Here is a 56,035-nt window from a genome sequence, read left to right on the forward strand (position 1 = left end):
GCGGACCTCACCCGGTCGACGGCTCTGCGGTGCGTCAGCGTGAGGATCCAGGCGTTGGCGCTGCCGCGTTCGGCGTCGAACCTGGTCGCCGTCCTCCACACCTCGAGCATCACCTCCTGGAACACCTCCTCCGACTGCGCCTGGTCGCGTACGACCCGTCTGATGAGCCCGAACACCGAGCCGGACACCACGTCGTAGAGCCGCTCGAACGCGGCCTCGTCACCCCGTGCGACCAGGGTGAGCAGATCGTCGGCGGTCGGGCCGACATCCCGCGGAGTGCTCTGCAGGCTTTGCAGCGCCCGCTCACGCTCAGGCATCCCAGGTCCTCTCCACAGCGTTGTCCTCTGGTGTTCGCAGCGGACGCGTTCTTGGATCGGTCCTGAATGAGTCGGCTTTTTTGATCGGGCGTGCCAAGAATCCACAGCGGTTGGTAACGGATCGATAACCTCGCCAATCCGCTCTTCCAGGCGCGGCGAATCACGAGCAGCAACTGCTCGATCACCCCTTGGAGATGTCTCGTCATGAACAAGACCGTTCGCAACACCGTTCTCGCCCTCGGCGCCGCCTCGCTCGCCCTGTTCGGCGCGGCGTGCGGTTCGGGTGACATGGCCAGCAGTGGCAGCTCTTCGACCGCGGCCGCCCCGACCACGACCTCGTCCGCCGCGATGGCCGACCCGGCCAAGGACCTCGTCGGTCCGGGCTGTGCGGACTACGCGAAGCAGGTTCCGTCCGGTTCCGGCTCCGTCGCGGGCATGGCGGCCGACCCGGTGGCCACCGCGGCGAGCAACAACCCGCTGCTCAAGACGCTGGTGGACGCCGTTTCCGGCAAGCTCAACCCGAAGGTCAACCTCGTCTCGACGCTCAACGGTGCCGAGTTCACCGTGTTCGCGCCGGTCGACTCCGCCTTCGCGAAGATCGACGCCGCGACGATCGAGAAGCTCAAGACCGACGACGCGCTGCTGACCAAGATCCTGACCTACCACGTCGTGCCCGGCCAGATCACGCCCGACAAGATCGTGGGCGACCAGAAGACCGTCCAGACCGGCGTCGTCAAGGTCACCGGCACCAAGGACGCGCTGAAGGTCAACGACGCCAACGTGATCTGCGGCGGCGTGCACACCGCCAACGCCACCGTGTACCTGATCGACACGGTGCTGCTCCCCGCCTGACATCTCCAGCGGTAGCAATCACCGCGACTCCGGGAACCGCACTGTGTTGCGGTTCCCGGAGTTTTCGCGTGTCTGCGGTTCAGCGGAGCACGATGGTGAGCACCGGTGCGCCCGCCGGGCCGGGTGATCTCCCGCGGGCTCCACCGTGAGGACGACCTCGCGCACGCCGGCGATTCCCGGCACCAGCGACGACGTCGTGGAACCCGCCGGCCGCGGCGCGCCGCAAACCTTGCTGTCGCGTGGGAAACCTCGTGATCTCCGATGTCGGTGGCGCCTGCCGGACCGAGCGAACGGCGTTGAGCACGCGCGGTCGCAGCGCAGCCGGCGAGATCCACCTGACGGCCCTGCCGTGCAGGGCGGTGGTTTCCCGCAGTCCCGCCACCTCGTCGGCGCAGGCCGGGCACCGAGCCGGATGTGCCTCGAACTCACCGCGTTCGGCATCGGGCAGCGCGTCGAGTGCGTGTGCACCGGTCAGCAGGTGCGGGGTGATCGCACTCGTCGTTCCCCGGTTCACGGTCGGGTCCGATCATCGGATTGCCCCCCGTGGCACGTGAAAGGCCGCCCTGGGGCGCGGTCGGGGCGGCCTTGGTGGTGCGGGACGGTCAGAGACCGAGGTCGGCTACCCGGTTCAGACGGTGGCGATCCCGATGACCGGGTACCGCACGAGGCCCGTGCGGTGGTCGCCGTGCGGGACCAGGGCGTCCGGGGCTCCGTTCCCGGCCACGGTGACGACCTCGCGGTCGTCCCCCCGTTCGGCGAGCGTGGCGCGGAAGAGGTCGTCGAGGTGGTAGCGGTCGGGGCCGGCGATCTCGACCACGCTGCCCTTCTCCAGCGTGGTGACCGCCTCGGCGAGCAGTTCGACGACTTCGTCCAGGTCGACCGGCTGGATGAACGACCTCGGAGCGAGGACCTTCCCGTCCACGGTGTGCTGATCGGCGAGGACTGGGACGTAGCTCTGGAACTGAGTGGCGCGAACGATGGTGGCGGGAATCGAGCCGGACCTCGCTGTCCTCTCCTGCGCCACTTTGCCCAGGTAGTACCCGACCTCAGAAGCGTTCTCGGCTCCGACTCCGACGATGGAGAGCACGATGTGATGGCGCACGCCTGCCCGCTCCCCTTCGGACATCAGGTTCTTCGTGGACGTCTCGAAGAAGGAGATCGCCCCTTCGGGATCGAAGCGGTCGGTGTTGAGCACGTTCACGATGGTGTCGACTCCGGCGAGTGCGTCAGCGAGCCCGTCGTTCGAGATCACGTCGATCCCGTCCTCGAGCCCTCCGGAGACGACCTCGATTCCTTTCGCCTCCAGGTTGGAGGCGAGACGAGCCCCCACACGACCGCGTCCACCTGCGATGAAGACCTTCACTTCGCGACTCCGTTCGAGGCAGCGCCCGCTGCCCTCGCCGACATGACGACGCAACGGAGAAGAACGTGAGGTCGTCCAGCAGTGGACGAGCACTCGAGAACGCCGTCTTGCGGCGTCCGGTTCTCCTGTGGGGAGTGGGACGGCCGGCCCCGCCTCACCCGACGGGGCGGTGGTCCTCGCTGTTCAGCCAGTCGTCGAAGGTCACCTTGCCTTCCCGCCGGGCTGAGGTTCCCCGCAGCGCGCCGGAAGCCAGGCCCCTCCCGTAGAGACCGGGCAGTCTGAGCTCCACGGCCCTGCGCCTGGAGCCGTCGTGGGTCAGCATGCGGCGGATGAGGTCCGCGAGCCGTTCGTCCTCGGGCCCGACGAAGTCCGTGGCCCGGCCGACCGGACCCGTCTCCGCGACGTCGACGAGATGTCCTCCGACCTCACGTGCCGAGACGGGTCGCAGCAGCATCTTGGGGACCAGGGCGACCGGTCCCCTCGTGGCGGACAGGAGTTGCTCGGCGAATTCGTGGAACTGCCCGGTGCGCGCGATGCTGTAAGGCACTTTCCCGGCTGCTACCGCGCGCTCCTGTGCGAGCTTGCCCGCGTAGTACAGCGCGTCCAGTTCGTCGATGCCCACGATCGACAGAGCGATGTGGTGGCCCACACCGGCTTCTTCTCCGGCCTTGAGCAGAGTGCGCGTCGCGGCCTCGAAGAACTCCCGGGACCTGCGTGCGGACATCGTCGTGAGGTTGGTCGTGTCGATGACCGCGTCCACTCCGGCAAGCGCCGCCCTCAGTCCGGCACCCGTGATGACGTCCACACCCCCGGTGCGCGTGAGAACGACGACGTCGTGTCCTCGACCACGCGCGGCGGATGCGACATGACGGCCGACGGTTCCTGTCCCGCCGGCCACTGCGATCTTCACTCTCGTTCTCCGATGCTCGTTGTCACCTGCATTGGCGGGCCGGGCTCGCCGACCGTCAACGCCCTTCGCCGACATGACGACGGAGGAGCGAGAAGTGTGAGACGAAGCGCCGCACCTCACACTTCGTCGATCTGCGTCGTCATCCCCCTGAGATGACCGCCAGACAAGAGCGTTCGGAACCCTAGGAACCGTTGATGGAACTCGATGAGCTTTTCGGCGAGCGGCGCCGGCTGATGTCGCTCGCCTTCCGCATGACCGGGACCCTCGCGGACGCGGAAGACGTCGTGCAGGAGACCTATCTGCGCTGGTACCGGCTCGAGGAGGTGGAGCGCGAGGCGATCGCCAACCCTGTCGGGTGGCTGACCCGCGTCGCGAGCCGAGTCGCTCTCGACCTGCTCGGATCGGCACGCAGACGACGGGAGCGGTACATCGGGCAGTGGCTGCCCGAACCCGTGAACGCCGAGCTCTTCATGCACACCGCGCCCCACCGCGGCGATCAGGTCCGGGGAGCCGCGGATCTCGTCGATCCGCTCGATCGGGTGACTCTCGATGACGCCGTCGGCTCCGCTCTGCTCGTCGTGCTGGAGGCGATGACGCCCGCGGAGCGCGTCGCGTTCGTGATGCACGACGTCTTCGGCATCTCGTTCAACGAGATCGCGGAGGTCGTCGGACGCTCTCCCGCGGCCGTCCGGCAACTGGCCACGGCCGGCCGGCGGCACGTTCGCGAGAGCCGGGTGGCCGGCGTGTCCCGCGCAGAACACGATCGCGCGGTACGGGCGTTCCTCGCCGCCAGCCGCACCGGAGACGTCCAGACGCTCATGCGAACGCTGGCGCCGGACGTTCAGCTGCGCGTGGACGGCGGCGGTCACGTCAACGCGGCGGCCAACGTCGTGGAGGGCCCGGACCGAGTCGCGCGTTTCCTGCTCGGGTCTCAGGCGAAGCTGCCGATGCTCACCCTCGAGGAGCAGCGGTTGGGAGACGGACTCGGTGTGCGGATGCAGAACGGTCACGTGCTGACCGGTGTCGTCAGCTTCGGCGCGCACGAAGGGCTGATCACCCAGGTTCTGATCATGATCAATCCGGAGAAGCTCACCAGCTGGATCCGGATCCCGGGCGACAGCGGCAGAGGTGAGGGAGATGTCTGAGGCGTCGGCACGAGGGCGTGCGGCGGACCGCGGCGCGGAACGGGCGGGCCCCGTCCAGAAGGGGGCCCTGGTCGCGTCTGTGGTCATCGCGGGGGTGGTGGGGCTCTGGTCCTACTTCCTCCCGGAGTCGTTCTACGACCACTTCCCGGTGGTGCTGGGGGAGTGGATCTCTCAGGACGGTCCGTACAACGAGCACCTCGTCCGCGACCACGGTGCGATGTACCTCGCCCTGGGGGCCGGGAGCGTGTTCGGGCTGTTCCGCCCTTCACGGCACGTCTACCAGCTGCTCGGCGTCGCGTGGACGGTCTTCGGGGTGCTGCACATCGCCTACCACGTCGGCCACCTCGGCCACATGTCCACAGCGGACGCCATCGGCCAGGTGACCGTGCTCGTGGTCGCCGTGCTCCTCGCGGTCGCACTCTTCGTACCCGGTCGGAGAGCGGCCTCACGATGAGCCCGCACGGGTCGCCACCTCGTTCACGCCTGGAGGGAGCGAGGTGGCGCTGTGCTCGAGCCATCGGCGTGCGCGGTGTGACCCACACCTCGTACTGACCGTTTGACCGAAACGGTCAGTGGTTCTACGTTGGGGTCATGACCAAGACTCAAGACGGAGGCCACCGGGTTCTGGTGGTGGGCCTGGGAATCAGCGGGATCACGACGGCGCTGCGCCTCAAGGAGATCGGCTGGACACCCGTGATCATCGAGAGGTCGCCGGAGCGGCGCACCGGCGGATACTTCGTCGGGCTGTTCGGCGCGGGCAAGGCCGCGGCACGACGGATGGGCGTGCTCGACCGGATCAAGGACAGGACGTCGGTCGCAGGGCACAACTTCGAGATCGACCGGATCGGCAACAGGCGTGTGTCGATCGGGTTCCGTGATCTGCCGGGCAAGCCGCTGATGTTGATGCGCGGCGATGTCGAGCAAGCGGCGTTCGAGGGACTCCCGGACGACGTGGAGATCCGCTTCGGCACCGTCCCCACGGCGATCACGCAGGACGCGGACGGCGTCACCGTCACCCTGTCGGGTGGTGGGCGGACCAGCACCGAACGCTTCGACCTCGTCGTCGGCGCGGACGGGCTGCGGTCAACCGTCCGGCAGCTGGTGTTCGGGTCGCACGAGTCGTACCTGCACAGGTTCGACAAGATGGTGGCGGCGTTCGCCCTGCCCGACTCGTTGTCCGAGCTCGCCCGCGGGGACGGTGCCACGCTGCTGGAGCCCGGCAGGTCGATGTGGATCTTCCCGTTCGCCGATCACGCGCCGTGCGCCATGTTGTCGTGGCAGACGGAGGACGTGGACGCGGAGTTCACCAAGCCCCACGCGGAACGCCTCCGCGAGGTGTTCGGGCCGGAACCGCTCGGCAGGGCGCTCGAGGAGACGCTGGCCGCGGCCGAGCACGCGGACGCCATGCTGTTCGATTCGATCGAGCAGGTGCGGATGGACAGGTGGAGCCGGGGAAGAGTCGTCCTCGTCGGTGACTCCGCCTGGTGCGTGACGCTGTGGGCGGGCATGGGGGTGTCGGCAGGGCTCGCCGGCGCCGACCTGCTCGCGACGATGCTGCAGCGGTACCCGGTGGACCGGGCTCTGGCCGAATGGGAGCGGCGACTCCGCCCGTACATCGACTACTACCAGCACAACGCCGTGAAGCAGCGCGCGTTCTTCCTGCCCGTGAATCGCTGGGAGATGGTGCTGCGGCGGTTCCTCACGCGCGGCCACAAGATGCCCGTCGTCGGCCGGTTCATCGAACAGCAGCGGACCTCGGGCAAAGCGAGCCGGATGAAGGAAGCCGACATCGCGTGCGTTTGAACGGTAGTTTCCCGCCCATGGAAGCACTGGTCGAACACGAGTCACCCAAGGCTGCTCGCATCCTCGCGGTAGCCCGGGAACTCGTCCTCAAACGCGGGGCCAAGGGGGTCTCGATCGCGGAGATCGCCGAGAAGGCCCACGTCGGAAAGGGCACGATCTACCTGTACTGGGCGACCAAAGAGGACCTCGTCCTCGGACTGTGCGCCCGGGATTTCCTCGCTGAGATCGACGGGTTCATCGTGGCGTTCACCGAGGATCCTGGTGTGGTGCTACCGCGGAGGTTCTGCGTGATGCTCCAGCAGAGCGCCCGCGAGCACCCCTTCATCCGAGCCATCCAGTACGGCGACACCGATGTCCTCGGCGTGCTGACCGAGCACCACAACGCACAGGACCTGCTCTCCAGGTTCGGCTTCGGTGCGATGCTGCGGGTGGTGCTGCCCGTGTGGCGTGCGCACGGCATGGCCCGCACCGACTGGGTTGTGCGGGAACAGGCGTACGCGCTGCAGGCGGTCCTGGCGGGGTTCGTCGAGCTCGACGGTGCGGCAGCCCCTGGTGACGTGTCCAGCCCTGAGGTGCTGGCCGCCACCGTGGACGCGCTGCTCGGCTCGCCCTCCGCAGAGCAGCACGACGTCGAAGCGGTTGCGGCGGAAGGTCTTCGGCTTCTCGACGAGGCGCGGACAGCCGTGCTCGACACCATCGCGAGCACGAGGGCGAGACAAGGACAGCAGTGAGAGGCAGAAGGCGCCCGATCCGGGGCGAGAGGCCGGGGGCCCCACTCCCCGTCGACGCATCGGCGGCGATGGAACACCCCGGCCCGTCAAGGTCCGCACGACCCCGCCGGAACGCGACTCAACGTGCCAGCGGAACCGGCCCCACGAACCGGACCTCGTTGGAGATCGCCACGTCGTGGCTCTTCACGTCGATGTCGATCCGGTCCCCGTCAGCGATCCGGAACCCGTCGTGGAAGCTGGCTTCATCCGCCCCCAGCAGCACGTAGTTGACCAGTCCCGGCCGCCGCACCGCGGGGAACCCGAACAGGTGGTCCACCATGTCCTGCACCCGGTAGTACAGGGCGTCGGCCCCGCAGTCGAACGGCCCCTCCCACACCGCCGCCCCGTCCCGGACGATCGTCACGCGACCGGTCACCGTCCGCGGCGGCGCGTCCAGGAACAGCCACGGCGCGACAGCCGTGTCGCACAACTTGCAGTAGGGGTTGTAGCCGTTGTCCTTGCGGTGCAACCCGATGTCGCACAGGTCGTTCCCGAACGTGTACCCGGCGTAGTGCGGATACCCCTCGGAGTCGTTGACGTAGACCAGGACCACCTCGGGCTCCTCGATCAACGCCACGGGCTCCGCCGGCACGACCAGCGGCTCGCCGGGCAGCCTGGCCCAGTCACCGAACCCCTTGAAGAACCACCGGGGCGGCACGAACTCGTCCCCCTCGGCGAACGTCTTGCCGTCCCACTTCTTCCGGTGGGTGCCCATGAACCCGCTGAGCAACGCCTTGCCACTGGCCGCGGGCAGCAACGGCGGCAGGAACCGGAGCCCCGGGTCGTCGAGCGGCACCGGGACCGTGGCGGCACCCTCGGTGAGCGAAGCCCGCAGCGCGGTCACAGAACCGTTGGCGGCGACGAAGGCCGCAGCCACCTGGCCGTCTTCCACCCGGTACAGGTCCACGACGGGCCCGCGGTCGAAGCCCACGTGGCGGTGGCCCTCGTAGACGGCCTCGAAGAGCACGGACATGGAGGTTCCTCCTAGAGAGAGTCGGGCACGGTGAGACCGGACAGGACGTCGTCGATCCGCTCGACGGCGGCACGGATCCAGGGCAGCCGCAGGGGATCGTCGGACGACAACGCGGCGACCTGCTGCTCCTCGGTCGAGCCGTAGAGCCGGCTGGTGGCGGCACGGATCCGCAGCACCTCGGTGGGTTCACCGAACGCCGACCCGGCGAGCAGCCCGATTCCGGCCCGGCCGAACCAGGCGGCGAGGTGTTCACAGCCGTGCACGTTGTGCACCAGAGCCAGGTGTTCCCGCAACGGTTCGAAGTCCGGGTAGAGGTAACAGGTGGCGCGAACGGGGGCGAGCAAGGCCCCGGCCGCGGCGAAACGTGCGGCGACCGCCGAAGCGACCGCGAAGTGCAACCGGCGGCCGGCCGCCACCCGTTCCACGACCTCGGCCGGTTCGGAGAACGCGTAGGCGGCCGCCGCCTGCACCGGAGCGGGCGCACTGGACCAGATCTGGCTGGCCACGGACACGAGCCGCGAGTGCAGTTCACGGTTCGGCAGCCGCACCACACCGGTCCGCCACCCGCCGACCGCGAGGTTCTTGGTGAGCCCCGTGGTGACAACTGTGCGTTCCGGCGCAACGGAAGCAGGAGACACGGCGGGTGAGCCGAACACGAGATCGCAGTAGATCTCGTCCGACACGATGAAGAGGTCCAGCTCCCGGCACACGGCCGCCAATCGCCGCACCGTCAGTTCGGACGCCACCGAGCCGGAGGGGTTGTCCGGCACGGTGACCACGACAGCGCGCGGGTTCTGCCCCGCCGCCCGCGCCGTGATCACCGCCGACCGCACCAGTTCGGGATCGGGCACGCCGCCTTCGCTCACGGCCACCGGAATGGGCCGCACCCCGGCCAGCAGGGCCTGGGACGGATAACTCACCCACCCGGGCACCGGCACGACCACGTCACCGCCGAGAGCCAGCAACACCGCGAACAGCAACGATTTGCTGCCGGGCCCGGCAACGACCAGATCCGGATCGGCGTCGAGTCCACGCCGCTCCCAGTACCCGGCAGCAGCGGAACGCAAAGCCGAACTGCCTTCCACGGGCCCGTAGGCGTTCGACCCGGCCGAAGCCGCCAGTCGCGCACGCAGCTCCGGCAGCACCGGCAGGCCGATCTCGCCGCTGGCCATCGAGAGCACCTGTTCGCCGGCCGCCTGCCGGCGGGCGATGTCGGCGTCCGCGGCCAACGTCGCCGACATCGCCACGACCTCGGCCATCAGCGCTCCCCGAGGTACCGGGAGCGCAGTTCGGCCTTGCGCACCTTGCCGGTCAGGGTCTTCGGCAACGCGGACACCAGCTCCAGCCGGTCCGGCAGAAAGTCCTGCCCGGCGTCCACCAGGTGCGCACGCACCTCGTCCAGAGAAGGCCCGGCACCGCGCGGCACCACCACCGCGCAGATCACCGAGTCGAGTCCGACCAGTGCGGCCTCGAGAACCCGAGGATGGGAGCCGATCACCGCTTCCAGTTCGGTCATCGGTGCCACCTGGCCGTCGCGCAGGATCGCGTCACTGGCCCGCCCGATGATGCGGATGCCGCCGTGCCCGTCGTGCCGGGCGAGGTCGCCGGTGTCGAACCAGCCGTCCGCGTCGAACTGCGCCGCGAAGACCTCCTCACGTCCGTAGTAGCCGAGCGCCAGCGCCGCACCCCGCACCCGCAGCCGGCCGACGCCACTCTCACCGTCCACAGCGGACAGATCGATGCGGAGCTGCATGGAGTCGATGGCCACGCCGTTGCTGAACGCCGCCCGGTCCGCGGCGGCCGAGGGCCGGGTCATGGTCACCGGACCCATCTCCGACATGCCCCACAACGAGTACGTGCGCGCCCCGAGGTGCTCGCGCACGTCGTCGACCAGCGAGCCGAGCACCGGAGCCGAGCCGATCACGACGTGCCGCAACGTCGGCGTGGCGCGCTTCTCGTCCCGTTGCGCCTCGACCACGTCCGCCACGGTGGCGGGCGGGCCGTAGAGCAACGTGGCGCCGTAGCGTTCGACGAGGTCCAGCAGCACCTCGTTGCGGCGCACGTCCTGGAACGCCACGGTGCCGCCGAGCATCACCCCGGCCAGCACCCCCTGGGCGAACCCCGAGTAGTGGATCAACGGGGTGGAGACCGCCGCGACCCACGTGTCGTCCAGCCCGTAGGCGTCGACGTAGCCGCGCACCGCCGCGTGGACCGTGTTCGGGCTGTGCAGCACGCCCTTGGCCGCGCCGGTCGTACCCGACGTGAACAGCACCAGGAACGGGTCGTCCGCGCCGACCGCGAGCCCCTCCAGCGAGAAGTCGTGGTCCACGGCCACGAACCGCGAGTGGAACGACCGGGTGCCGTCCACCTCCAGCACGTGCTCCAAAGTGGACAGCTCGTCGCGCAGCCGGTCGCCGATCTCCGCCGTCAGGCCGATGAACACCGGCGCCCCGGTGAGTGCGAGGCGGTGCCGCAGCTCGGGTTCCGGGCAGATGGGGGAGATCGGGCAGATCACCGCGCCGACGGCCATGCAGGCGAAGATCAGCGGCACCACCTCCCACCGGTTCGGGAGCTGCACGGCCACCACGTCACCCCGCCGCACGCCGAGCGAGAGCAACGCGCCCGCGAACCGGTCGGTCAGCTCGGCCAGTTCGGCGTAGTCGAGCGTGTCGGTGCGGGACTCCGTCACGCGCCGGCCCGCGATCGCGAGCTTGTGCGGGCGCTCGCGGGCTTGTGCGCGCAGGTCGTCGAGGAACGTCTCCTCGCGCCACCAGCCGAGCCCGCGGTACTCGGCGGCGAGATCAGCACTCCTGGGCGTGCTCATCCGCGCTCCTGCCTGCGCACCGCGAGCAGTTCCGGCAACGGGTCGCCGGCGCGCGCGGCGGCGATCTCCAGCAGGTCCCGCGTGTTGCGCGCCACCCGGTCGCTGATCCAGCCGAACACCCAGTCCTTGCGGGCCTGCGCCGGCAGCTCGAACGGGACGACGCGCGTCACGGCGAGCGCGGCGGACCCGGCGCCGCCGATGTTGGCGATCACACCCGGCACCAGCACGGCACCGGACGCGGCCACCTTCTCCTTGGCCTCCACACTGGACGCGATGTTCGCGCCCTCCACGACGAGACCCGCCCGCAGCCGGTGCGCGTTCTCGGCGTTCAGCGCGTGCTTCTGCGCCGCCAGCACGAGGACGTCCGCGTCGACGTCGAGCCAGGCGTCCGGTTCGTCGGAAACCTTGACGTGGGAAGGCAACCTGGACCGGTCGATGCCGCCGAACTCGTCGGTGATCGCCACGAGGTCGCCGACCGGCAAGCGGTCGGCGCTCACCGTGCCGAGCACGTCCGCGACGCCCACGACCACGTGCCCGCGTTCCTCCAGGAACCGCGCCACCGCCCGGCCCACCGCGCCGAAGCCCTGCACGACCACGCGCGACGACCCGGTGCGCCCGCTCGCCTCCAGCGCGGTCACGGCGGCGACCCCGACGCCGTGCCCCGTCGCGTCGATCAGCGGGTTGTAGTAGGTGTCCCAGTCGATCGGCATGTCGGGCACGCCGGTGCGGTGCCGCGGGTCGTAGCCGGACTCGGCGAAGAACACCGCGCGGTCGCCCGGCGTCACACCCATGTCGATGCCGAGGTGGATGCCGCCGTGCAGCAACGGTTTCACGGTCCGCCCGAACGTGCGGAAGGTCGTCTCGCGGTCGGCACCGGTCGCGACGACGCCGGCCTTCGCACCGCCGATCCGCAGCCCGGCCAGCGTGAACTTCTCGGTCATGTCGCGGGCGAGGCCCGCGACCTCCTCCTCGGTGACCCCGGCGGTCATCCGGGTCCCGCCCATCGCGAGCCCGTCGACCAGGGAGTCGACCACCACCCATCCCTTGATGTCGCCGCCGCTGCCGTTCAGGTGCACGGTGAAAGCGGGCTGCTCCGCAACGCTCATCGTCCAGTCCTTGTCTGCGTGGTTCACGAGTAGAGCTGCGCGAAGCCGCGCAGGATTTCCAGGCCGTCGGAACGGAACTCCAGGTGCGCCTGCGCGCCGAAGACCCGGCCGTCGTCGGAGCGCAGGAACTCCACCGGCGCGTGCTCCGAGTGCCCGATCGAACGGAACCCCGGAGGTGCCGCCTGGAGGTACAGGGTGTGCCGGTGGAACACCGTCACGGTCGGCTTCACGTGCGTGAAGATCGGCTCGGTCTTGTCCACCTGCACCTCGAACCCGCCGACGCGCTGCGGCCCGTCCGCGAGCTCACCGCCCGCCGCGACCGCGATGATCTGCATGCCACCGCAGATCCCGAAGACCGGCACGGAAGCGGTCGTGACGAGGTCGATCAGCGGCCGGTAGAACTCGGTGTCGTAGGCCCGCACCTTCGTGCCGCTCAGCACGACCGCCTGGTACCGGCCCTCCACGCTGGACGGGACGTCGGTGGCGGCCACGGCCTCGGTGTCCGAGCCGAGCTGCTCGAACCGCGCGCGCAACTGCTTGAGCGACAGGGTTCCGTTGTTGACGACTAGCACGCGGGGTCGCGCCACTTGCCTGCTCCTCACAGTCGCGTGATGGTGGTTCCGGTGCGGTCGGCGAGCAGGTCCGTGACGGGCGCGCTGCCGATGACGACCCGTGCCACGTCCCGCTCCAGCGCCTCGCCCGCGGCGCGCAGCTTCTTGCGCATCCCGCCGGTCGCGCCGTTGTCGCGGAACGCCGCCGCGGCCTTCGCCGAGATCCGCCGCACCGGCTCGCCGTCGACGAGCAGGTGCGCGACGTCCGTGACGAGCACGAGGTCGGTGGCGCCGAGCCCGCCCGCGATCGCCGCCGCGGCCCGGTCGCCGTCGGTGTTGACCTCCTGGCCCGCGGCGTTGCGGGCGAGCGGCGTGACGACGTGGGCGTGGCCCGGCTGGAGGTTCTTGAACGAGGCCGGGTCGACGCCGGTGATCGGGCCGACCAGGTTGTCCAGCTCCACCAACTGCTTCTCGCGCCACCACCAGCGTTCGCCCGCGCCCGCGCTGACCAGGCCGTCGCTGCCGAGCAACCGTTCGACGGTGATGCCGCGCCGCTCCAGCCGGCTGATCACCTCGCCCGCGATCTCCGCGCTGACGGTCTTGATGTCCTCGATGACCTCGGGCGTCGTCCAGCGGCTCTGGTTGCCGTAGCGGTCGCGCAGGATCTCCAGCCGCTTGCCCTCGCGTTCGCTCAGCCGCTTCAGCGGCTTCGACCACCCGTGCACGAGGACGAGCGGCGTGCTCCTGCCGTGCGCGGCGAGGTCGTCCCACCACGAGCCGTCGAGGCCGTCGAGGCAGCTGCCGCCGAGCTTCACGACGGTCGGCGTGGCGCTCATGCGGGCATCAGCGGCTGCGCCGTCAGTCCCGTCTCCTCCGGCAGGCCGAACCGCTTGTTCGTGACCTGGATCGCTTGCCCCGCAGCGCCTTTGACGAGGTTGTCCAGCGCGGAGAGGACGACGATCCGGCGTTCCTCCTCGTCCAGGAGCACCGTCACGTCGCAGAAGTTGGACCCCAGCACGGCGTGCGGGTCCGGCACCGGGATCAGCGTCTCGTCGTGCCGGCGCACCCGGACGAACCGGTGTCCCTTGTAGAACCGCAGGTACGCCCGGTGCAGCTCGCGCTGGTCGACGTCCTGCTCGGGGAACACGTACGAACTGGTGAGCAGGCCGCGCACGTGCGAGACGCCGTACGCGGACATGCTGAGCGAGCCGATGTCACCGGAACCGTTGTGCCGCAGGAAGTCCCGCACCTCGGCCGCGTGCCGGTGCCCGGTTGGGGCGTACGGTGTGATGGCACTGTTGCGGTACGGGTGCAGGTCGGCCGTGCGCAGCGACGCACCGCCACCGCTCGACCCGCTCTTCCCGTCCACGACCACGGTCCTGAGGTTCAGGCCGAGGCTCATCGTGAGCGGTGCCAGGCCGAGCGTCAGCGCCGTGGCGTAGCAGCCGGGCAACGAGATCAGCGACGCGTCCGCGAGCCGGTCGCCGAGCAGTTCCGGCACGCCGTAGACGAACCGCTCCGCCAGGTCGGCGCGCCGGCGCACCTTGGGGTACCAGCGGTCGTGCAGTTCGGGGGTGCGGATGCGGAACGCCCCGCTGAGGTCGACCACGACCGGCACCCGGTCCGCCAGCAGCGCGGCCAGCTCGGCCGACACCGGCGCGGGCGTCGAGAGGAAGACGACGTCGGCGTCGACGTCCTCGGTGACGGGCTGCACGGTCACCCCGAGGTCGAGCCGCAGCCCGGGGTGCAGTTCCGCCGGCCGTCTGCCGATGCTCCCGGACCCGCCGAGGAACGTCAGCTCCAGCTCCGGGTGCCCGGCGATCAGCCTGATGAGTTCGCCACCGGCGAGCCCGGAGGCGCCGATGACACCTGCCCTGATCATTGCGTGAGCTCCTTGAGGTGAGCGCCGATGGCCGACTCGACGTCGGCGCCCGTCGCGGAGGCCACGGCCCGGAACGCGGGCGCGTGGTTGACCTCGTTCACGACGTAGCCGCCGCCGGTGCGGAACAGGTCGACGCCGTAGATGCCCTCGCCGAGCACGCCCACCACGCCGTCGACGATCTTGAGGACGTCGGGGTCGTGCGCGACGGCCCGGTGGTTGTTGCCCAGCGCCGCGTTGTTGCGCCAGTCCGTGCCGCCGCTGCTGAACTCGGCCGCTCCCACCAGTTCCCGCCCGACGACGAGGCAGCGCACCGACGTGCCGCCGCCGATGTAGGGCTCCAGCAGGCAGGCCTGCTCGAACGCGTGCCCGAGGTCCTCGACGTAGTCGTAGACGGACTGCGCCACGTCGGAGTCGCGGATCAGCGTGACCCGCTTGCCCATGCCACCGAAGACGGGCTTGAACACCAGCGGCAGCGGGAGTTCGGCCAGCGCCTTCTCGAAGTCCTTGCGGGACAGCACGAGCCGGAAGTCCGACACCGGGATGCCCGCGGCGGCCAGCACCACGCGCAGCACGGCCTTGTTCTCGCAGGCGTGTATCGCCCTGGCGGAGTTGAGGGTGTGCACCCCGGCCGCCTCGGCGAGCGTGGCGATCAGGCCGCCGCGGGTGTAGCTGCGGCTGCGCACCATCGCCACGTCGTAGCCCGCGAGCGAGGGCGCGTCCGGGTCGCCGAGGCACAGCGACTCGTCGTTGATCCAGTCGACCTCCAGGCCGAAACCGGGAGCCGCCGCCATCAACCGGCGTTCCTCCCAGCCGACCCGGTCGGCGACGATCGCGATCCGCCCGCCCATCACTGGCCCCAGTCGCGGAGCTGGACCTGGACCATCTGCAGCGTCAGCTGACCGTCGACGACGCCCTCGACGCGCAACGTCAGCAGGCACTCGGGGCACGACAGCGTCTCGCCCTCGACGATCGGCGGCACGGTCAGGTCGGTCTCGCACTCGGGGCAGACACCGGACAGGGTGGGAGCGGTCATGACGTGACTCCGTTTTCGTTGGTGCGGCGGGTTTTCACTGGGCCAGGAAGTCGACGGCGGCCTTGCCGATCGCGTCGCGGTCGAGCAGCGGGGCGCCTGCGCGTTCCTGGCGTTCGGCGAGCCACGGCGTGAAGGCGCCGACGTCGACGGTCAGCCCGGTCTCGGCGAGCGCCCACCGGACGAGCGCGGGCGTGAGCCGGGTGCGGACGCGCAGTTCACGGACGTTGCCGACGACCTCGGCGGGCAGCGTCTCGTAGGCCTCGGGGTTGGTGAGCTGGCCGGGGAGCTCGTACGCGAACGCGTGCGGCGTCGTCGGACCGGACTGGAACGCCTCGCCGAGCCCGGCGCCCTTCAGCGCCACCCGGGACAGCTCGGTGAGGTGCGACAGGTCGAACCGCGTGTCGCCGTGCACGATCCGCAGTGACGTCAGCAGTTCCGCGAGGGGCGCGTTGCCGCCGCGTTCCCCGATGCCGCCGACCGTCGCGGAGATCCACTTCGCGCCGGCGCGCAGGGCGGCGAGCGAGTTCGCGACCGCCATGCCCAGCATGTTGTGCGAGTGGATCTCGATCTCGGAGCCCTCGATCGCGGTGAGGCCGCCGATCACGTCCTCCATCTGCCACGGCGAGAGGTAGGCGACGGTCTCGGCGAGCCGGAACCGGTCGGCGCCCGCCGCGAAGCCGTCCGCCACGTACGGAACGAGCCGCTCGGCCGGGGTGCGGGCCCCGTCCTCGCCGCTGAACGTCACGTGGAAGCCGCGGTCCTTGGCCTGCGTGATGGCCGAGCGCGCGAGCGTCTGCAGGAACTTGAGGCTGGGCGAGCCGAGCTTCAGCGCGGCGTGCTCCGCCGAGGTGGGGATGGAGTACATGACGTGGTGCACGCCCAGGCGTTCCGCCTCGTCCAACGCCTGCGTGACCTGCTGGCGGTCGCGCACGACGACCAGCGTCATGCTGCGGTTCGGCCCGACGGCCTCGTGCACGGCCTCGATGAGATCCGCGTCCTTCGAGCCCGGACCGGACACCATGCCGACCTCGACGAGGTCGACACCGGTTCGCACGAGGAGGTCCGCGATCACCGCCGCGTCCCGCGGGCCGAACTCGACTCCGGCCATGTGCGCGGAATCCCGCAAAGTGGCGTCGGAGATGTGGGGGAGTGCTGGCGACTCCGCCAGGGTCGAGACGTTTGTGACGGCCGTTTCCGACATCGCGTTCTGCTCCTTCCGAATGTTTCGCTTCGAATCGGAGGCGAATACAACTTCGATTGCCTTGATCACCTTGCTGCACCTGGCGAGAGCCGGGCAAGGAGGTCCACGCAAGGAACGCGTCATGGAATGCAAAGAAATGTCAGGTCCGGGAAGAAGTGTGGAGAGGTGCTGAAGCGAGCGTCAAATCTGCGCGCGCGGCCGCCGGGCACCGTGACGTGAGTCCTACGGTGCTGACATGGATCTTTTCTCGATGCCACGGGTAGGGGTCGTCGTTCCACCGGAGAACCCCACCGCCGAACCGGAGTTCAACCACCTCATCGGCACGACGGCGAACGTGTACGCCGCTCGTTTCCCGAACACCCCCGGAGTGGGGTTGCGGGAAATGCTGGAGACCTACAACGACGTGCTTCCCGAGACCCTCGACGGCTTCGGGGAGATGAGGCTCGACGCCGCTGTCGTGGCGTGCAGCGCGTCGCACTACCTGCTCGGTCCCGACGGCGATCGCGAGTTCTGCGAAGAACTGTCCGTGCGCGCGGGATTTCCGGTGCGGTCGTCGACCCAGGCGATCCTCTCGGCCTGCGAGGCGTTGGGCGTGACCCGCCTGACGCTCGTGTCGCCGTACCAGCCGTGGCTCACCGACACGTCCCGCGCGTTCTGGGAGGAGGCCGGGCTCGTGGTGGACGACGTGGTCCTGGTGCCGGCCGAGGGCGACGTGTTCGACCCGTACCGGGTCACGGCCGGCGCCGTGCTGGAGCGGGTGCGGAACCGGGACTTCGCGGCGGACAGCGCGTTGCTGTGCACCGGAACGGGGATGGGGACGCTGGCGGCGTTGACGGAGCTCGCCCGCGCGGACGCCGGCCGCACGTTGCTGACCTCGAACCTCGCCTCGGCGTGGTGGGCCACGCGGGAAGTGGGTGCGGGACAGGAACATCCACTGCTGCGCAGGCTGGGACGTCAGCCGGTGTGACGGCCGGGTGCCGGTAGCGGGTGACGGCGGTGCTGACAGGTGGTGAGTGCCCGGCGCCTCGATGAGCCGGGCCTCAGACTCATCCGCCGACCGTCAGCCCGCGGCGACCGTGCGCGCGTGTCCCAGCCGGTACCCGACCCCGCGCACGGTGATGATCCACCGGTTCGAGCCGAGCTTCGCCCGCAGGCTGCTGACGTGCGTGTCGATCGTGCGGCTCGAACTCGCCCAGTTCGTGCCCCACACGCTCGCCATCAGCTGCTTGCGCGACACCACCGTCTCCGGGTTCGCGGCCAGGGCGTAGAGCAGCTCGAACTCCTTCGACGTGACGTCGACCCGTTGGTCGTGCAGGCGCACTTCACGGGTGCGCTGGTCGATGCGCAGCGGTTCGATCGAGATCGTCTCGGGTTCCGCCTTGCCGCACCGCGACCGCCGCAGCACCGCCTCGATGCGGGCCCGCAGCTCCCGCATGCCCCACGTCTTCGCCACGCAGTCGTCCGCGCCCTCCCGCAGGGCCAGCACGCGTTCGAGCTCGTCGTCGCGATGGGTGCGGGCGATGAGCGGGACGTTGCTGACCGCGCGCAACGAGCGGCACACCTCCAGACCGTCCACATCGGTCAGGTCGAGCGACAGCAGCACCAGGTCGGCGTCGCGGCACGCCTCCAGCACCTGCCTGCCCGCGTGCACGCTCCTGGCCGCGTAACCCTGCCTGCGCAGTTCGGACACGACCGAGTCCGCCGCCGGGCCGTCCTGTTCCACCACGAGGATGTTCTTCATCGTCCAGGCCCCTCAGCACGCGGTTCCGGACAGCACGAGCGGTGCGCACGACGGGGACGGCAGGGTGCGGTAGGCGTAGGCGGCGGAGGCCATCGTCATGTGGTGGTGCCAGCCGGGGAACGAGCGGCCCTCGAAGTCCAGCGCGCCGAAGTGCTCCTGGAGTTCGGCGATGGTGGCGAGCGCGGCGATCCTGGCGCGGGCGAGCGAGAGGACCTTGCCGACCCGGCTGCTGGTGCAGCTGGTGATCCAGTAGCGGCTGGGCTGGCCCCGGTTCTGGTTCGGCCACTCCAGCACGCGGACGGTGCGCGAGCGTTCGTCGGCGGCGCCGAAGAGCGGCAGCCTCGCCTGTTTCGCGTAGACCTTCACGGCCGCGGACCCGCGGTGACCCGACGGCGGTGTCAGCAGGTGGGCGCGTTGCCCGAGCCGGGACTCCATGAGTTCGCCGACGGTGACGACGGCGGGTGCGCCGGGACGTCCGGTGACGAGCGGCTGGCTCTGGTCGACCTCGCACGCGAAGTCGAGGCCGCGCCGGACCAGGCCCGCGAGCACCCCGGTGGCGTCCTCGCAGCGCACGAGGTCGAGCGCCCACGGCACGTCGGGCAAGGCCGGGTCCGCGGCGGCGCTGTCCGCGAAGTCCATGACGTGGGAGGCGACGGGGTGGCCGTACTCCGTCGCCGGGATGCGCGCGCGGTCACGGCGCTCGTGGTCGGACTCCCAGACACCGCGCAGCACGAGGCTCCAGCCCACCGGGAAGCTGCCCGCGTCCGTGGCGAGGAAGAACCCGAGGGAGCGCTGGCAGTTGACGGGGCGGTCGGTGCCGGCGGCCACGTGCTGGTGCACGCCCACCGAGTGCTGGCCCCGCTTGGGGATGATCAGCTCGGCCGTCGTCCACGCGTACGGCGTCGTGCCCGCGGCGATCTGCCGGGCTAGGTTGCGCCGCACCGGTTCCCAGTCCCAGGGACTGCCGTTGATGAACTGGTGCAGGCCGTTCGCGGCGGCCGCCGGGAGCTGCTCGGCGCGCGCGAGGCCCCTGGGTGTTCGCCTGCCATTCCCGTGGACGAGACCTCTGAGGTAAGTGCGGGCCCAACGCCGTTGTTCCGCCCGGGTGAGAGACTCGAATACTCGGTCCACGAAATCTTGCAGGCGCAAGTTCTCGTCTAAGACAACCTCGTTCGACTGGCTTACCGGCATGTGACGCAGACCCCCCACGACGACATATGACGTGCTCACTCAGGCGGATGTCGCTCGCGCGAACGTCCGGCGCGAGCGCGTCAGTACGACTTCACAGTACCGGGCGACGCCGCAGTCCTCATGTATCTATCGTTACTTTGCCATTTCGCCGTTTGACCTGCGGAAACGCTTCGAACGAACGGTCGTTCACGCGGTGTCCACGTGTTGGTCGTAATGGGTGAGATAACTGCCGGTATGTGAGATGCATCCGGCATTGCGACGACAACAACCGCCGAAAGCCGCGCAATCGTGCGGCTTTCGGCGGCGGTTACCGGAGTGGTGCTGACGTGCTCTTATCAGGCGGTGGTGCGCTGTGCCGGGAAACCGTGCTTGCTCGCGGCGACGATTACGCCGAGTACTGGCAACACGAGCACCAGCACCGTCCACGGGAACGAACCGCTGCCGCTCAAATCGAGCAGCAGGCCGCCGATCACACCGCCACCGGCCATCGCGACGTTCCACAACGTGACGAGCATCGCCTGCGCCGCGTCCGCCGACTCGCCGCCGGCGTCGCCCGCCGCGGTCTGCAGCAGCGTCGGCACGCCACCCCAGCCGAGGCCCCACAGCGCCGCGGCGACGTAGACGAGCACCGGGTCGTTCGCGATCGTCGCGAGCAACAGCGCCGCGACGGCGACGAGCAACGCGCTCGCGATCGAGAACGCCCGCAGCCTGCGGTGGATCTGGGCGCCGACGAGCCAGATGCTCACGATCGAGGCGATGCCGAAGATCAGCAGCACCAGGCCGGTCTGCTCACCCATGCCGAGGCCCGCGAGGAACGACGCGATGTAGGCGTACAGGATCGTGTGCGCCAGCACGAAGACGAGCGTCACGAACAGCACCGGCGTCACACCGGGAACCTTCAGCGTGGCCAGCATCCTCGGCCGTTCGCCGGCCTTCGAGCCGGGGTAGTCCGGCACCGCCGCGACGATCCAGACGAGCAGGACCACCGTCAGCACGGTCATCGACCAGAACGCCGTGCGCCAGCCCGCGACCTGGCCGAGGAACGTGCCTGCGGGCACGCCGAGGCACAGGGCCACCGGAATGCCGGCCATGGCGATCGCGATCGCCCGGCCCTGCAGGTGGGTGGCGACCATGCGCCGCGCGTAGCCCGCGAGCAACGCCCACGCGAGACCGGCGGCGACACCGGCGACGAACCTGGCCACCATCGTCACGCTGTAGATCGACGACACGGCCGTGACCGTGTTGGCCACCGCGAAGCCCGCCATCGAGGTGAGCAGCAGCTTCTTGCGCCGCCAGCCCGCCGTCATCGACGACAGCGGGATCGCGGTCAGCACCGTGCCGAGGGCGTAGATCGTGACGGTCTGGCCGGTCGCGGACTCGCTCACGCCGAGCGAACCGCTCATGGCCGGCAGCAGGCCCGCGGGCAACGTCTCGGTGAGGCTCGTGATGAACACGGCGGTGGCGAGGGACAGCAGGGCGAACAGGGGCAGCCGCTGTCCGTCCGTCCCCGCTGCTGGCACGGAACCCGTGCCGTAAGTGGTTTCTGGTGTTGCGCTCATGTGGCTTGCTCCGGTTCTCCTGCGGACGTGATCATCGGTGGTTCAGGCCACCGTCGACGGGGACGTGGGCGCCGGTGGTGCACGTCGCCTCGGTGGCGAGGAAGAGCGCGACGCGCGCCACCTCCTCGGCACGGCCCCGGCTGGCGACCGGGGCCACCGCGTTGACGCGGATGCGGCGGTCGGCGAGCGTGCCGACCAGGGCCAGGACGGTCTCGGCCGGCGTGGGCGTGGTCAGCACGACCGCACCGCCGTCGTGCAGGTGCGGCAGCAGCGGTGACGTGCCCGCCACCGCGTCGGTGAACAGGAAGTCGATGCGCTGGCCTTCGAGGGCGGTCGCGATCTCCGCCGGGGCGACGGCCTGCGCCGCCGACCCCACCTCGGCCCGTGCCTCCGCGCGCCCGGCCTCGGTGTCCGCGGTCAGCACGACCCGCGCGCCACCCTCGGCGAGTCGCTTGGCGATGGCGAGGCTGATGTCGCCGGCCGCCACGACGACCGCGGCGCGTGTGCCCGCGTACTTCGTCATGCGTTCCCTCCCTCCCACGTGTTGGGCCACCGTGCCGGGAGGGGCTTCGGACTCGCTTACGATCGGCTTACGGTCGATCACGACGTGACATCAGGGGAGTGGTGCATGCGGTTCGGGGTGCTCGGCCCGCTCGCGGTGTGGGACGAGGAGGGGGAGCCGGTCACCGTTCCGGAGCTCAAGGTGCGGGCGTTGCTCGCGGCGCTGGTCGCGCAGGACGGCGACCCGGTGGCCGCGGACACCCTCATCCACCACCTGTGGGGCGACCACCCGCCCGGCAAGCCCGCCGGGGCGTTGCAGGCGAAGATCTCCCAGCTGCGCCGCATCCTCGGCAGGGACCGGATCGTCCGGCAGCCGCCGGGGTACCTGCTGCGGCTCGACGGAGCCCTGGACCTGGACGCGGCGCGGTTCCGCGATCTCGTCGCGCGCGCCCGGTCCACAGTGGACCCCTCGGCACGGGCCTCGTTGCTCACCGAAGCGCTGGACCTGTGGCGTGGCGCGGCTTTCGCGGACTTCGCGGACGAGGAGTTCGTGCGGTCGGCCGCCCACCGGCTCACCGAGCTGCGGCTGTCGGTCGTGGAGGAGCAGGCGAAGGCGCGGCTCGAGGCCGGTGACCACGCGCTCGCGGTCGGCGAACTCGCGTCCGTCGTGGCGGCGCACCCGCTGCGGGAAAGCCTGCGGGCCGTGCAGATGCGGGCGTTGTACCTCACCGGGCGGCAGAGCGAGGCGCTCACGTCGTACGAGGACCTGCGCGCCCGGCTGGCCGAGGAGCTGGGCATCGACCCGAGCCCCGAGCTGCGCGCGTTGCACCAGGCGGTGCTGCGTCAGGACGCCGAACTGGGAGCGCCCCGGGAGAACGCGGCGGAGGTGGTCGCCCGGCCGGTGCAGACGAACCTGCCCAACGCCCTGACGCCCCTCGTCGGCAGGGAGAAGTCCTTGGCGCGGCTGGCGGAACTGCGGTCGGCTGCCCGGCTCGTGACGCTCACCGGGCCCGGCGGTGTCGGCAAGTCCAGCCTCGCCGTCGCCGCCGCGGCGCAGGAAGCGTTGTTGCGGCCCGAGGAGTTCCCGGACGGCGTGTGGTTCGTCGAGTTCGCGGGCCTGCGATCGGCCGCGGTCGCGGACCTCGCCCAGGTCGTCGCCGCCGTGCTGGGCATCCGGGACGACGCACCGGCTCTGCCGGGTTCCGGCGGTGGCGCGACGACGTCCGTGCAGCGCCTGGCGACGGCGTTGCGCGACCGGCGGACGTTGCTGGTGCTGGACAACTGCGAGCACGTCATCGACGCGGCCGCCGAACTCACCGACCTGCTGCTGCGCACCGCCCGCGGCCTGGCGGTGCTCGTCACCAGCCAGGAACCCCTGGGCCTCGCAGGAGAAGGCGTCTTCGGCGTCGATCCGCTGCCGCGCGACGACGCGCACCGGCTCTTCGTCACGCGGGCCGCCGCCTCCGCGCCCGGATTCCCGTCCAGGCTCGAGGACTGCGACCCGGCCGACCTCGCCGCCGTCGCCGAGATCTGCCACCGGCTCGACGGCATCCCGCTCGCCCTGGAACTCGCGGCGACCCGCGTGCGCGCGTTGGGCGTGCGGGAACTGGCGGTGCGGCTGAGCGACAGGTTCTCGATCCTGACGCTCGGCCAGCGCGGTGCCCCTGCCCGGCAGCAGACGCTGCGCGCGATGATCGACTGGAGCTGGGAACTGCTCAGCGCGCCGGAACGCATCGTGCTGCGCCGCCTGGCCGTGGCCAGCGACGGCTGCGATCTCGGTGCGGCGGAAGAGGTGTGCGCGGGCGACGGCGTGACGCGCGCGGAGGTGCTCGACCTCGTCACGAGGCTGGTCGACCGTTCTCTCGTGGTCGTGGCGGAGGGCCCGGCCGGACGGCGCTACCGGCTGCTGGAGTCCGTTTCCGCTTACGCCACCGAACGCCTGCACGAGATGGCGGACTTCACCTCGGCCCGCGACCGCCACCTCCGGCACTACCTGGCCGTGGCCGAACGCGCCGAACCGTTGCTGCGCGGCGCCGAGCAACGCGTCTGGCTCACCCGGCTCGACGCCGACGCGGGCAACCTGCGCGCGGCCCTGGACCACGCCGGTGGCTCGGCCGAGGCCGTCCGGCTCGTGCAGGCGCTGTCGTGGTGGTGGTTGCTGCGCGGCAGGCTGACCGAGGGGCGTCGCGCGCTCGCCGCCGTGCTGGCCACCCGGCCCGCCGGGCAGGAACCCGAACTGGCCGCGCTGCACAGCGCGTTCGCGTTGCTGAACGGCGACCACGCCGCGACCGTCGCGACCGACCTGCCCGCGCGTGCTTCCTGGCTCTGCGCCTACGGTCTGTTCAGCGCGGGCGACGTGGCGCGGAGCCACGAGATGAACACCCGCGCGCTGGCCCGGTTCACCGCCGAGGACGACCGGTGGGGCGTCGCCGCCTCGCTCGGGCTGGGCGCGATGCTCGCCCTGGTGCGCGGAGACCTGGCCGCCCTGGGCCACGACGGCCGCCGCAGCGCCGAACTGTTCCGCGACCTCGGCGACCGCTGGGGCGAGATGCAGACCATCCCGCCGCTCGCCACCCTCGCCGAGATCAAGGGCGACTACGCCTACGCGGCCCGGCTGCAGCACGAGGGCCTCGCCATCGCGCAGGAGCTCGGCCTGCAGGCGGAAGTGGCCGCGCGACTGTCCGGCCTCGGCCGCCTCGCGTTGCTCGACCGCGACTGGGACCGCGCCCGCGACCTGCACCAGCGCGCCCACCGCAGCGCCGTCGACCACGGCTACAGCTACGGCCAGATCCACGCGGAGATGGGCCTCGCCCTGGGCGCCCGCCGCTGCGGCGACCTCGACGCCGCCGAGCACCACCTCACCCGCATCCGCGACGACCACGCGGAACTCTCCTCACCGGCCGGCGACCACCTGCTGTGCGCGGAGTTCGGCTTCCTCGCCGAACTGCGCGGCGACCCCGGCACCGCCGCCGCGCACCACCTGCGCGGCCTGGAACTGGCCCGCGAACTGGCCGAACCGCGCGCGCTGGCGTTGTCGCTGGAAGGCCTCGCGGGAGCGTCCCCGGATCCGGAACGCGCGGCGGTGCTGCTCGGCGCCGCCGATGCCGCGCGCCGCAGCGTGGACGCGCCGTTGCCGCCGGCCGAACGCGGCGACGTGGACCGCATCACCGCGGCGGCCCGTTCCGCGCTGGGCGACGAGGCGTTCACGCGGGCGTTCGAGCGCGGCGCGGGGCTGAGCGTCGAAGAAGCCCTGTCGAGCTGACCCCCTCCCCGGCGGTGGGGCCGAGTTGATCGTCGCCTGTGGACCGTCGGTGTTCCTCCAGGTGGAAGGCGATGTGCGGATCTGTTGGTAACAGGTCGATAACCAGACCCATCCGTTCCCAGCGGGGTGCCGAATCACGATCAGCAACTGCCCGAACACTCCCTGGAGATGTCTCGTCATGAACAAGTCCGTCCGCAACACCGTCCTGGCCATCGGCGCCGCCTCGCTCGCCCTGTTCGGCGCGGCGTGCGGTTCGGCTGACACGGCCAGCAGCGGCAGCTCTTCGACCGCCGCCGCGCCCACCACGACCTCGTCCGCCGCGATGGCAGACCCGGCCAAGGACCTCGTCGGCCCCGGTTGTGCCGACTACGCGAAGCAGGTTCCGTCCGGTTCCGGCTCCGTCGCGGGCATGGCGGCCGACCCGGTGGCCACCGCGGCGAGCAACAACCCGCTGCTCAAGACGCTGGTGGACGCCGTTTCCGGCAAGCTGAACCCGAAGGTCAACCTCGTCTCGACGCTCAACGGTGCCGAGTTCACCGTGTTCGCGCCGGTCGACTCCGCCTTCGCGAAGATCGACGCCGCGACGATCGAGAAGCTCAAGACCGACGACGCGCTGCTGACCAAGATCCTGACCTACCACGTCGTGCCCGGCCAGATCACGCCCGACAAGATCGTGGGCGACCAGAAGACCGTCCAGACCGGCGTCGTCAAGGTCACCGGCACCAAGGACGCGCTGAAGGTCAACGACGCCAACGTGATCTGCGGCGGCGTGCACACCGCCAACGCCACCGTGTACCTGATCGACTCGGTGCTGCTCCCCGCCTGACATCTCCAGGGGTAGCCGTACCGCGACTCCGGGAACCGCACTGTGTTGCGGTTCCCGGAGTTTTCACGTCTGCGGGTCGTCCGGCTGTCGCGTGTGGACGATGGTGGTGCCGTCGGACGCGAAGATCGCGCTGTTCTCCGGTTCGCGGATGACGGCCACCACCACCGCGTCGGGGTTCACCGGCCGCACCGCTCTGGTGATCAGGAACGCGTTGAGGTCGTCCGGGATCGCGATGATGACGCGGTCGGCGATGTCGGCGCAGGCCTCGTCGAGCGCGCATCTGTCCCGGCCGTCGCCGACGACCGCGGTGGCCCCGTTGGCCGTCGCCTCGGCGACCGCGAGGTAGTCGATGTCCAGCACGGTCAGCCGCGCGTCCGGCTGCGCGGCCAGCACCGCGTTCACTGCGCAGCGTCCGGCGTCGCCGTACCCGATGACGAGGATGTGATCGGTCACGCTCTGCGATTCGGTGCGCCGCGCGGCGCGGATTGCGTCCGATTCAGCGAAGCACGACGGTGAGCACCGGTGCGCCCGTCGGGCCGGGTGATCCCCCCGCGGGCTCGACCGTGAGGATCACCTCGCGCGCCCCGGCGATCCCCGGCACCAGCGACGAGGTCGCCGGGCCCGTCGGTCGCAGCAGCCCGGCCGATCGCGGGCCCTGGTCGCCCACCAGCCACAACTGGTACGTGAGTGCGGCCGGCAACGTGCGCAGGTCGTCCGCCAGGAACAGCATCTCGTCGCGGTGCCGGGACACCGCGACGGTGCCCGCCGAGGTTCCCGCGGTGGCAATCCGCAGATCCGGTGCCGCCAGCAGGTCACCGACCCGAGTGCGCGGAGGGGTGACCGGGGAGGTGCGGGTCGGCGTGGTCCACGCGCCGTGCACACCGGCCACCACCGCCGCGGCGGCGCAGGCGAGGGAGATGAGCGCCGCGGCGCGCCGGAAACCCTGCCGCCGCGTGGGAGACGTCGTGATCTCCGACGTCGGTGGTGCCTGCCGCACGCGCTGGGCGGCGCCGAGCACCCGTGGCCGCAGGGCGGTCGGAGTGGTGTGGCTGACGGCCCTGGCGAGCAGGGCGGTGGTCTCCCGCAGCCCTGCCGCCTCGTCGGCGCAGGCCGGGCACCGAGCCAGATGTGCCTCGAACTCACCGCGTTCGCCGTCGGGCAGCGCGTCGAGTGCGTGTGCACCGGTCAGCAGGTGCGGGTCGATCGCACTGGTCGTTGCCCGGTTCACGTTCGTGGTTCGGAGCCGTCGGATCATCGGATTGCCCGGACCCGGCGACGCGAAAGGCCGCCCCGGGGCGCGGTCGGGGCGGCCTTCGGTCGTGCGGGAGGGTCAGAGACCGAGGTCGAGGTCGTTGAGCACGCCCCCGACGTTGACGTCGCCCAGGTTGCCCGTGACGTCGCCGATGGTGCCGATGTCCCCGACGTGGCCGACGCCGGTCACGTCGCCGAGGTTGCCCACGTTGGACACGACGTCGGTGACGTTGCCGACGTGGTCGAGGGACAGGTCGTTGCCCGTCACGGTGCCGACGACCGAGGTGACGTCGCCGTTCAGCACGTCCTCGACGCCGAGGTCGCCCGCGGTCACGCCGCCGGTGACGTCGCCGACCACGTCGGTGACGTGCGTGGTGTCGAGCAGTTCGGTGCCGTTGGTGATGTCGCCGACGGTGTTCGTGACGTCGAGGTCGGTGACGGTCTTGGTCACGTCGGTGATCTCGGTGCCGCCGACGACGTCGAGCGCGGTGGTCGGGTCGCTGAGCACGTCGAAGCCGTTGGTGACGCCGTGGACCGCGGCGGTCAGGCCGGAGACCGCGCCGAAGACCGTGTTGTCGTCGAACTGCTGACCGACGGTGTCGTGCACCGTGCTCATCAGGTCGAGCTGCTGGTCGAGGTCCAGACCGGAGATCGTCGACCCGAAGTCGCCGAGGTCGGTGACCGGCGCGAAGTCGAGCACCAGCGGCAGGAGCTCCTGGATGTCGGACGGCGCCACGTCACCCAGACCTGCGGCGTCGAGCGTGCCCTGCGGGTCGAGCTGGAACGCCGACCGGGCGTCGGGGTCGCTGAGCAGGCCGAGGGTGAAGTCGTGCAGCGTCTGCGGCAGGGTCACGTCGAACTCCAGATCACGTCGTTGAGCTTGTGCCACAGAAAGTTACGAAGAACGCGCCGTTCGCCGCATCGGGTGACGTGCCTGGTCTGGTTCGGCGGGCGTGGATGGGGGATCGCGCGCACCGCGGGTAGGGGAATAGGGGGATGTCCCGATCTTTGGGCCGTGACCAAACTCGAACGGGTGATGCTCCGAACTACCGGGGTACGGGTAGGCACCAGGAGGTTCACGCGCTCATGTCATCGCTGTCGGCCAGTCCCCTGTTGATCGACAGCGGGACCACCCGCAGCCTCGAACGCGCCCGTGCCGCCGACCACGTCGTGCTGACCGGGCCGGCCGGCTGCGGCAAGACCGCGGTGCTGCGGACGTTCGAGCACACCGTCGCGGTCGACGACGGGCACCTCCTCGGCGAGGACGACGTCGACCGCCTCCTCCACGAGGTGCGGGCCGGGGGCCGGCTCGTCGTCGCCCATCGTCCCTGGCCGGACAACCGCGCCCTCGCCCGCCTCGTCGCGGCACTGCCCGGCTCCGCCGTCCGGGTGCGGCTGCGGCCCCTGTCCCGTGAACACGTCCGTTCGCTCGCGACGCACGTGCTGGACATCGAGGTGAGCGAGGCGTTCGCCCACCGCCTGCACGACCGCACCGGCGGCACGCCGAGGTTCGTCCTGGACGAGCTCTCACCCGACCCGCGCGCCGCGTTCGCCCGTCACCTCGACGAGCTGTCCGTCGCCGCGAACGATCTGCTGCTGGTCCTGGCCCTGGGAGCCCCGTTCGACGTGGACCTGCTCGCGACCGTGCTGGTGCTGGAGCCCGGCGCGGTCGCGGAGTCCGCGCAGGCGCTGCGGTCGGCGGGCCTGCTCCAGCTCGACGGCACCCCGCTCCCGGTCGCGTCCGACGCGATCGCCGCGCTCGCCCCGGTCGACCAGCGCGCGGACCTCCTGCGCGAACTCGCCCTCCGGCAGGCTGGACGCGCCCAGCCGGTGTCGGGTTATGCGGAGCAGCTGCTGGAACTCGGGGCCGCGGAGCCGGCGCTGCTCGGTGTGTTCTCCTCCGCCGGCCACGAGGTGATCAACGACGACCCTGCACTGGCCGCGCGGCTGTTCACCGCCGTCGGCACCGGCACGTCCGCCGACGTGGCGCGGGCACGGGCTCTCAGCGGCGACCTGGACGGCGCCGTGGAGGCGGTGAACCTCGACCACGCGGACGAACTGCTGGTCGCCGCGACCGTGCTCACGATGCGCGGGCAGGTCGGCCGCGGCGGCGAACTGCTGCGCCGCTCGGACAACGGACTGGCCAGGGGCTTCGCCGTGACGGGTCTGCTCGGCGCCGGCCGCCTCGACGAGGCCCGCGCGATCCGGCTCGCCCCGCACCCCGCCGGCTCGCTGACCGACACCCTCGGGCAACGACTGGCCGACGTGCTGCTCGACACCGTCACCGGGCCACCCATGGCCGCCGTCTCCGCCGCGGTCGCGACCGCAGGGGTGAACCAGGCCGGTTCCCGAGCCTCGGTGCAGCCCGACAGCCCGACCGCGCTCGCCGCGCTGATCTGCGTCCACGCGGGCGAGTTGACCGTCGCGAAGTCCTTGCTCACCAAGGCCGTCCGAGGTGATGACGGCCGGGGGCTGCACGCGGACCGCCACCGGCTGTTGCTCGCCTGCGCGGAACTGCTGGGCGGTGACGTCGAGGTGGCGCAACAGTTCGTGTGGCCGCAGACCGGCAGAGAGCCCAGGGAGGCGCTGTTCGCCGCGGCGCTGGACCTCGGTACCGCCCGCCGCACCGGTGACCTGCACGCCCTGCGCGCCGCGTGGGAACCGGCCCAGCAGGCGCTCGTCGTGCACCCCGTCGACCTCTACACGCTGATCCCCCTGACCGAGATCGCCGTCGCCGCGGCGAGGATCGGCCAGTTCCACCGCGTCGAGGCACACCTGGCTGAAGCGTGGACGTTGCTCGGCAACCTGGGCGACCCTCCACTGTGGTCGGTCCTGCCGCGCTGGCACGCCTTCCACGCGTCGTTGCTGCTCGGCGACCACGAGGCCGCCGAAGGGCACACCGCGGCGCTGGAGGGTGCCGCGGAGGCGCTGCCGTTCGCCCGCGCCCTCGCCGCCGGCGCGCGGTGCTGGAGCCGAGCCGGCCGAGGCGAGGTCGACCACGTGCGCGTGGAGACGGTGGCACAGGAGTTGCGCGCGCACGGCCTGCGCGCGGACGCCGCGAGGCTGGCCGGGCACGCCGCCATGCACACCACGGACCGCAAGGCCATGACGCAGTTGCTCGACATCGCGCGGCAGTTCCACGGCACGAGCGGCGGCCAGGGCAACGCCGAGGTGCTCAGCGACCGCGAGCAGGAAGTGGCCGCGCTCGTGCGCGACGGCCTGACCTACCGCGAGGTCGGCGACGCGTTGTTCATCTCGGCCAAGACCGTCGAGCACCACGTCACCCGCATCCGCAACAAGCTCGGCGCCAAGAACCGGCGTGAGCTGGAACGGGCACTCGAAGACGTCGACCTGCCCGCGGCGAAGTAGTCACCTCATCGGGTGTATCGGCGCTCTCGCACCCATCCGGTGCCCAGGCGCGCCACGGATGTACTGAGCGCGGATCCGCCAGATGCGGTTCAGCCGGCTCGGGACGGCGCCACGCACGTCCCTGTGCGTCTGTTGTTGGAACTGGACGCACAGGGACGCACAAATCGGATGGGCGCCCGGAAAGCAGAAAAGCGGGTAGAGACGAATCTCTACCCGCTTCTCCGGTGTACGCCGCCAGGGACTCGAACCCCGGACCCGCTGATTAAGAGTCAGCTGCTCTAACCAACTGAGCTAGCGGCGCTTGTTTGTGTGCCGGAGCCTTGCTCGTTCCGACGTGAAGAACGTTAGCACGGGGGTTCCAGCGAGTTTTCGCGGGGGTCACCTGCCGGACGCCGCGACCCCCGTGTGCAGGAGCCACTGGGCCGCCGCGTAGGTCGGCATGACGCCCGCCGACGCCACCCGCGCCGCGCGTCCCCCGAGGACGAACCGGCTCGCGCCGAGCAGGGCGTCGGAAACCGCGAACAGGGCCGCACCACCGAAAACGCGCCGCGAGCCGGTGCCTCGGGCGGTGGAGGCGGCGGCCACCATCGTGCCCAGGGTGAGCGCGTAGAGGCCTACCGGTTTGCCGAGCGGGCCTGCCGCGCGGGCGAAGACCACGGCACCGAGGGACGAGGCCGCGACGATCGGGAGGACCGCCTTGCGGGTGCCCGGGGTGGAGCGGCGGGCCAGGGCCGCGGTGTAGCCGACGTGGGCGGCAAGGAAGCTGAAGAGTCCTGTCCGGAATGCCCGGTCCGAGTCGCCCAGCAGGGCGATGTCGCCTGCCCAGGAGCCGGCCAGGCCCACCGCCATCCCCGCGTCACGGGGTGGGGTGGCCACGGCGAGGGCGGGCATCAGTGCGGTCTTCGTCACAGCACGTGCCGTGGCTCCGCGACGCACGGTCGCCGCGATCGAGTCCACGATCGCGGCAACCGCGTACACCTGGTTCTTCATGGAGCACCTCTCGCCATTGAGGTGCTCAGACTAGAAGCGTCAGCTCAAGGTCACCGCCGTGTCGTCGATCACGAACGACGTCTGCAGCGACGCGTCCTCGACGCCGGTGAACTTCACCGTCACGGTCTGGCCGGCGAACGACGAGAGGTCGTACATCTTCGCCGCGTAGCCCGAGGCCGCGTCGGTGTTGGAAAGCGTTGCCAGCGTGGTGCTTCCGGCCGTCACGGTCAGCTTGTCGTAGACGGTGCCGCCGGTCTCGCGGGTGTCGATGTGGACGTAGAAGGTCAGCGATGCCTTGCAGCCCGCGGGGATCGTCACCGACTGGGAGAGCGAGTCGGTGTGCGACGAGCCGTAGCCGTTCAGCCACGACGACCAGGTGCCGGTGCGGGCGGGCTGGCCGTCGGCGCTGTGCTGGCCGATGACGCCCGAGGTGGCGGTCCAGGAGGCGGTGCCGGACTCGAAGCCGGGGTTCAGGAGCTTCTGGCCCGAGCAGTTGCCGCCGGTGCCGCCGACGGTCCAGGAGAACGACGCTGAGCCGGTCTTGCCGGTGCTGTCGGTGGCCGTCACGGTGACGTTCGAGGTGGCGGCGGTGGTCGGGGTGCCGGAGATGGTGCCGCCGTTCACCGAGAGGCCGGCGGGCAGGCCCGTGGCGGAGAAGGTGTACGGGGCGGTGCCGCCGCTGGCCGACAGCGGGAGGCTGACCGCGGTGCCCACGGTGGTGGACTGGTTGCCGGGGTTGCTGACGGTCACGGTGCCGGTGGCGCTGCACGTCGGGTCGGCGGACTGGGCGGGCACGCTGACGGCGTCCCAGGCGGCCTTGACCGTGTTGAACTCCGCGCAGCTGCCGGGGTAGAGGTTCTTGGCCGCGGTGAGGGTCCAGGTGCGGTACTTCAGGTAGGAGCTGCTGGAGGTCTTGAGCAGCATGGCGTTGTAGAAGATCTTGATGGCCTTCTCGACGCCCAGGCCCGTGATGGACGTGTTGTTGCACGTCGTGCTGGACGGCTGGCCGTTGGTCGGGTCGGTGCCCTGCGAGAGCAGGTAGAACCAGTGGTTGCCGGGGCCGGCGGCCGCGTGCACCTCGGTGTTCGGGATGGAGCTCGAGTAGCAGTTCGCGTGGTTCAGCGCGGACGGGTTGTACATGTTGCGGATCGGGCCGCGGCCCACGAGGTCGATCGTCTCGCCGACCAGGAAGTCCGGCGTGTCGTAGGGGGACGGCTCGTTCGCGAACCACTCGGTGGTGGCGCCGAAGACGTCCGCGACGAACTCCTGGGTGCCCGCGCCGGAGATGCCGCCGGGGGTGTGGTCGTCGATGCCGTGGCCGAGTTCGTGGGCGACGACGTCGATCGAACCGATCCACTGGCCCGCGCTGTTGTGCCCGATCTGGACCTGGCTGCCGTCGTAGTAGGCGTTCTGGTCGTTCAGGCCGACGCGCATCGGCCAGCCGCCGCCGTTGCCGTCGAAACCGTTGCGCCCCAGCCACTGCGAGAGCATCTTCGCCTCGGTCTGGGCGGCGAAGAGCACGTCGACGCAGCCGGTCTCGCGGTTGGTCCGGGTGCCGTTGCCCCACGTGTCGGTGGTCTTGGTGAACGTCGTGTTGTTCGCCGCGTCCTGGCAGCTCACGTTGGTGAGCGTCGGGTCCTTGAGCGAGTAGTTCGAGCCGGAGTGCGTGGTGGCGATGGTGACGGGGTTCGGGCCGTTCCAGCCGCTGGTGCCGGTGCCGTGCAGGACGCGTTCCTGCTTGCGCAGCACCTTGCCGCTCAGCGCGTCCACGACGACGTCCAGCTTGCTCGGGCCCTCCGCGTCACGGCCGGTCACCGTGATCTTCCAGGCGAGCAAGGGCGTGGTGTCGAGCGCGTAGACGACCTGCTCGGCCGCACCCACGCCGTCCACGGTGGACATGGTGGTGCGGGCGGTGGCCTCGGCCTGCGCCTTGGTGACGGAAGCCTTGGTCGCGGGCAGGTTGATCGTGGCGTTCTGGCTGACGGAGGTCTGCAGGACCTGCCCGGTGGAGTTCGTGACGACGACGAAGTCGCCGCCCACCACCGGCATCCCCTTGTAGGTCCGGTCGTACGGCACGTACTTCAGGCCGTTGGTGGACGAGATGACGCCGTGCCGCACGAACGCGTCGTCCGCGCCGGCGTGCAGTTCGGCCGGGCGGCCGGCGACGAGGCTCGCGGCCGCGTCGACGGCCAGCGCCTCGGCGGACGGAACGGGCTGGGCGGAGGCTTGGATCCCGAGCGGGCTGAGCACGGCGGCGACGAGTGAACCCGCTGCGGCCAGCACGAGAGAACGTCTCGCTTGCATTTTTCTCCTCGTTGCAGGGCGAACAGACCCGGCCCGCGGTGGCAGGGGGAGCCGGGTGTCCGTCGAGGTGAATGTCCAGGTAGGGCAACGAAAGGATGAGTCGCCGCGAGATCGTTAACAAGGACTAACTTATTCACACAAATCATTCGTGCGCATTTGTGGGAGTTGCGTCCGCGCATTCCTTTGTCAGGCTTGATGTTCGGTTTGCCCGGAGAAGTTCCCGTTGGGTCGTGCGCGGCAGGTGGCCCGTTCGCCGGAGTCGGACGAGACCGCGATCAACTCCCCGAGCACCGGATCATGCCGGTGTCGCCGCGCGCACGGGCGTGAAGTCGTAGTCCGACAACGGGAAGCTGCCCGCTGCCCGGTGCGCGCTCACGGTCGAGGTCGGCCGCAGCAGCGTCGCCTCCCCGTGCTGGTTGAAGTAGTAGCTGCGGGCCGTGGCGCACTGGCCGAGCGAGAACACGGTGTTCTGCGTGACCTTCGACCGCATCCGGCCGAGGAACTCGTCGTTCGCGCGCTGGGTGACCTCGAAGACGGCCGAGCCACGCGACCGCATCCCCGTGAACAGGCGCCGCATGTGCGTCATCTGGCACTCGATCGTCGTGAAGTACGACAGGCCGCTGTAGGAGTACGGGCTGTTGAGCGACAGGTAGTTCGGGAACCCCGGCACCGTCACGCCCTCGTAGGCCTGGAACCGGTGCTGCCGCCACCACGCGCCGAGGTCCCTGCCGTCGCGGCCGATCACCTCGAACGCCGGGAAGTTGGTGTCCCACAGGTTGAAGCCGGTCGCCAGCACGAGCACGTCGACGTCGGTCCGCCCGGAGGCCGTGACGAGACCACGGGCGTCGATCCGTTCCACGCCATCGGTTTCCAGTCGCACGTGCGGCTGGGTGAACGTGCGGAAGTAGTCGTTCGAGAACGTCGGCCGCTTGCAACCGAACGAGTAGTCGGGCGTGAGCTTGCGCCGCAGCAACGGATCCCCGACCTGCCGGTGCAGGTGTGCCCGGCACCAGCGCTCGGCCAGCCGGTTCACCACCCGGAGCTGCTTGTAGCGCACGACCCCGGAGATCATCATCAGCTCCAGGACCGCGTTGCCGATCCACCGCACGGCCCGTTGCGCGAACGGCAGCCGCGCGAACAACGTCCGCACAGCAGGGGGAATCGGGTGGTCCGGCTTCGGGCTCACCCAGATCGGCGTGCGCTGGAACACCGTCAACGCCGACGCCTGCCGCGCCAGTTCGGGGATCAGCTGCACCGCGGTCGCACCGGTGCCGATGATCGCCACCCGCTTGCCGGTCAGGTCGACGGGCTCCCACGCGGCCGTGTGCACCACACGCCCCTCGAACGACGAAACACCGGGGATGTCCGGCGTCTTCGGCATCGAGAGGAACCCCGTCGCGGTCACCAGGTACCGCGCGGTGAACACCGCATCGCCGGCCACGACCTCCCAGTGATCGCCCCGCCAGCGCGCGGAGGTCACCGTCACCCCGAACCGCATCAGCGGCCTCAGCCCGTACTTCACCGCCACGTGCTCGGCGTACCGCTTGAGTTCATGGCCCGGAGCGAACAGCCGCGACCAGTGCGGGTTCGGCTCGAACGAGTACGAGTAGGTCGGCGACGGGATGTCGACGGCGAGTCCCGGATAGCGGTTCACGTGCCACGTGCCGCCGAGGTCGTCCTCCCGCTCGAGGATCAGCAGGTCGCCGAACCCGAGCCGCTTGAGCTCGATCGCCGCGCCCATGCCGCCGAACCCCGCGCCGACGATCACCGCGTCGTGCATCGCTGCCTCCCGAACCCCGAAACGGAATCGCGTGTCAGTTTCGGAACCGTATGTCAGTTCAGCTCGTGATCGCAAGAGCGCGCAGGTCATAGACTCCTGACCCATGACGTCCAGTGCCGAGCCCGTCAGCCGCGCCGAGCGCAAGAAGCAGGAGTTGCGCCGCGAGATCATCGACGCGGCGTTCGACTGCTTCGCCGAGCGCGGCTACCACGCCACGGGCATCGCCGACGTCGCCGCGCGGCTCGGCATCGGGCACGGCACCTTCTACCGCTACTTCCAGAACAAGCGGGACATCGTCGACCACGTGGTGGACGACCTGGTCGGGCGCGTCACCGGTGCCCTCACCGCCGAGAACGCCCCGGACGCCGTGTCGACGCTCGCCGAGTACCGCGAGCAGTCAGCGCGCATCGGCGAGTCGCTCGGCCGGATCTTCGGCGAGGACCCGAGGGTGCCGCGCCTGCTGCTGTTCGAGGCGCCCGGCATCGACCGAGCGATGTCCGAACGCATCCTCGACCTGTTCGACCTGGCTGCCTCGCTCACGGCCGCGTACCTCACGCACGGCGTGGAGCTCGGTTACCTGCGCGCGGACCTCGACATCGACAACACCGCGCGGGCCATCAACGGCATGATCCTCGGCACCGCGATCTCCTCGCTGCGCACGCCGGAAGCCCAGGTGGCGCAGAGCGAAGCGCTCAGAAGGATCATGTACGACGGCATCGCCGCACGTTAGGCGAGCCAGGTCCGCGCGGCCACGACCAGGGCGTCCACCCCGGTGGTGAGCGTCGGTTCGAGGTCCGGCGCGTAGTCGGGGGCGTGGTTCATCGCGACGGGCTGACCGGGCTCGCGCCGGCCGAAGTCCGTGCCGCCGAGGAACCAGAACACCGTCGGGACGCCCGCCGACGCACCGAACACGCCGACGTCCTCGCTCGCGTTCACCACCGCGCCGGGGATCAGGTTGTCGCTGCCGAAGTGCTCGGCGAACGCGGCCATCGTCCTCGCCGTGGCGTCCGGATCGGACACCAGCACGGGGGTGCCGTCGTACCAGTCGAACTCGGGCTCGCGCGGTGCGCCGGACGCGGCGGCCTCGGCCCGCACGATCCGTTCCACGGCGGCCTTCACGATGCCGCGGACGTGCTCGTTGAACGACCGGATGTTCACGCCGATCTCGGCCGTGTCCGGGATGACGTTCTCCTTGGTGCCCGCCTGCAGGCGACCGACCGTCACGACGGCCCGTTCGGACGGCGCGACCTCGCGGGACACGATGCCCTGCAGCCGCACCACGCAGTGCGCCGCCATCAGCACCGGGTCGATCGCCGTCTCGGGCGCGGACCCGTGGCCGCCACGCCCGTGCAGCGTCACCCGCACCGAGTCTGAGGCCGCCATCACCGGCCCGCTGCCATGCGCGATCATCCCGGCCGGCAACGGGCTGACGTGTTGTGCCAGCACGACTTCCGGCGTGCCGAACCGGTCGAACAACCCGGCGTCGACCATCGCCCGCGCACCCTGCCCGAGCTCCTCGGCGGGCTGGAACACCACGAGCAACGTCCCCGACCACTCGGCACGAGCCGCGGCCAGCCGTTCGGCCGCCCCGATCAGGCACGTGGCGTGCATGTCGTGGCCGCACGCGTGCGCGACCGGCACGTCCGCACCGTCCGGAGTGGTCGCGCGCACCGTTGAGGCGTAAGGGAGTCCGGTCGCCTCCAGCACGGGCAACGCGTCGATGTCCGCGCGCAGCAGGACGGTCGGGCCCTCGCCGTTGCGCAGCACGCCGACCACGCCCGTGCCGGCGAACCCGGTCGCGACCTCGTACCCCAACGGCCGCAACGCGTCCGCGAGCACCCCGGCCGTGCGGAACTCCTGCCACGACAACTCGGGGTGCGCGTGCAGATCGCGGTAGAGCGCGTGCAGATCGGGCACGGGGTTTCTCCTCAGTCCTGCTTCTGCGCCTCGTCGGCGAGCAACGCCAACGTCCGCTGCAGTATCTCCCGGTCGGCCGGGTCCAGCCGCGCGAGCTTCCCGGCGGTGCAGGCCGTCGGCTTCCACCTCATCGACCACGTCGTGCACGGCTGGGACGTCGCGCGCTCGCTCGGGCTCGACCACCGGCTGGCCCCGGAACTGGCCGAACCCGCGCTGCGCATCGCGTTGTCGGTGCTGGACGCCGGGCGCGGGGAGCCCGGCGCGCCGTTCGCCCCCGCCGTGCCCGCGAACGAAGACGACCCGCTGCACCGGAACCTGGCCGCAGTCGGGCGGGCGCCGGGCTAGGCGACGATCAGCCGGAACCCCGCGTCCCACGCGTCGAGGTCCAGCAGCCAGGCGTGATCGGCGTGCCACCGGCCGCCGCGCAGGTCGTCGCGCAGCCGATCGATGCCGCGGTCGACGGCCTTCGGATCGGTCTGCGCCAACGCGGAACAGGCCGCCCGCACCCGCGGATCGAGGTAGGCCTCCGGGCGGCGCCAGTAGGCCGGGAACACGCCGTCGGTGAAGTCCCACGGCACCGGCAGCGGCGTCACGCTCACCGCGCCCAGCTCGTGGGCGATGTCGTCGGCGGACGGCCGGGTCCGTTCCAGGTCGGCGATCTCGGGCACGTACTCGCGCACGAACCAGAAGTCCGCGTGCAGGCCCGTGTCGTAGGCGAGCACGACCCGCGACGGCGCGATGCGGCGCAGTTCGGCGAGCCCGCCACGCCAGTCCGTCCAGTGGTGGACGGTCAGCACGCCCAGCGCCGCGTCGACCGCGTTGTCCCTGAGCGGCAACGACTCCGCCACCGCCCGCACGACCGGGCACGCGCCCGGCGGCCGTTGCCTGATCATCTCGGCCGACGGTTCGACCGCGATGATCGTGCGGCCCTCGGGTTCGTACGACCCGGTGCCCGCGCCGACGTCGGCGATCGTCTCCGCCGTGCCCAACGCCCGGAGGATCTCGGACATCCACCGCGGATCGGTCCGCCGGCCCAGGGCGTAGCCGGTGCCGATCTCGTCGTACAGCGCGCGTTCCATCTGTGCCCCCAGGTGATCCTTGGCAGGATGCGGTGATGCGCATCAAATTCCAGGTTGTCACGTTCGACGCCGCAGATCTCGGTGCGGAGAGCCACTTCTGGGCTGGTGTGCTCGGGGGCACCGTGGAGGAGGACGGTGACTGGCACATGGTGATGGTCGGCGGTGAACCGAAGATCGGGGTGCAGCTCGCGCCCGGCCACACCCCGCCGACGTGGCCGGACGGGCCGGTCCAGCAGCAGATCCACTTCGACCTGTGGGTCGAGGACTTCGCCGAGGCGCACGAGCAGGTGATGTCGCTCGGCGCGACGGTGCTCAAGCCCGCCCGCGGTGCCACGTCCGGTGACGACTTCCAGGTGTACGCGGACCCGGCCGGGCATCCGTTCTGCCTGTGCTGGCTCGTCGCGGAGCAGAACTGAGCTGGGGAAACGGCCGATGCCCGGCAGGACGGCGTCCGCCGGGCATCGGCCGCGCAGGGGTGGTTACGGGGTGACCTGTGCGTTCGTCAGGCCCTTCACCGCACCGGTCGCGGTGTTGGAGGCGTAGACGACGTTCGGCTGCGCCGTGCACTTCGACACCGAGGTGATGTTGATCGCGTACTGGCCGACGCCCCCGAGGTCGGAGCGGTTGTTGCGCCAGACGTTGCCGCAGCCGTTGGGCAGGTTCGGCGTGGTGCTGGTGTTGTGCGTCTCGTAGCCGTTGGCGAACGTGCCGGGGCTGCGGAACGTGCCGGTGTTGTCCTCGATCAGGTAGTTGATGCCCTTCACGTCGACCCAGGAGTCGGCCGAGTTCTGGCCGGTGATCCCGGTGCCGTTGAAGGTGTTGCCCCGGATGACGCCGTCGTAGGTGCCTTCCTTGACGTCGATCGCCTCGGCCGCGACGTTCGGGCCGATCCGGTTGTTCAGCACCTGGACCCGGTCGCTGCGGTCGATGCCGCCGCTGTTGCCGTGGCAGCCCCAGTTGGAGTTCGCGGAACCGAGGTACACGCCCTCGCCGTAGCCGGGCTGCACGAGACCGGTGTCGGTGATGGTCGAGTTGCGGATCACGCCGTCACCCGACGAACGCCGGAAGTGGACCGCCTCCTCGTCGAGGTGGTGCACCGACACCGAGTCGATCGTGGTGTGGTGCGAGTTGTCGAGCACGATGCCCTTCTTCGACTCCTGCACGGTGAACCCGGTGAGGTTCCAGTACGGGGAGTTGAAGAGCCACAGGCCGTAACCCGAGTCCCAGCCCGCGGTGGGGGCGGGGCAGGACGGCGCCTCGCCGGCCGGGCCGTCGTTGATCAGCACGGCGTTCGCCGGACCGGACAGCGTGATCGGCTGCGACGACGTGCCCGCCTTGCCGTTGACGACGAACGAACCGCGGTAGGTGCCCGCCGCGAGCTTGATCGTCTGGCCGGACGTGGCCGACGCCAAAGCGGCCTGGAGTTCCGCCGCCGTGGACACGTCGACGGTGCCGCCGCCACCGCTGCCCGGGCTGGTCGTGGCGCTCACGGCCGTGCTCGCCGCCGACCTGTTGCCCGCCGCGTCCCTGGCGCGCACCGAGAACGAGTACGCGGTCGCGGGGGAGAGGCCGGTGACCGTGGCCGACGCGCCGGTGACGGTCGCGGCGACCACGCCGCCCTGCAGCACCTCGTAACCGGTGACGCCGACGTCGTCCGTGGACGCGGTCCACGCGAGCGACACCGAACCCGGCGTCACGCCGGTCGACCGCAGTCCGGAAGGGACGGTCGGGGCCTGCGTGTCGGCCGGCGGGTTGCCCCCGCCGCCGCACGGCGCGCCGTTGACCGTGCAGTTCGCCGGGAGGCTGCCGCCCGCCGCGTTGAACCCGAACTTGGCGCTGGCGCCCGGTTTGATGCTGCCGTTGAAGCTCGCGTTGGTGAACTTGTGGTGCTGGCCCGTCGAGGTCCTGACCGAGCTCCAGGAGCTGGAGATCGTGGTGCCGGACGGGAGGTCGAACTCCAGCGTCCAGCCCGTGCCGGCGGTGTCACCGGTGTTGGTGATCGTGACGTCCGCGCCATAACCGCTGTTCCACACCGAGGTCTGCGTGATCGTCGCCGTCAGCACGGCCGCGGCCTGTGCCGGTGCGGCGCTGAGCAGAGCCGCCGCCGTCGCGGCGATCGCGCCCAGCGTGAGTGCCCTCGTGCCGCGCATCAGTTGCCTCCGCAGGAGTTGCCGTTGACGGTGCAGCCGGTCGGGAGACCGGAGCCTGCCGCGTTGAACCCGAACTTGGCGCTGGCGCCCGGTTTGATGGTGCCGTTGAAGCTCGCGTTCGTGAACTTGTAGTGCTGGCCCGAGTTCGTCCGGACCGAGCTCCACGAGCTGCTGACCTTCGTGCCCTGCGGCAGGTCGAACTCGACCGTCCAGCCGTTCGTCGCGGTGGCGCAGGCGTTGGTCAGCGTGACGTCGGCGCCGTAGCCGCCGTTCCACACCGACGTCTGGATGACCTTCGCGGTGAGGCACGACCCTGTCGGCGGGGTGGTCGTAGTGGTCGTAGTTGTGGTGGTCGTCGTCGTGCTGGTGGTCGTGGACGTGGTGGTGCTGGTCGGCGGGGTGCCGCCGACCGAGTTCAGGAACAGCGACGCCCGCGAGTCGGTCCTGGTGGCGTCGACGCCGTGGCCGCCGGTGAAGTCCCGCTGCTCGTTGCCCGCCCAGTCGGTGATCGGCGTGCCGCCCACGTCCAGGTGCTGGTAGGCCGTGCCGTTCCAGCCGAACTGGTAGATGCGCGAACGATCGGCGTAGAAGTCGTTGAACGGGCCACCGGTCGCGGTCTGCTTGGTCATCTGGTTGTTGAAGAAGACGTTGCGCGGACCGGAGGCGCCGGACCACTTGATGGCCTTCTTGCCCGCGCCCCACCAGATCGGGAACCAGTTGGAGTTGTCGGGACCGCCGCCGCCCTCCTCACCGCAGTTGGCCCGGCAGTTGGCCGAGCGGTGCGCGTACGGGACGCGGACGGTGTTGAGCTCGAAGAGGTTGTTGCGCTCCCAGCCGCCGTGCAGGTTCAGATCGGAGTCGAAGTCGTTGCCGATCACGACGTTGCCCGAGGCGGACCACTGGAACGTGAAGTGGCGCAGGTTGCGGCTCGTGTTGCCGGCGTAGAGGGAGTCCCACACGCGCGAGCCGCGGAAGTAACCGTTGCCGCCCTTGCCCTTGTTCCACGCGCCGTCGAGCTCGTTGTTCACGATCTGGAGGTTCTTGGCCTCCTCGGTGACGATCGGGTGCGACCCGGTCATCTCCGCGCGGACGCCCCTGACCCACGAGTTGGCGGCCCACTTGAAGACGATGCCGTGCATCTCGGCGGCGGGCGCCATGTTGCCGTAGTTGTTGACCGCGTCAGCCTGGTTGAGGCCCGGCATCGCCTGCGTGAAGCCGAAGTCCTCGAAGCCGACGCCGACGACGGGGTCGACCAGCGGCGCGACCTTCGAGTCGTACGGGACACCGGCGATCGGCGCGGACCCGTCCGAGACGGAGGTGACCGGGACGTCGAACTCGAGCGGCTTGTCCAGCGTCACCGTGGTGCCGGAGACGGCCGTGACGGTGAAGATCTGCTGCCGCATGTGCATGTTCAGCATCGGCCACTCGGTGCCGGTCGCCTGCTGCTGCTCGTAGAACTTGACCGAGTTGGCCGCGCGGACGTTCACGAACTCGCCGACCTTGATCTTGCTGGTGGAGGCGACGGCGATCGTGCGGTCGCCGGTCTTCGCCGCCGCGGCGACCTTCGCGCCGACCTTCCAGTGCACGTTCACCGTGCCCTCGAAGATGTCCTTGCGGTTCTCCGGCGCCGCCGCGTAGTCGCTCGCGTAGCTCGGGTCGACCCCGCGCGACTGCACCCGGAACAGGCCACGACCGGGCCACAGCCAGCCGCCCTTGCCCGCCCCCGAGGTCATGCCGTCCTCGTCCCAGTCCGACCCGTCCGGCGTGAGGGCGTCGTAGAGCGTGTTCGCGTCCGGCCGGTAGGTGATCTTCGTGGCGTCCTTGCCGGCGCCGCGCACGACCAGGTAGTCGGCGTCCACGTGCAGCTCGCGCGACACGGCCAGCTCACCGGCGGGCAGCGTGATCAGGCTGAGCTTGCTGTAGCTCGCGGACGGCGAGCAGGTCGTCCTGATCGAGTCGATGGCCGCCTGCAGACCGGCGGAGTCGTCCACGCCGTCGTCCGGCTTGACGTTGAACTGGCTCGCGAGCTCCGCGGCGGTGATCTGACAGGCCGCGCTGGGGTTGATCTCGTTGGCGCCGGGCAGGTTCTGGCCACCGCGGTAGCCGGCCCTGCTCCAGTCGTGGAGCCCGCTGACCGCGGCCCGGCGGTTGCCCGCCGACGTGTCGAGGTTCGTCAGCGCGCCCGCACCGGGCGCCGCACCGGCCGCGTTGACCAGCACGACGATGCCCGCCGCGGCGAGTGTGCCCACGACACCGAGCACGGCTGCTCGTCGTAAGCCTGGATTTCGGGACACGCGTGCCTCCAAGAACTGGTCGACGACGGATGCGTGTGTGGCGGCTCACACTGAGGGGTGGAATTGTCAATAATGAACAGAGTGCCGGTCAATACCTGTGTCCAAATTCGTGAAAAACGTTCGAGCATGTGAAAAGTCAGATATGTGAATTAGGGAATTCGAAACGTTTGCAGAACCCCATTGGGACCGGGAATTCCGTACCGGAAAATGCGAAGAAGCAGGTCGAGGCGGTGCTCGACCTGCTTCTCGGGGATGATGCTTTCGGGGTCAGCGCTCCGCGACCACGATCACCGGCTTGCCTTCCCCGCGTTTCGCGGTGAACGCGGTGACCGCTTCCTCCAGCGGATAACGCTCGCCGACGAGCACCCGCACCAGCGCGGCGGAGCGTTCGAGGACCTCGCCGCCGAACACGTCCAGCACCGCGTCGACCTCGCCGACGTCCTCCAGCCGTTCGGTGCCGAGGTCGACGAAGGCGTTGGCGCCCAAGCTCAACGCCACGTCGCGGTGGTGCGCCCGGCCCGTGCCGACGACGTGCGCGCCGGCCCTGCGCGCGAGTTTCACGGCGATCGACCCCACCGCGCCCGCCGCGCCGTGGACCAGCACGGTCTGTCCACTCCGGATCCGGGCGTGGTCGAACAACGCCTGCCAGGCGGTCAGGCCGGAGATCGGTAGCGCCGCGCCGACGGTGTGGTCGACGTCCGCGGGCAGCGGTGCGAGGTTGCGGGCCTCGACGGCGGTGAACTCGGCGAGCGAGCCGTCGCGGGTCCAGCCGGCCAGCCCGAACACCCGTTGCCCGACGGTGAGACCGGTGGTGCCGTAGCCGAGTTCCGTCACGACGCCGGACAGCTCGTGGTCGGGCACGCTGGGCGTGCGGTCGCGGCCCGCCCGGTCGGTCCAGGTGCCCGGCCACTCCAGCTCGCCGGGGGTGAACCCGGCCGCGTGCACGCGCACGACGACGTCGTTCTCGGCGGCGTGCGGGTGGGGGCGGTCGGTCAGGGTGAGCCCGGCGGGACCGGCACCCTTGTCCTGAACGGTGATGGCCTTCATGGCGTCGTCCTCGGTCGTGGTGAACGGCAGCGGGTGCCGGCGAGACTCCGAAACCAACCCCGTTCCGGTCCCGGATCTGGGACCACTCGGGGCCGGGGAACGGGAACCAGTCCGGCGCGCCGCAGGGCGCTGGCGTGTTGGTGCCATGCCGCTTTCCGTCAGCGCGAAGCCTCGATCTCGCCGCCGTGCGCTGCCATTGCGCGCCCCGTGCGCGAGCCGGCTCATACCCGCGTGGTTCCCGTCAGAAGCCGGGGAACACGCGACGCAGGTCGTCGAGCGTGACAGCGCCCTCGACGGTGACGCCGTTGTCATAAGGCGCCTTCAGCCGGCCGCTGAGCAGCCGGACGAACGCTTCCTGCGGCCCGGCGAACGTCGCGGACGGCGACTCGAGGTGGTCCACCACGGTGACCGAGTCGTCGATCACCAGACCGCCACCGGGAATCCCGACGGACACGGGGGCAGCGATCTCGCCCGGCTTCGCGAGGAAGCCCAGCAGGAAGCCCAAGGGCCCGGTCAGGAGGTCGACGAGCACCGCGGCCGAGTCGGCGTGCACGCCGGCCTGCGCGTCGAACGCCACGCGCACGTCCCACGAGTGGTTGGCCACCTCGTTGAGCCGCATGCCCACGGCGGTCAGCAGCGGGACCGGCTCCGGCAGGAACCCGAGGTCGACGGTCAGCGACGAGCGCTGCTCGGGCGTGAGCGCCTCGACCACGTCGAGCCAGCGGCCGTTGTGCTCCAGGAAGCCCTCGGCCTGCGCCCGCGGCGCGGAGGCGTCCCAGCGGGCCCAGATCGTCTGGTTGTCCTCGGCCGCCACGTCCTCACCGGCGGCCCGGGCGATCGGCGCGAGGCCGATCTCCGCGCCACTGCCGAGGTGCGACAGAGCTTGGGCGACGGTCCACTCCGAGGCACCGCTGGCGAGCGCCAGCTGCTCGTCGGTGAGGGTGCGGACGAGATCGGCGAGCACGTCGTGCTCGGCACGCAGGGCGGCGATCGTGCGGTCGACGAGTTGACTCATACCTGCCCCCAACTCCCCGGCCCGCGGATGTGTTCCTTTGATCCGGAACGGGGAGAATTCGGATGAGCACCCGAAAAGCAGAGAAGCAGGTAGAGACGAATCTCTACCTGCTTCTCTGGAGTACGCCGCCAGGGACTCGAACCCCGGACCCGCTGATTAAGAGTCAGCTGCTCTAACCAACTGAGCTAGCGGCGCTTGTTTGTGTGCCGGAGCCTTGCTCGTTCCGACGTGAAGAACGTTAGCACAGCGCCTCTGCGCGCTCCCAATCGGCTGGTCAGCGCACGTTTGGCGGGTGCATCGGCCACGTAACGATCCGGCCACTCCCGCAACTTCGGCCCACCCCGTGTCGTCACCTAGTCGGGGGACGCCAAAACGACTACGTGCAGGCAGTCTCGGGAGCGGGCGACAAGCAGATCGGAAGTACATCGATGGGGATGTGGAGCAGGCGCGGTCGTGGGGTCGTCGCGGCGGGAATCGCTGTGATGCTGATCGCAGGCTGTTCGGGCGGCGGTGACGCGGCCAGTGGGGGCACCGGTGGCGAGTCGAGCACTGCTCCTCCGCCGCCGAAACCCGTCACGCTGACGCTGGGGCTGGCCAACGGCTCCGCCGACGTGGCGCCCGGCCTGCCCGTCATCGCCACGGCGGCGGACGGGAAGCTGACCGACGTCAAGCTGACCAACGCCGACGGCAAGGTCGTCGAGGGCAAGATGAACCCCGAGTCGACGCAGTGGAACAACACCGAGCCGCTCGGCTACTCGAAGGCCTACAAGCTCGTCGCCACGGCCACCGGTGAGGACGGCAAGTCCGAGACCAAGGAGACGAGCTTCACGACGGTGAAGCCGCGCACGCTCACCTACGTCTCGACCAACCCGCAGGACGGCACCACGATCGGTGTCGGGCAGCCGCTCGCCTTCTACTTCGACGAGCCGGTGGCCGACAAGGTCGCGGCCGAGAAGATGCTGGAGATCACCACCGAGCCCAAGGTCGAGGGCGCCTTCTACTGGTTCAACAAGAAGGAGGTGCACTGGCGTCCGCAGGCGTTCTGGAAGTCAGGCACCAAGATCACGATGAACATCAAGGTCTACGGCAAGCACATCGGTGACGGCATCTACGGCCAGGAAGACCGCACGATCACCACGACGGTCGGCGACGAGGTCATCTACGAGGCCGACGGCGCCGCGCACACGGTCAACGTCAAGGTCAACGGCCAGGTCGTGAAGACCATGCCGACCTCCATGGGCAAGCCGGCCGACGCCACCCCCGTCGGCACGTACGTGCTGATGGAGAAGCACGACCACATGATCATGGACTCGACCACGTACGGCCTGGCGCTGGAGAACGGCGGCTACAAGACGCCGGTCGACTGGGCCTACCGCATGTCCAACAGCGGCATCTTCTTCCACAGCGCGCCGTGGTCCATCGGCGACCAGGGCAAGCGCAACGTGAGCCACGGCTGCCTCAACCTGTCGCCCGAGAACGCCAAGTGGGTGTTCGACAACAGCAAGCAGGGCGACGTCGTGACCGTCGTCAACTCCGGTGGCCCTGCCCTGGAGTCGTGGGACGGCTTCGGCGACTGGCAGGTCCCGTGGGAGACCTGGGTCCAGGGCAACCGCGGGTAGCTAGGACACCGTCACCTGGCCGCGTTCGACGGTCAGGTGACGGTTCACCTGCACGGCCTCCAGCATCCGTCGGTCGTGCGTGACCAGCAGCAACGTGCCGGGGTAGTTCTCCAGGGCGGACTCGAGCTGCTCGATCGCCGGCAGGTCGAGGTGGTTGGTCGGCTCGTCCAGCACCAGCAGGTTCACCCCGCGGCCCTGCAGCAACGCGAGCGCCGCCCGCGTCCGCTCACCCGGCGACAACGAAGCCGCGGGACGCATCACGTGGGCGGCCTTCAGCCCGAACTTCGCGAGCAACGTCCGCACGTCGGCCGGGTTCATCTCCGGCACCGCTTCCTCGAACGCGTCCACCAGCGGCAGGTCGCCGAGGAACAGCCCACGCGCCTGGTCGACCTCACCGACCACGACGCCGGAGCCCAGCGTCGCGTAGCCCGAGGACAGCTCCACCCGGCCCAGCAACGCCCCGAGCAGCGTCGACTTGCCCGCGCCGTTCGCGCCGGTGATCGCCACCCGGTCCGCCCAGTCGATCTGCAGGTCCACCGGGCCCAGCGTGAACGAACCGCGCGAGACGACGGCCGCCCGCAGCGACGCCACCACGGCGCCGGAACGGGGAGCGGACGCGATCTCCATCCGCAGCTCCCACTCCTTGCGGGGCTCCTCGACGACGTCGAGGCGTTCGATCATGCGGTCGGTCTGGCGGGCCTTCGAGGCCTGCTTCTCCGTGGCGTCCGCACGGAACTTGCGGGCGTTCTTGTCGTTGTCGCCAGCCTTGCGCCTGGCGTTCTTCACGCCCTTCTCCATCCACGAGCGCTGCATGCGCGCGCGGGCCTCCAACGACGACTTGGTGTCGGCGTACTCCTCGTAGTCGTCACGTGCGTGCTGACGCGCACGCGCGCGCTCTTCGAGGTATGACTCGTAGCCGCCGCCGTAGAGGTGCACGGCGTTCTGGTGCAGGTCGAGTTCCAGGACGCTGGTGACCGTGCGGGCCAGGAACTCGCGGTCGTGCGACACCAGCACGGTGCCGGCGCGCAGGCCCGTCACGAACTTCTCCAGCCGCTCCAGGCCGTCGAGGTCGAGGTCGTTGGTGGGCTCGTCGAGCAGGTAGATGTCGTAGCGGCTGAGCAGCAACGACGCCATGCCCGCGCGGGCGGCCTGGCCGCCGGAGAGCGACGTCATCAGCGCGTCCAGGCCGACGGTGAGCCCGAGGTCGGCGACGACTTCCAGCGACCGCTCCTCCAGGTCCGCGCCGCCCAGCGCGAGCCACTGGTCCAACGCCTCGGAATAGCCCTCGTCGTTGCCCGCGGTCAACGCCTCGGTGGCCACGTCCAGCGCGCGCTGCGCGTCGGCGACGCCGGTGCGGCGGGCCAGGAAGTCGCGCACGGTCTCGCCTTCGAGACGTTCGGGCTCCTGGGCGAGGTGACCGACGTTGGCGGCCGGCGGGTTCAGCGACACCCGGCCCGACTCGGCCGGGATCAGCCCGGCCAGGGTCTTCAGCAACGTCGACTTGCCCGCGCCGTTCACGCCGACGAGGCCGATGACGTCGCCGGGAGCGACCACCAGGTCCAGGCCGGAGAACAGGACGCGGTCACCGTGACCGGCGGCGAGGTCCTTGGCGACAAGAGTGGTCACAATGCGCTCCGACGGATGGGGGTCCGGGGGCTCGGCCCCCAGATACAAAACGAAGCCGGACCATGTTCGCGCTTTTTGCGAACATGGTCCGGCTTGTCAGGGTGAGTGACGGGACTTGAACCCGCGACACCTGGGATCACAACCCAGTGCTCTACCGACTGAGCTACACCCACCATTGCCGGTCGTTGACCAGCGAGGAAAGCATAGCAACGCCATCCACCGATTAAGAAATCGGGGGTCTACTTGACGTCCTTCAGCAGGTCAGCGGCCACGGCCTGGGCCTGCTCGGTCGACGGCCCGGGCTGAGGCACGAACGCCGTCCGCCGGTAGTACGCGAGCTCCCGGATCGACTCGACGATGTCCGCCAGAGCCCGGTGCGCGAGACCCTTGCCCGGCTGCGCGTAGTAGATGCGCGGGTACCAGCGCCGGCACAGCTCCTTGATCGACGACACGTCGACCATGCGGTAGTGCAGGTGCGCGTCCAACGCCGGCATGTCGCGGGCGATGAAGCCGCGGTCGGTGGCGATGGAGTTGCCGGCCAGGGGAGCGGTCCGGGGATCCGGCACCCACTCCTTGATGTAGGCCAGCACGGCGGCCTCGGCCTCCTCCAGCGAGACGGCCGACGCGCGCACCTCCTCGGTCAGGCCCGACTTGGCGTGCATCTGCATGACGACCTCCGGCATCGAGGCCAGCACGTCATCGGGAGCGTGGATCACGATGTCCACACCCTCGCCGAGCACGTTGAGCTCGGCGTCCGTGACCAGTGCCGCGATCTCGATCAGAGCGTCCTTGCCCAAGTCGAGTCCGGTCATCTCGCAGTCGATCCACACCAGACGATCCATCACGCCCGAAACATTACTGCGCCAGGGCTCAACTTCGAGTGGCGGCGTGCGGCAACCTGGTTACGCTCCTCGTGCATGACGGCTCAGGGTGACATCGCTGCTGGGTACGCGTCCGAGAGCGCGGCCATCGAACTCGGTGCTGTGCTGGTCGACGGCCAGGTCGAGCCGACCGCACACGTCCGCATCCCGTTGTCCATGGTCAACCGCCACGGACTCGTCGCCGGCGCAACGGGAACCGGCAAGACCAAGACCCTCCAGCTGCTCGCTGAACAGCTGTCGAACAACGGCGTCCCGGTGCTGATGGCGGACGTGAAGGGCGATCTGTCCGGCCTGTCGCAGCAGGGTGCCGAGAGCGATCGGACCAAGACCAGGGCCGCCGACACCGGTGACGACTGGGCCGCCACGGCGTTCCCGGTGCAGTTCCTGTCGATCGGCACGGGCGGCATCGGTGTGCCCCTGCGGGCGACGATCACGAGTTTCGGGCCGATCCTGCTGTCGAAGGTGCTCGGCCTGAACGACACGCAGGAGTCGACGCTCGGCCTGATCTTCCACTGGGCCGACTCGAAGGGCCTGCCGCTGCTCGACACCAAGGACCTGCGCAGCGTCATCCAGCACCTCACCAGCGACGAGGGCAAGGCGGACCTCAAGGGCATCGGCGGGGTCTCCAGCGCCACGGCGGGCGTGATCCTGCGGGCCCTGGTCAACCTGGAGGCGCAGGGCGGCGACAGGTTCTTCGGCGAACCCGAGCTCGACCCGGCCGACCTGATGCGCGAGCGCGACGGCAAGGGCGTCGTGAGCCTGCTCGAACTCGCGGAGCTCCAGGGCAACCCGGCGCTCTTCTCCACGTTCCTGATGTGGCTGCTGGCCGAACTCTTCGAGACGCTGCCGGAGGAGGGTGACGTCGAGAAGCCCAAGCTGGTGTTCTTCTTCGACGAGGCGCACCTGCTGTTCTCCGGTGCCTCCAAGGCGTTCCTCGACCAGATCACCCAGACCGTGAAGCTGATCCGGTCCAAGGGCATCGGCGTCTTCTTCTGCACCCAGCTGCCGACCGACATCCCGAACGACGTGCTGTCGCAGCTCGGCGCCCGCGTCCAGCACGCCCTGCGGGCGTTCACGCCGGACGACCAGAAGGCGTTGGCGCGCACGGTGAAGACGTACCCGACGACCCCGCACTACGACCTGGAGAAGGCGCTCACGTCGCTCGGCATCGGCGAGGCGATCATCACCGTGCTGAGCGAGAAGGGCGCGCCGACCCCGGTCGCGTGGACCCGGCTGCGCGCGCCCCGCTCGTTGATGGACACCATCGGCAACGACGCGATCAGGCAGGCCGCTCAGGCCAGTGATCTCCACGGCAAGTACGCCGAGACGGTCGACCGCGAGTCCGCCTACGAGCAGCTGATGGCGAAAGTCGCGCCGCCCCAACAGGAACAGGCCCCGGAACCTCCTCCCCAGCAGCGCCAGGAGAAGGAGGAACCGGGGATGGTCGAGAAGGTGCTCGGCAACAGCGCCGTCAAGTCGTTCCTGCGGTCAGCGGGCAGCGCCCTGGCTCGCGAGATCACGCGAGGGCTCTTCGGGACTTCGCGCAAGCGACGCTGACAGCACCGCCGCGCCGATGCAGAGCCCGCCCGCGACGTACCAGGCCAGGTCGTAGCTGCCCAGGTGGTCGCGGGTGAGGCCGGCCGCGGACGCCGCGAGGGCCGCGCCGAGCTGGTGCGACGCGAACACCCAGCCGAACACGACGGGCCCGGACATGCCGAAGTACTGCCGGCACAACGCCACGGTCGGCGGCACGGTCGCCACCCAGTCGAGGCCGTAGAAGATGATGAACACCAGCATCGACGGGTGCGCCGACTCGCCGAACAGCTGCGGCAGCAGCATCAGCGAGAGGCCGCGCAACGCGTAGTAGCCCGCGAGCAGCAGCCGCGAGTCGACGCGGTCGGTCAGCCAGCCGGACGCGATCGTGCCCACGATGTCGAACACGCCCACCAGCGCGAGCAGCCCGGCGGCGGTCGTCGTCGGCATGCCGTGGTCGTGCGCGGCGGGGATGAAGTGCGTGCCCACCAGACCGTTCGTGGACGCGCCGCAGATCGCGAACCCGCCGGCCAGCAGCCAGAACGGCCGGGTCTTCGCGGCCTGGACGAGTCCGCCGATCGCGCGTCGAGCGGCACCTCCACCCGGCGGCGGGGGAGTGTCCTCGGTCGCGCCGAGCGGCAGCAGCCCCACGTCACGCGGGTACTCGCGCAGGAAGAACGCGGCCAGCGGCACGACGGCCAGCGCGGCGATGCAGATGACGAGCGACGCGGGCCGCCATCCGTAGCTCTCCGACAGCCACGCCACGGTCGGCAGGAACACCAGCTGGCCGGCGGCGCCACCGGCCGTCAGCACGCCCGTGACCAGGCCGCGGTGCTTCACGAACCAGCGTCCGGTGATCGTCGCGACGAACGCCAGCGCCATCGAGCCGGTGCCGAGCCCGACCACGACGCCCCACAGCAGGACCAGCTGCCAGGACGCGGTCATGAACACGGTCAGGCCGCTGCCGATCGCCACCATCGTCAACGCGTAGGTGACGACGATCCGCACGCCGAACTTGTCCATCAGCGCGGCCGCGAACGGCGCGGTCAGTCCGTACAGCAACAGGTTGATCGAGATGGCGAGCGAGATCGTGCCGGTGGACCAGCCGAACTCCGCCCGCAGGGGCTCGATCAACGCTCCGGGCGCCGCGCGGAACGACGCGGCGCCCACCAGGGCGATGAAGGACACGCCTGCGACAACCCAGGCCCAATGGAGTCTCACGCCGACAAGGTTCGGCGATCGGCGTGGCTCCAACCAGTGGCCCGATGGCCAACATGTGAAAGAATCGGGCCATGCACCGGATCGCCGTTCTCGCCCTGGAGCAGTCGGTGGCGTTCGACCTCGGCAGCTCCACGCACATGTTCGCGAGGTTGAAGGACCGCTACGAGGTGGTCGTCTGCTCGCCGGACCGCCGCCCGATCCCGACCAGCGGCGGCTTCACCATCGCGCCCGACCACGGCTTGGAGGTGCTCCAAGACGCGGACACGGTGCTCGTGCCGGGCACCCACTACCAGCCCGCGCGCGAGGGGTGGCTCGAACCGGCGGTCCTGGAAGCGCTGACCACGACGAACGCGCCGCGGATCATGTCGATCTGCACCGGGGCGTTCGTGCTGGCGGCCGCCGGGCTGCTCGACGACAGGCCCGCGACCACGCACTGGAACACCACCGACGAGTTCCGCCGGCTCTACCCGAAGGTGCGGCTCAACCCGGACGTGCTGTTCATCGACGACGGCGACGTGCTCACCTCGGCGGGCGTCGCGGCGGGCATCGACCTGTGCCTGCACGTCATCAGGTCCGACCACGGCAGCGAGGTCGCGAACTGGGTCGCGCGCTACTGCGTCGTCCCGGCGTGGCGGCAGGGCGGCCAGTCCCAGTTCGTCGACCGGCCCGTGCCGACCTACCCGGACACCTCGACCGCGCTCGCCCGCGAATGGGCCTTGGAGCGGCTCCAAGAACCGCTGGACCTGGCCGCGATGGCGGCGCAGGTGCGGATGAGCGTGCGCACGTTCACCCGCCGGTTCCGCGCCGAGACCGGCATGTCGCCCGGCCAGTGGCTGACCCAGCAGCGCGTCGACCGGGCCCGGCACCTGCTGGAGACCACCGACCTGCCGATCGACCAGGTCGCGAACCACGCCGGGTTCGGCACCGGCGCGGCGTTGCGGCAGCAGCTGGCGGCAAGCGTCGGTGTCTCACCGAGCGCCTACCGCCAGACGTTCCGCTCGGCCTAGTCCTCTGTGGACTTGCCGGTGTCGATCAGGAAGGGGCGCAACAACTCCGGCACGGCCTCGTCCGCGAGCGCCAGCCCGTGGGACTCGCCGACGTCCGTCACGTGGTAGATGCCCGCGCCGGCCGCCGTGGTCGCGCCGATGGTCATCAGACCGCTGCGACGCTGGAAGAACGACCTCTGGATGCGCCACCCGATGATGCCGGTGCGCTGCAACGCGACGGTGCTGCGCACGAGGGAGTTGTTGCGCGTCACCAGGTAACGCTCGTCCAGCGCGTTGCCGAGCGACCGGTAGTTGTCCCAGCCGACCAGCGCCGCGAACGGCAGGACCGCCACCGGGATCGGCCACGCCCACGACGGCGCGAAGAGCGCTAGCCCGACCGCGATCACGATCCACGGCAGGGTGTGCCGGACCATGCTGCGGCGCAACGCGGCGAACGGGTGCTTGCGCAGCCGCAACGTCGTCGGGTCGTTGCCGACCTTCAGCACGTCACGCGAGACCTGGTGCGCCACCGACAACGGCGCGGGCGGCAGCAGCAGGTTGCTCTCGCCCTTCGAACCCAGGCCCGTGGTGACGGCGGCGAGCTTCGCGCCCTTGCCCGCGCGCACCAGCAGCGGTTCCTGGACGTCGACGCCGCGAAGACGTTGCTCCTCCACGGAAACCGAGCGGGTGGTGAGCAGACCCCGTTGCACGCGCACGGTTCCGTCCGGCTCGCGGGTCAGCCGGTAGTTCCAGAACTGCAGGACGTACAGCGGCACCGAGAGGATCAGCCCGGCCACCGCCAGCACGACCAGGAAGCCGGCGAACAGGGCGAGGCTCGGGTTCTCGAACAGCCACTCCCACAGGTCCTGCACCGGGTGCAGGCCGAGGTCGTCGGCGTAGTTCGACAGCACACCGAAGAGCGCGCCGATCGCGACGAGCCCCGACAACGACAGCGGCGCGTACTTCAGCCACTTCAGGTCGAGCTGCGAGATCACCTCGGACTCGGGCAGCGGAGCCGGTTGTTCGGGCGAGCCCTCGGCGGCCGCGGCCCGGGGCGTGACTCCCTTCTGCAGCAACAACAAGCGCAGCCGCTCGGCCTCCTGCTGCGTCACGGCGTCGAGCGTCAGCCCGTCCGTGCCCGGAACGTCCTGCTGGCCCGTGCCGATCCGCACCGCCGACAGCCCGAAGATCCGGTGGCCCGGCTTGGAGGTGAGGTCGACCGTCCTGATGCGATCGCGCGGTACCGCGAGCTGCTTGCGGGTCAGCAGACCGGTGTGCAGCTCGACCTGCTCGTCGGTGATGCGGTACTTCGTGGTGCGCCAGATGAGGTAGCTGAACGCGAGGATCGCCGCGACCGTCGCGCCGGACGCGATGAGCCGCCACTTCTCGCCGTTGCCGGTGAACAGCAGCACGAGGATCGGCACCAGCATCGCGATGCCCTCGTTGAGCGGCCGCACGACCAGCATCCGCACGTGCAGGCGGTGCCACTCCTGCAACGGCTCGGTGAACTCCGGTGCCGCGGGCAGTCCCGAAGGAACCTCCGCGGTCACGTGGCATCACCCGGCGTGGCCTGGGTGGTGTTCGTCAGTTCCACCACGAGCCGCTGCGCGACCTCGTGCGCCAGGCCCTCGATCTCGACGGGACCGGCGGCCGACGCCGTCGTCACCGTCACCGTCGACAGGCCGAGCATCTGCTGGAACGGCCCGCGCTTGGTGTCGATCGTCTGGATCCGCGAGACCGGTGCGACTCTCCACTCCTGGTTCAGCCAGCCCGAGAGCGTGTACACGGCGTCCGGCGTGGTCTCCCAGCGGTGGACGCGGTAGCGCCAGCTCGGCTCGATCGCGGTGTGCAGGACGCCGACCACGCCGGTGGCGATCAAGAGCGCCAGCTCCCACGTCGGCGGCCTGCTCACCAGCAGGAAGACGACGAGCTGGGGCACGAACAACACCAGCCAGAATGTGGCGGCCTGCATCGTCCACAGCAGGACCGACTTCGGACTCACCTGGTGTGCAGGCGTGCGCAGTTGCAGAGTCACCCCACAAGGGTGCACCACTCGTACCCGGTGGTGTGGCCAGGTGTGTCAATTGGTGTGTCGGTGATCGTCCTGGCGGGCCGGGGGCGATCCTGCTTGCGAGGGAGGCAGGACCGCCCCCGGCCGGTCGATCAGGGCTGGACGGAGGCGGAGGCGTACGGCGGGGTGAACTCGGCGTCCGGGTCGTCCGCCGAGGCCGCGCCGGCCATCGCGAGCACGGCCCCCAATGCGAGGATCACGGCGGCGACGGTCCGGGCGATAGTGTTCGACTTCATTGAAGGGGCTCCTTCGTTAGGTGGCGGCCGTGGATGAGGGCAGGAAGTCGTTGACGAGGTTCGGCGCGCGGTTGCGGGCGGTCCGGCTGCAACGGGGTTTGTCGCAAAAGGACCTCGCGTGCCCCGGCGTCTCGATGAGCTACGTGTCGCGGCTCGAGTCCGGCGAACGGGTGCCGTCGCCCACCGTCGTGCGCAGACTCGCCGAGGTGCTCGGCGTCGACCCCTCCGAGTTGGTGGTCGACGAGGACGGCACCGCCATGCAGGACGAGGCCCTGGCGTGGTGCGAGGCCCTGCTCGCGTACCACGACGGCGACCTCGTGCTGGCCGTCGATCTGCTGGAGACGCTGGGAAAGCGGACCGACGAGGAGATGTTCGGCTGGTGCGTGCGCTGGACGCGCCTGGTGATGCTCGCGAGGCAGCGCGACCACGAGGGTCTGCTGCTGGCGGCGGCGAAGCTGCGCAAGTCGTGGTCTCCCGGTCCGGCGGTGGACGCGCTCGCAGAGATCCTGCGCGCATCCTCGTTGCGGCGCCTCGGCCGGACGGCCGAATCCGTGAAGGCCGCGAGCGAAGCCGTTGAGCTGGCGGGCGGTGACGGCGAACGGGTGCGTCGTGTGCAGACCCGCGCTCTCATCGCGTTGTGCGGGGAACTCACCTCCGCGGGCCGGCTCGCCGACGCCGAACAGGTCGTGGACCAGCTTTCCGCGCGGCTGCCCGAACTCGGCCGCGATCGGCTCGCGATCTCCACGTGGTGGGCGCGCGCCGAGGTCGCCGACCGGCTGGGGGACCGGACGGAGGCCGCGCACTGCATCCGCGAGGCCGTCTCGATGCTGGACGACTTCGACGGCGATCCCGAGTA

The 56,035-nt window shown here is 70.2% G+C and carries 51 protein-coding genes and 3 tRNA genes (2 of these 54 running past the window's edge); 16 read left to right on the top strand and 38 right to left on the bottom strand.

Going from position 1 to position 56,035, the window contains the following annotated elements:
- A protein-coding gene (gene sigK / locus QSK25_RS13060; protein WP_285638345.1) for an ECF RNA polymerase sigma factor SigK crosses the window boundary here: on the bottom strand, positions 1–317 show its 5' portion. Its footprint begins 283 nt before the window's first position; 317 of the gene's 600 nt are visible here — the first part of the coding sequence; it begins with the start codon at positions 315–317; its stop codon lies beyond the left edge, outside the window.
- 204 nt (positions 318–521) lie between these two features.
- Here sigK and QSK25_RS13065 point away from each other — a divergent pair, with 204 nt between their 5' ends.
- Positions 522–1,169, top strand: a complete 648-nt coding sequence (locus tag QSK25_RS13065) for a fasciclin domain-containing protein (protein WP_285638347.1) — start codon at positions 522–524, stop codon at positions 1,167–1,169.
- Positions 1,170–1,797: 628 nt separating this feature from the next.
- Here the strand turns inward: QSK25_RS13065 and QSK25_RS13070 are convergent.
- Positions 1,798–2,532 carry an SDR family oxidoreductase gene (locus tag QSK25_RS13070; protein WP_285638349.1) on the bottom strand — a complete coding sequence of 245 codons (735 nt, stop codon included), beginning with the start codon at positions 2,530–2,532 and terminating at the stop codon, positions 1,798–1,800.
- Positions 2,533–2,686: 154 nt separating this feature from the next.
- Positions 2,687–3,442 carry an SDR family oxidoreductase gene (locus QSK25_RS13075; protein ID WP_285638351.1) on the bottom strand — a complete coding sequence of 252 codons (756 nt, stop codon included), beginning with the start codon at positions 3,440–3,442 and terminating at the stop codon, positions 2,687–2,689.
- A gap of 194 nt (positions 3,443–3,636) precedes the next feature.
- Here QSK25_RS13075 and sigJ point away from each other — a divergent pair, with 194 nt between their 5' ends.
- From sigJ to QSK25_RS13095, 4 genes are all read left to right on the top strand, one after another.
- Complete coding sequence (gene sigJ / locus QSK25_RS13080) at positions 3,637–4,587, top strand: RNA polymerase sigma factor SigJ (RefSeq protein WP_285638353.1); 951 nt, start codon at positions 3,637–3,639, stop codon at positions 4,585–4,587.
- The gene (locus tag QSK25_RS13085; RefSeq protein WP_285638354.1) at positions 4,580–5,041 is read left to right on the top strand and encodes a hypothetical protein; all 462 of its coding nucleotides are present in this window, start codon (positions 4,580–4,582) and stop codon (positions 5,039–5,041) included. The genes sigJ and QSK25_RS13085 overlap by 8 nt, the downstream gene beginning before the upstream one ends.
- 137 nt (positions 5,042–5,178) lie before the next feature.
- Positions 5,179–6,390: an FAD-dependent monooxygenase gene (locus QSK25_RS13090; RefSeq protein ID WP_285638355.1), complete on the top strand. Its 1,212-nt coding sequence runs from the start codon at positions 5,179–5,181 to the stop codon at positions 6,388–6,390.
- 17 nt (positions 6,391–6,407) lie between these two features.
- Positions 6,408–7,121, top strand: a complete 714-nt coding sequence (locus tag QSK25_RS13095; RefSeq protein WP_285638356.1) for a TetR/AcrR family transcriptional regulator — start codon at positions 6,408–6,410, stop codon at positions 7,119–7,121.
- Positions 7,122–7,239: 118 nt separating this feature from the next.
- Here QSK25_RS13095 and QSK25_RS13100 read toward each other — a convergent pair whose 3' ends face one another.
- Genes QSK25_RS13100 through QSK25_RS13145 form a run of 10 tightly spaced genes read right to left on the bottom strand, consistent with a single transcriptional unit; the run spans position 7,240 to position 16,730 of the window.
- Positions 7,240–8,133 carry a hypothetical protein gene (locus QSK25_RS13100; RefSeq protein WP_285638357.1) on the bottom strand — a complete coding sequence of 298 codons (894 nt, stop codon included), beginning with the start codon at positions 8,131–8,133 and terminating at the stop codon, positions 7,240–7,242.
- Between the two features lie 11 nt (positions 8,134–8,144).
- A complete protein-coding gene (locus QSK25_RS13105; RefSeq protein WP_285638358.1) occupies positions 8,145–9,392 on the bottom strand; it encodes a pyridoxal phosphate-dependent aminotransferase in 1,248 nt (415 codons plus the stop codon).
- Complete coding sequence (locus QSK25_RS13110) at positions 9,392–10,957, bottom strand: AMP-binding protein (protein ID WP_285638359.1); 1,566 nt, start codon at positions 10,955–10,957, stop codon at positions 9,392–9,394. The genes QSK25_RS13105 and QSK25_RS13110 overlap by 1 nt, the downstream gene beginning before the upstream one ends.
- Positions 10,954–12,063 carry a Glu/Leu/Phe/Val dehydrogenase dimerization domain-containing protein gene (locus QSK25_RS13115; RefSeq protein ID WP_285638360.1) on the bottom strand — a complete coding sequence of 370 codons (1,110 nt, stop codon included), beginning with the start codon at positions 12,061–12,063 and terminating at the stop codon, positions 10,954–10,956. Before QSK25_RS13115 ends, QSK25_RS13110 begins: the two co-directional genes overlap by 4 nt.
- 23 nt (positions 12,064–12,086) lie before the next feature.
- On the bottom strand, positions 12,087–12,650 hold the full coding sequence (locus tag QSK25_RS13120) for a type 1 glutamine amidotransferase (RefSeq protein WP_285638361.1): 564 nt from the start codon (positions 12,648–12,650) through the stop codon (positions 12,087–12,089).
- An 11-nt stretch (positions 12,651–12,661) separates the two neighbouring features.
- Positions 12,662–13,450 carry an amino acid kinase family protein gene (locus QSK25_RS13125; RefSeq protein WP_285638362.1) on the bottom strand — a complete coding sequence of 263 codons (789 nt, stop codon included), beginning with the start codon at positions 13,448–13,450 and terminating at the stop codon, positions 12,662–12,664.
- Complete coding sequence (gene argC, locus QSK25_RS13130) at positions 13,447–14,496, bottom strand: N-acetyl-gamma-glutamyl-phosphate reductase (RefSeq protein ID WP_285638364.1); 1,050 nt, start codon at positions 14,494–14,496, stop codon at positions 13,447–13,449. The genes QSK25_RS13125 and argC overlap by 4 nt, the downstream gene beginning before the upstream one ends.
- Positions 14,493–15,344, bottom strand: a complete 852-nt coding sequence (locus QSK25_RS13135) for an ATP-grasp domain-containing protein (protein ID WP_285638367.1) — start codon at positions 15,342–15,344, stop codon at positions 14,493–14,495. Before QSK25_RS13135 ends, argC begins: the two co-directional genes overlap by 4 nt.
- A complete protein-coding gene (locus tag QSK25_RS13140; protein ID WP_285638369.1) occupies positions 15,344–15,529 on the bottom strand; it encodes a hypothetical protein in 186 nt (61 codons plus the stop codon). The genes QSK25_RS13135 and QSK25_RS13140 overlap by 1 nt, the downstream gene beginning before the upstream one ends.
- 34 nt (positions 15,530–15,563) lie before the next feature.
- Positions 15,564–16,730: a hydroxymethylglutaryl-CoA lyase-like TIM-barrel protein gene (locus tag QSK25_RS13145; protein WP_285638371.1), complete on the bottom strand. Its 1,167-nt coding sequence runs from the start codon at positions 16,728–16,730 to the stop codon at positions 15,564–15,566.
- A gap of 235 nt (positions 16,731–16,965) precedes the next feature.
- On the opposite strand from QSK25_RS13145, the gene QSK25_RS13150 reads away from it, so the two are divergent.
- Entirely contained in the window at positions 16,966–17,697 is a 732-nt protein-coding gene (locus QSK25_RS13150) for a maleate cis-trans isomerase family protein (RefSeq protein ID WP_285638374.1), read from the top strand.
- A 93-nt stretch (positions 17,698–17,790) separates the two neighbouring features.
- On the opposite strand, the gene QSK25_RS13155 is transcribed toward QSK25_RS13150, so the two are convergent.
- From QSK25_RS13155 to QSK25_RS13170, 4 genes are all read right to left on the bottom strand, one after another.
- Positions 17,791–18,471, bottom strand: a complete 681-nt coding sequence (locus QSK25_RS13155; protein ID WP_285638376.1) for a response regulator transcription factor — start codon at positions 18,469–18,471, stop codon at positions 17,791–17,793.
- 12 nt (positions 18,472–18,483) lie between these two features.
- Entirely contained in the window at positions 18,484–19,602 is a 1,119-nt protein-coding gene (locus tag QSK25_RS13160) for an IS701 family transposase (protein WP_285638378.1), read from the bottom strand.
- A gap of 395 nt (positions 19,603–19,997) precedes the next feature.
- On the bottom strand, positions 19,998–21,221 hold the full coding sequence (locus QSK25_RS13165; protein ID WP_285638380.1) for an MFS transporter: 1,224 nt from the start codon (positions 21,219–21,221) through the stop codon (positions 19,998–20,000).
- A 31-nt stretch (positions 21,222–21,252) separates the two neighbouring features.
- Complete coding sequence (locus QSK25_RS13170) at positions 21,253–21,744, bottom strand: Rossmann-fold NAD(P)-binding domain-containing protein (RefSeq protein WP_285638382.1); 492 nt, start codon at positions 21,742–21,744, stop codon at positions 21,253–21,255.
- Between the two features lie 105 nt (positions 21,745–21,849).
- On the opposite strand from QSK25_RS13170, the gene QSK25_RS13175 reads away from it, so the two are divergent.
- Positions 21,850–24,984 (top strand): ATP-binding protein, encoded by a 3,135-nt coding sequence (locus QSK25_RS13175; protein WP_285638384.1) that lies wholly within the window; start codon positions 21,850–21,852, stop codon positions 24,982–24,984.
- Positions 24,985–25,162: 178 nt separating this feature from the next.
- The gene (locus QSK25_RS13180) at positions 25,163–25,810 is read left to right on the top strand and encodes a fasciclin domain-containing protein (protein WP_285638386.1); all 648 of its coding nucleotides are present in this window, start codon (positions 25,163–25,165) and stop codon (positions 25,808–25,810) included.
- A 63-nt stretch (positions 25,811–25,873) separates the two neighbouring features.
- Here QSK25_RS13180 and QSK25_RS13185 read toward each other — a convergent pair whose 3' ends face one another.
- The 3 genes from QSK25_RS13185 to QSK25_RS13195 all read right to left on the bottom strand — a co-directional run bounded on the left by QSK25_RS13185 (position 25,874) and on the right by QSK25_RS13195 (position 27,914).
- Positions 25,874–26,263: an NAD-binding protein gene (locus tag QSK25_RS13185; protein WP_285638388.1), complete on the bottom strand. Its 390-nt coding sequence runs from the start codon at positions 26,261–26,263 to the stop codon at positions 25,874–25,876.
- 43 nt (positions 26,264–26,306) lie between these two features.
- Positions 26,307–27,065, bottom strand: coding sequence for an anti-sigma factor (locus tag QSK25_RS13190; RefSeq protein ID WP_285638389.1), 759 nt, complete (start codon positions 27,063–27,065; stop codon positions 26,307–26,309).
- Between the two features lie 75 nt (positions 27,066–27,140).
- Complete coding sequence (locus QSK25_RS13195) at positions 27,141–27,914, bottom strand: IniB N-terminal domain-containing protein (RefSeq protein ID WP_285638391.1); 774 nt, start codon at positions 27,912–27,914, stop codon at positions 27,141–27,143.
- Positions 27,915–28,147: 233 nt separating this feature from the next.
- On the opposite strand from QSK25_RS13195, the gene QSK25_RS13200 reads away from it, so the two are divergent.
- On the top strand, positions 28,148–30,430 hold the full coding sequence (locus tag QSK25_RS13200) for a LuxR C-terminal-related transcriptional regulator (RefSeq protein WP_285638393.1): 2,283 nt from the start codon (positions 28,148–28,150) through the stop codon (positions 30,428–30,430).
- Between the two features lie 227 nt (positions 30,431–30,657).
- Here the strand turns inward: QSK25_RS13200 and QSK25_RS13205 are convergent.
- From QSK25_RS13205 to QSK25_RS13220, 4 genes are all read right to left on the bottom strand, one after another.
- A tRNA-Lys gene (locus tag QSK25_RS13205) sits at positions 30,658–30,731 on the bottom strand.
- 77 nt (positions 30,732–30,808) lie between these two features.
- The gene (locus QSK25_RS13210) at positions 30,809–31,420 is read right to left on the bottom strand and encodes a lysoplasmalogenase (RefSeq protein WP_285638395.1); all 612 of its coding nucleotides are present in this window, start codon (positions 31,418–31,420) and stop codon (positions 30,809–30,811) included.
- 39 nt (positions 31,421–31,459) lie between these two features.
- Positions 31,460–33,724: a M4 family metallopeptidase gene (locus tag QSK25_RS13215; RefSeq protein ID WP_285638397.1), complete on the bottom strand. Its 2,265-nt coding sequence runs from the start codon at positions 33,722–33,724 to the stop codon at positions 31,460–31,462.
- 295 nt (positions 33,725–34,019) lie between these two features.
- Positions 34,020–35,504, bottom strand: a complete 1,485-nt coding sequence (locus tag QSK25_RS13220) for a flavin-containing monooxygenase (protein WP_285638399.1) — start codon at positions 35,502–35,504, stop codon at positions 34,020–34,022.
- Between the two features lie 103 nt (positions 35,505–35,607).
- Between QSK25_RS13220 and QSK25_RS13225 the strand changes: the two genes are divergently transcribed.
- Entirely contained in the window at positions 35,608–36,234 is a 627-nt protein-coding gene (locus QSK25_RS13225) for a TetR/AcrR family transcriptional regulator (protein WP_285638400.1), read from the top strand.
- On the opposite strand, the gene QSK25_RS13230 is transcribed toward QSK25_RS13225, so the two are convergent.
- Complete coding sequence (locus QSK25_RS13230) at positions 36,231–37,421, bottom strand: amidohydrolase (RefSeq protein ID WP_285638402.1); 1,191 nt, start codon at positions 37,419–37,421, stop codon at positions 36,231–36,233. The two genes, QSK25_RS13225 and QSK25_RS13230, sit on opposite strands and share 4 nt — an antisense overlap.
- Before the next feature lie 105 nt (positions 37,422–37,526).
- Here QSK25_RS13230 and QSK25_RS13235 point away from each other — a divergent pair, with 105 nt between their 5' ends.
- The gene (locus QSK25_RS13235) at positions 37,527–37,766 is read left to right on the top strand and encodes a DinB family protein (RefSeq protein ID WP_285638406.1); all 240 of its coding nucleotides are present in this window, start codon (positions 37,527–37,529) and stop codon (positions 37,764–37,766) included.
- On the opposite strand, the gene QSK25_RS13240 is transcribed toward QSK25_RS13235, so the two are convergent.
- Positions 37,763–38,431: a class I SAM-dependent methyltransferase gene (locus tag QSK25_RS13240; RefSeq protein ID WP_502881845.1), complete on the bottom strand. Its 669-nt coding sequence runs from the start codon at positions 38,429–38,431 to the stop codon at positions 37,763–37,765. The genes QSK25_RS13235 and QSK25_RS13240 overlap by 4 nt on opposite strands.
- A 104-nt stretch (positions 38,432–38,535) precedes the next feature.
- Between QSK25_RS13240 and QSK25_RS13245 the strand changes: the two genes are divergently transcribed.
- Positions 38,536–38,916: a VOC family protein gene (locus QSK25_RS13245; RefSeq protein ID WP_285638410.1), complete on the top strand. Its 381-nt coding sequence runs from the start codon at positions 38,536–38,538 to the stop codon at positions 38,914–38,916.
- A gap of 63 nt (positions 38,917–38,979) precedes the next feature.
- Here QSK25_RS13245 and QSK25_RS13250 read toward each other — a convergent pair whose 3' ends face one another.
- The 5 genes from QSK25_RS13250 to QSK25_RS13270 form a co-directional block, all read right to left on the bottom strand.
- The gene (locus tag QSK25_RS13250; protein WP_285638412.1) at positions 38,980–40,650 is read right to left on the bottom strand and encodes a cellulose binding domain-containing protein; all 1,671 of its coding nucleotides are present in this window, start codon (positions 40,648–40,650) and stop codon (positions 38,980–38,982) included.
- The gene (locus QSK25_RS13255; RefSeq protein WP_285638414.1) at positions 40,650–42,911 is read right to left on the bottom strand and encodes a cellulose binding domain-containing protein; all 2,262 of its coding nucleotides are present in this window, start codon (positions 42,909–42,911) and stop codon (positions 40,650–40,652) included. The genes QSK25_RS13250 and QSK25_RS13255 overlap by 1 nt, the downstream gene beginning before the upstream one ends.
- 300 nt (positions 42,912–43,211) lie before the next feature.
- Positions 43,212–43,991, bottom strand: coding sequence for an NADP-dependent oxidoreductase (locus tag QSK25_RS13260; protein WP_285638700.1), 780 nt, complete (start codon positions 43,989–43,991; stop codon positions 43,212–43,214).
- A 241-nt stretch (positions 43,992–44,232) separates the two neighbouring features.
- On the bottom strand, positions 44,233–45,006 hold the full coding sequence (locus QSK25_RS13265) for a maleylpyruvate isomerase family mycothiol-dependent enzyme (RefSeq protein ID WP_285638416.1): 774 nt from the start codon (positions 45,004–45,006) through the stop codon (positions 44,233–44,235).
- A gap of 121 nt (positions 45,007–45,127) precedes the next feature.
- Positions 45,128–45,201, bottom strand: a tRNA-Lys gene (locus QSK25_RS13270).
- Between the two features lie 287 nt (positions 45,202–45,488).
- On the opposite strand from QSK25_RS13270, the gene QSK25_RS13275 reads away from it, so the two are divergent.
- Positions 45,489–46,625, top strand: coding sequence for a L,D-transpeptidase (locus QSK25_RS13275; protein WP_285638418.1), 1,137 nt, complete (start codon positions 45,489–45,491; stop codon positions 46,623–46,625).
- Here QSK25_RS13275 and QSK25_RS13280 read toward each other — a convergent pair whose 3' ends face one another.
- The 3 genes from QSK25_RS13280 to orn form a co-directional block, all read right to left on the bottom strand.
- Complete coding sequence (locus tag QSK25_RS13280) at positions 46,626–48,254, bottom strand: ABC-F family ATP-binding cassette domain-containing protein (RefSeq protein ID WP_285638701.1); 1,629 nt, start codon at positions 48,252–48,254, stop codon at positions 46,626–46,628.
- A 97-nt stretch (positions 48,255–48,351) separates the two neighbouring features.
- Positions 48,352–48,424: transfer RNA gene (locus QSK25_RS13285), tRNA-His, on the bottom strand.
- 66 nt (positions 48,425–48,490) lie between these two features.
- Positions 48,491–49,096, bottom strand: coding sequence for an oligoribonuclease (orn, locus tag QSK25_RS13290; RefSeq protein ID WP_285638420.1), 606 nt, complete (start codon positions 49,094–49,096; stop codon positions 48,491–48,493).
- A gap of 72 nt (positions 49,097–49,168) precedes the next feature.
- Between orn and QSK25_RS13295 the strand changes: the two genes are divergently transcribed.
- A complete protein-coding gene (locus tag QSK25_RS13295) occupies positions 49,169–50,689 on the top strand; it encodes a helicase HerA-like domain-containing protein (protein WP_285638422.1) in 1,521 nt (506 codons plus the stop codon).
- On the opposite strand, the gene QSK25_RS13300 is transcribed toward QSK25_RS13295, so the two are convergent.
- Positions 50,621–51,853 carry an MFS transporter gene (locus QSK25_RS13300; RefSeq protein ID WP_285638423.1) on the bottom strand — a complete coding sequence of 411 codons (1,233 nt, stop codon included), beginning with the start codon at positions 51,851–51,853 and terminating at the stop codon, positions 50,621–50,623. The two genes, QSK25_RS13295 and QSK25_RS13300, sit on opposite strands and share 69 nt — an antisense overlap.
- A 104-nt stretch (positions 51,854–51,957) precedes the next feature.
- Here QSK25_RS13300 and QSK25_RS13305 point away from each other — a divergent pair, with 104 nt between their 5' ends.
- A complete protein-coding gene (locus tag QSK25_RS13305) occupies positions 51,958–52,893 on the top strand; it encodes a GlxA family transcriptional regulator (protein ID WP_285638425.1) in 936 nt (311 codons plus the stop codon).
- On the opposite strand, the gene QSK25_RS13310 is transcribed toward QSK25_RS13305, so the two are convergent.
- The 3 genes from QSK25_RS13310 to QSK25_RS13320 form a co-directional block, all read right to left on the bottom strand.
- The gene (locus QSK25_RS13310) at positions 52,890–54,422 is read right to left on the bottom strand and encodes a PH domain-containing protein (protein ID WP_285638428.1); all 1,533 of its coding nucleotides are present in this window, start codon (positions 54,420–54,422) and stop codon (positions 52,890–52,892) included. The genes QSK25_RS13305 and QSK25_RS13310 overlap by 4 nt on opposite strands.
- The gene (locus tag QSK25_RS13315; RefSeq protein ID WP_285638702.1) at positions 54,419–54,901 is read right to left on the bottom strand and encodes a PH domain-containing protein; all 483 of its coding nucleotides are present in this window, start codon (positions 54,899–54,901) and stop codon (positions 54,419–54,421) included. The genes QSK25_RS13310 and QSK25_RS13315 overlap by 4 nt, the downstream gene beginning before the upstream one ends.
- A gap of 134 nt (positions 54,902–55,035) precedes the next feature.
- The gene (locus tag QSK25_RS13320; RefSeq protein WP_285638430.1) at positions 55,036–55,179 is read right to left on the bottom strand and encodes a hypothetical protein; all 144 of its coding nucleotides are present in this window, start codon (positions 55,177–55,179) and stop codon (positions 55,036–55,038) included.
- 29 nt (positions 55,180–55,208) lie between these two features.
- Here QSK25_RS13320 and QSK25_RS13325 point away from each other — a divergent pair, with 29 nt between their 5' ends.
- Positions 55,209–56,035, top strand: the 5' portion of a protein-coding gene (locus QSK25_RS13325) for a helix-turn-helix domain-containing protein (RefSeq protein WP_285638432.1). 412 nt of this gene lie beyond the right edge of the window; the window shows 827 of its 1,239 coding nt (coding positions 1–827); the start codon lies at positions 55,209–55,211; its stop codon lies off the right edge, out of view.

The organism is Lentzea sp. NBRC 102530 (genome assembly GCF_030269365.1).
Lineage (GTDB): Bacteria > Actinomycetota > Actinomycetes > Mycobacteriales > Pseudonocardiaceae > Lentzea.

Excerpts from the sequence above, each read along its gene's own strand:
- QSK25_RS13065 (WP_285638347.1), top strand. The coding sequence starts at position 522 with ATGAACAAGACCGTTCGCAACACCGTTCTCGCCCTCGGCGCCGCCTCG.
- sigJ (WP_285638353.1), top strand. The coding sequence starts at position 3,637 with ATGGAACTCGATGAGCTTTTCGGCGAGCGGCGCCGGCTGATGTCGCTC.
- QSK25_RS13085 (WP_285638354.1), top strand. The coding sequence starts at position 4,580 with ATGTCTGAGGCGTCGGCACGAGGGCGTGCGGCGGACCGCGGCGCGGAA.
- QSK25_RS13090 (WP_285638355.1), top strand. The coding sequence starts at position 5,179 with ATGACCAAGACTCAAGACGGAGGCCACCGGGTTCTGGTGGTGGGCCTG.
- QSK25_RS13095 (WP_285638356.1), top strand. The coding sequence starts at position 6,408 with ATGGAAGCACTGGTCGAACACGAGTCACCCAAGGCTGCTCGCATCCTC.
- QSK25_RS13100 (WP_285638357.1), bottom strand. The coding sequence starts at position 8,133 with ATGTCCGTGCTCTTCGAGGCCGTCTACGAGGGCCACCGCCACGTGGGC.
- QSK25_RS13105 (WP_285638358.1), bottom strand. The coding sequence starts at position 9,392 with ATGGCCGAGGTCGTGGCGATGTCGGCGACGTTGGCCGCGGACGCCGAC.
- QSK25_RS13110 (WP_285638359.1), bottom strand. The coding sequence starts at position 10,957 with ATGAGCACGCCCAGGAGTGCTGATCTCGCCGCCGAGTACCGCGGGCTC.
- QSK25_RS13115 (WP_285638360.1), bottom strand. The coding sequence starts at position 12,063 with ATGAGCGTTGCGGAGCAGCCCGCTTTCACCGTGCACCTGAACGGCAGC.
- QSK25_RS13125 (WP_285638362.1), bottom strand. The coding sequence starts at position 13,450 with ATGAGCGCCACGCCGACCGTCGTGAAGCTCGGCGGCAGCTGCCTCGAC.
- argC (WP_285638364.1), bottom strand. The coding sequence starts at position 14,496 with ATGATCAGGGCAGGTGTCATCGGCGCCTCCGGGCTCGCCGGTGGCGAA.
- QSK25_RS13135 (WP_285638367.1), bottom strand. The coding sequence starts at position 15,344 with ATGGGCGGGCGGATCGCGATCGTCGCCGACCGGGTCGGCTGGGAGGAA.
- QSK25_RS13140 (WP_285638369.1), bottom strand. The coding sequence starts at position 15,529 with ATGACCGCTCCCACCCTGTCCGGTGTCTGCCCCGAGTGCGAGACCGAC.
- QSK25_RS13145 (WP_285638371.1), bottom strand. The coding sequence starts at position 16,730 with ATGTCGGAAACGGCCGTCACAAACGTCTCGACCCTGGCGGAGTCGCCA.
- QSK25_RS13150 (WP_285638374.1), top strand. The coding sequence starts at position 16,966 with ATGGATCTTTTCTCGATGCCACGGGTAGGGGTCGTCGTTCCACCGGAG.
- QSK25_RS13155 (WP_285638376.1), bottom strand. The coding sequence starts at position 18,471 with ATGAAGAACATCCTCGTGGTGGAACAGGACGGCCCGGCGGCGGACTCG.
- QSK25_RS13165 (WP_285638380.1), bottom strand. The coding sequence starts at position 21,221 with ATGAGCGCAACACCAGAAACCACTTACGGCACGGGTTCCGTGCCAGCA.
- QSK25_RS13170 (WP_285638382.1), bottom strand. The coding sequence starts at position 21,744 with ATGACGAAGTACGCGGGCACACGCGCCGCGGTCGTCGTGGCGGCCGGC.
- QSK25_RS13175 (WP_285638384.1), top strand. The coding sequence starts at position 21,850 with ATGCGGTTCGGGGTGCTCGGCCCGCTCGCGGTGTGGGACGAGGAGGGG.
- QSK25_RS13180 (WP_285638386.1), top strand. The coding sequence starts at position 25,163 with ATGAACAAGTCCGTCCGCAACACCGTCCTGGCCATCGGCGCCGCCTCG.
- QSK25_RS13190 (WP_285638389.1), bottom strand. The coding sequence starts at position 27,065 with ATGATCCGACGGCTCCGAACCACGAACGTGAACCGGGCAACGACCAGT.
- QSK25_RS13200 (WP_285638393.1), top strand. The coding sequence starts at position 28,148 with ATGTCATCGCTGTCGGCCAGTCCCCTGTTGATCGACAGCGGGACCACC.
- QSK25_RS13210 (WP_285638395.1), bottom strand. The coding sequence starts at position 31,420 with ATGAAGAACCAGGTGTACGCGGTTGCCGCGATCGTGGACTCGATCGCG.
- QSK25_RS13215 (WP_285638397.1), bottom strand. The coding sequence starts at position 33,724 with ATGCAAGCGAGACGTTCTCTCGTGCTGGCCGCAGCGGGTTCACTCGTC.
- QSK25_RS13220 (WP_285638399.1), bottom strand. The coding sequence starts at position 35,504 with ATGCACGACGCGGTGATCGTCGGCGCGGGGTTCGGCGGCATGGGCGCG.
- QSK25_RS13225 (WP_285638400.1), top strand. The coding sequence starts at position 35,608 with ATGACGTCCAGTGCCGAGCCCGTCAGCCGCGCCGAGCGCAAGAAGCAG.
- QSK25_RS13240 (WP_502881845.1), bottom strand. The coding sequence starts at position 38,431 with ATGTCCGAGATCCTCCGGGCGTTGGGCACGGCGGAGACGATCGCCGAC.
- QSK25_RS13245 (WP_285638410.1), top strand. The coding sequence starts at position 38,536 with ATGCGCATCAAATTCCAGGTTGTCACGTTCGACGCCGCAGATCTCGGT.
- QSK25_RS13250 (WP_285638412.1), bottom strand. The coding sequence starts at position 40,650 with ATGCGCGGCACGAGGGCACTCACGCTGGGCGCGATCGCCGCGACGGCG.
- QSK25_RS13260 (WP_285638700.1), bottom strand. The coding sequence starts at position 43,991 with ATGAAGGCCATCACCGTTCAGGACAAGGGTGCCGGTCCCGCCGGGCTC.
- QSK25_RS13265 (WP_285638416.1), bottom strand. The coding sequence starts at position 45,006 with ATGAGTCAACTCGTCGACCGCACGATCGCCGCCCTGCGTGCCGAGCAC.
- QSK25_RS13275 (WP_285638418.1), top strand. The coding sequence starts at position 45,489 with ATGCTGATCGCAGGCTGTTCGGGCGGCGGTGACGCGGCCAGTGGGGGC.
- QSK25_RS13295 (WP_285638422.1), top strand. The coding sequence starts at position 49,169 with ATGACGGCTCAGGGTGACATCGCTGCTGGGTACGCGTCCGAGAGCGCG.
- QSK25_RS13305 (WP_285638425.1), top strand. The coding sequence starts at position 51,958 with ATGCACCGGATCGCCGTTCTCGCCCTGGAGCAGTCGGTGGCGTTCGAC.
- QSK25_RS13320 (WP_285638430.1), bottom strand. The coding sequence starts at position 55,179 with ATGAAGTCGAACACTATCGCCCGGACCGTCGCCGCCGTGATCCTCGCA.